Below are 54,657 nucleotides of genomic sequence, written 5' to 3'. Positions count from 1 at the left end.
GCGACGATGTCGTCGTGGGTCGGGATGGGGAACTCGGCCGCGTAGTCGCCGTAGGCACGGGGGTCCTCGGACGGCTCGAGGTGGCAGGTCAGGGCGATCTCCCCGAACTCGCGGTGGACGGCCTCCTCGACCTCCTCCATGAGGTCATGCCCCTGCTGCACCGTCCACGCGCCGGGCACGAGCACGTGCACCTCGGCGAAGCGGTGGTGGCCGGAGACGCGGGTGCGCAGCGCGTGGAAGTGGACCTCGCGCGTGACGAACCGGGCGAGGATCTCGGCGATCGCGCTGTTGTCCGCCTTGGGCATCGAGATGTCCATGAGGCCCTCGGTGGACTCGCGGATGAGCTTCCAGCCCGTCCAGACGATGTTGATGCCGACGAGGAACGCGATGACCGGGTCGAGGCGTGCGATGCCGGTGAGGGCGACGAGGACGACCCCGATGACGACCCCCGCGGACGTCCAGACGTCGGTCATGAGGTGCTTGCCGTCGGCCGTCAGCGTCAGCGAGCGGTAGCGGCGCCCGGCGCGCAGCAGCACGACGGCCACCACGCCGTTGACCGCCGAGGCGACGACCGAGATGGCGAGACCGAGACCGACGTTCTCCATCGGCTGCGGGTGCAGGAAGCGCTCGACCGCGGTGTACATGATGACGAGAGCCGCGACGAAGATCATCATCCCCTCGACGGCCGCCGAGAAGTACTCGGCCTTGGTGTGGCCGAAGTGGTGGTTCTTGTCGGCCGGCATCGCCGCGACCTTGAGCGCGATGAGCACGGCGATGGCGGCGACGAGGTTGACGACCGACTCGGCCGCGTCGGACAGCAGGCCCACCGAGCCGGTGATGCGCCATGCGATCACCTTGAGCGTGATGGTGACGATCGCAGCCGCGATCGAGAGGTAGGCGAACCGGCTCAGGTCGCGGGTCTGGGGCGCGCGTCCGGACGGCGCGGGCGCGTGGGGCGGGTCCGACGTGGGACCGACGTTCGCTGACACGACCCCAGTGTCGCAAAGGGCACCGACGATCGGCGAGGTGGCGCTCATCCCTGGACGCCGGGCCGGGTCTGGTGGCGATCGACAGAGACCGGGTAGGGGGAGTGGTATCCGACTGACGGCGAAAGGAGCCCTGACATGGGTACCGAAGACAAGGCCAAGAACATGGGTGAAGACCTGAAGGGCAAGGCCAAGGAAGCCACCGGAAAGGTCACCGACAACGAGCGACTCGAGGCCGAAGGCAAGACTGATCAGGCCTCGGCGGACCTCAAGCAGCGGGGCGAGCAGCTCAAGGACGCGGGCGAAGACGTCAAGGACGCCTTCAACCGCTGACCTTCCGGAGCGGGGTGGGCCGGTCCCGACGGGGGCCGGCCCACTGCTCTGTCCGGCCGCGCCGGTCGACGAGGGCGTATGCCGTCCGGCCCGGTCGCGCGGTCGCGGGACCTTCGACCCCTTGTCAGCAGGGCGCCCGTCGGTGAGGCTCGTGGGGACGCACGATCGCCGACCCCTCGAGAGGCCCCGCCGTGACGACGACCCAGACCCCGACGACCGCCACCGTGCCGGCCCCGACCGCCGACGAGATCGCCTCGATGGACGCGTGGTGGCGGGCCAGCAACTACCTGACGATCGGGCAGATCTACCTCAAGGACAACGCGCTCCTGCGTCGGCCGCTCGTGCCGGACGACATCAAGCCGCGCCTGCTCGGACACTGGGGCACGAGCCCCGGGCTGTCCTTCGTCTACGCGCACCTCTCGCGCATCATCCGGCACACGGGTCAGCAGGCGATCTACCTCACGGGTCCCGGCCACGGTGGCCCCGCGCTCGTCGCGGCCGGCTACCTCGAGGGCACGTACTCGGAGATCTACCCGAAGGTGACGTGCGACGAGGACGGCGTGCGTCGCCTCTTCCGCCAGTTCTCGGCGCCCGGCGGCATCCCGAGCCACGTGTCCGTCACGACGCCCGGGTCGATCCACGAGGGTGGCGAGCTCGGCTACGTCCTCGTCCACGCGTTCGGTGCCGTCATGGACAATCCCGACCTCCTGGCGCTCGCCGTCGTCGGTGACGGGGAGGCCGAGACGGGGCCCCTCGAGGGCTCGTGGAAGGGCATCTCGTTCCTCAACCCGCGGCGCGACGGCGCGGTGCTGCCGGTCCTGCACCTCAACGGCTACAAGATCGCCGGGCCGACGGTGCTCGGACGCAAGGACCCGGCGGAGGTGCGCGGCCTCCTCGAAGGGCACGGCTACGACGTGCTCGAGGTCGAGGGTGACGACCTCCCGGGCATGCACGAGCGCTTCGCGGAGACGCTGGCGACGGCATACGGTCGGATCCGCGCCATCCAGCAGGAGGCACGGGAGGATGGCTGGACGATGGGGGAGCGGCCGCGGTGGCCGCTCATCGTGCTCCGCACGCCGAAGGGGTGGACCGGGCCGGCGGAGGTCGACGGCGTTGCCGTCACCGGCTCGTGGCACTCCCACCAGGTCCCGCTCTCGGGTGTCAAGGACAACCCCGAGCACCTCGCGGTCCTCGAGACCTGGCTGCGCTCCTACCGGCCCGAGGAGCTCTTCGACGAGTCGGGAAGGCCGACCGATGTCGTGCTGCAGGCGAACCCGGAGGGCGACCTGCGGATGAGCGCCTCGCCGCACGCGAATGGCGGGGTCCTCAGCACCGAGCTCGACATCCCCGACTTCCGCGACTTCGCACGGGACGTGCCCTCGCCGGCAGCGGCCCGGGAGGAGTCGACGCGCGCCCTCGGCGAGCTGATGCGCGAGCTCTACGTGCGCAACCCGACGACGTTCCGGCTCTTCAGCCCCGACGAGACGAACAGCAACCGGGTCGGCGCCGTCTTCGACGTGTCCGACCGGATGACGGCCGAGCGGGTGCTGGAGCAGGACGAGAAGCTCTCGCACGACGGGCGGGTCATGGAGGTGCTCTCGGAGCACTCGTGCCACGGCTGGCTCGAGGGCTACACGCTGACCGGCCGGCACGGGCTCTTCGCGACGTACGAGGCCTTCGCGATGGTGAGCGCCTCGATGACGGTGCAGCACAGCAAGTGGCTGCAGGAGGCCAACAAGCTCGACTGGCGGGCCAAGGTGCCGAGCCTCAACATCCTCCTGACGTCGACGGCGTGGCGCAACGACCACAACGGCTTCTCGCACCAGGGACCCGGCCTCATCCAGACGGTGCTCAACGCGCGCGGCGAGGTGTCCCGGATCTACCTCCCGCCGGACGCGAACTGCCTTCTCTCCGTGGCCGATCACTGCTTCCGGTCAAAGAACTACGTCAACCTCGTCGTCATCGACAAGCAGCCGCAGCCGCAGTGGCTGACGATGGAGGAGGCCGTCGCCCACTGCGCGGCCGGCGCGGGCATCTGGGACTGGGCCGGCACCGACGACGGCGACCGCGACCCCGACGTCGTGCTCGCCTGCGCGGGCGACGTCGTGACGATGGAGGTCGTCGCCGCGGCCCAGATCCTCAAGGAGAAGCTGCCGCAGCTGCGCGTGCGCGTCGTCAACGTCGTCGACCTCATGACCCTGCCGCGCGTGCGCAGCCACCCGCACGGCATGGACGACGTGCGCTTCGGCGAGCTCTTCACCGACCACGTCGACGTCGTCTTCGCCTTCCACGGCTACCACGGCGCCATCCACCAGCTCGTCCACGGGCGGCCCGACGCCGACCGCTTCCACGTGCGCGGCTTCAGCGAGGAGGGCACGACGACGACGCCGTTCGACATGGTCGTGCGCAACGGCGTCGACCGCTACTCCCTCGTCATGGACGCCATCAACAACGCCGGTCGCCAGGTGCGTGGCTCGAGCGAGGTCAAGGCCTGGTGCCAGGCCGAGCTCGACAGGCACCACGAGTACATCGTCGAGCACCTCGAGGACATGCCCGAGGTGCGTGACTGGGTCATGACGACGGTCGTCGAGGACTGACCGCCCGCCACGACGGCAGAGGGCGTATGCCGCCCACTCGGGTGGGCGGCATACGTGGACTCGTCAGTCGCGCCGGGGTGCGATGACGACGTCGATGCCGTTGTCGCGGAAGGCTTGCAAGGCCACGGGATCGGCGGACTCGTCGGTGACGAGCGTCCACGTGCGTGGCATGACGGCCCAGGCGTGGAAGGGCGACTGGCCGAGCTTGTCGGCGTGCGCGAGGACGTAGGTCTGCTCGGCCCGGCTCATCATCAGCTCCTTGAGCCGGGTCTGCTCGAGGTCGGCCTCGCAGATGCCGCGCTCGGCGTGCACGCTGTCGGCGCCCATGAAGGCCCGGTCGAAGCTGAGGCGCTGGACGGCGGCCTCGGCGAGCGGCCCGACGAAGGCCTGGCTCAGCGGCCGCAGCCGGCCGCCCAGGGCGATGACGTCGATGCCGACGCTGTCGGCGAGGGTGCCCATGGCGCTGATGCCGGCCGTGACGACGGTCAGCTCGGTCAGCTCGGGCGTCTTGGTGATGGCGTCGGCGAGCGCGCCCATCGTCGACCCGGCGTCGAGGAGCACCGTCTCCCCGGGCTCGATCTGGTCGGCGGCCCAGCGGGCGATGTCCCGCTTCGCCGCGTGCGCCTCCCCGAGACGCTGGCGCAGTGAGGCCTCGGGATGGTGGGCCAGGCTCATCACTCCGCCGTAGGTGCGGGCCAGCTTGCCCTGGGCGGTCAGCTTGGCGAGGTCGCGCCGGATCGTCGACGCGGTGACGCCGAGCTGGTCGGAGAGCTCCTCCACGCTCGCGAGCCCACTGGTGGTGGCGAGGCGGACGATCTCGCCCCGACGTGTCTGTGCGGTGTGCTTCGCCACGCTGGGCACCTTAGGCGTCCACGGGCCGTGGCGCCATCTCCGCGCCGAGGCGCAGCGCCTCGATCATCGAACGGTGGTCGGCGATGCCGGTACCGGCGATGTCGAAGGCCGTGCCGTGGTCGACCGACGTGCGGATGACGGGCAGACCGATCGTCACGTTGACACCCGCCTCGAGGCCGAGCACCTTGACCGGCCCGTGGCCCTGGTCGTGGTACATCGCGACGACGAGGTCGTAGTCGCCGCGACCGGCGAGGAAGAAGAGCGTGTCGGCCGGCAGGGCGCCGTGCACGTCGATGCCGTCGGCGCGGCAGACCTCCACGGCGGGGTCGATCTTCTCGGCCTCCTCGCCGTAGCCGAAGAGGCCGTTCTCGCCGGCGTGCGGGTTGATGCCGCAGACGCCGATCTTCGGGGTCGGGTTGCCGGCGTCGACGAGGGCCTGGTGGCCCCGACGGATGACGCGCTCGACGAGACCGGGCTCGATGCGGTTGACGGCATCGATGAGGCCGATGTGGGTCGTCACGTGGATGACCTTGACCCTCTCGGTCGAGAGCATCATCGAGACCTCGGGCGTGCCGGTGAGGTGGGCGAGCAGCTCGGTGTGGCCGGGGAAGACGTGGCCGCCGGCGTGCAGCGCCTCCTTGTTGAGCGGCGCGGTGCAGATCGCCTGGACCTTGCCGGCCATCGCCAGCTCGGACGCGACGCGGATGTAGTGGTAGGCGGCGTCGCCGGCGACGGCCGACAGCTGCCCGAAGGGGAGGTCCGCCGGCAGCAGCGCGAGGTCGATGACGTTGATGCGCCCGGGGATCTCGCTCGCCTCCTCGACGTCGTCGATGGTGACGATGTCGACGGCGACGTCGGCGATGTCAGCAGCCTGCTTGAGACGCAGCGCGTCACCGACGACGACGACGCGCGCCATCGTCGCCACGTGCGGGTCGGCCAAGGCCTTGACGATGATCTCGGGGCCGATGCCGGCGCCGTCTCCCATGGTCACGGCGATGCGGGGAAGGGCGACGCTCATGAGTTCTCCTCGGTGGTCGCGCCGGGGGTGGCGCGGGGTGCGGTGGTGGTCGATGAGGTGCGGAGGTGCGGGGCCTGCGGCGGCACGGTGGTGGGCCCCAGCAGGTGCTCGACGACGCGGACGAGCGAGGTCGGGTCGCCGAAGCTGCCCGGGCGCGTGACGATGAACCGCCCACCTGGGCGCCGGCTCACGACGGTGCCGGTCTCGACCTCGTCGACGACGTCGAGGGCGGGCACGTCGAGGCGATCGAGGACGGCGCGGGCGGTCTCACCGCCGGAGAGGAATGCCGCGTCGAAGTGGTCGACCACGGGCGAGACCGCGGCGGCGAGGGACTCGGTCAGGGCACGTGACCGACTCGGGTCGGCGGGGGCGGCGGGGTCGAGCGCCACCACGACGACAGCGTCACGGGAGTGCTCGGCGAGCTGGACGCCTACGGCCCCCGGGTCGGTCAGGAGGCGGTCGGGCTGCAGCAGCACCGTGTGCGTGGAGCGCGCAGCCGAGAGCCGCTCGAGCTGGTCAGGGAGTCCCGGCGCGCGCGAGCCGAGCACGAGCAGCATGGACCGCACGGACCCGACGGACCCGAAGGACGCTGCGGGCCGCATCGCAGCCGCCGTTTCGGCGCCGCGGCCCTCAGAGGGTGTGTTGTCGGTCTCCGGGCCCGCCGTCCCAGGGCCCCGGCGCTGGTCCGGCGGGAGGGCACGGACGGCGGCGTCGGCCAGGGCTCCGGACCCGACGAGGAGCGTGCGGCCGTCCTGCCCGGCGCTCGCGGCGACGGCGGCGGCGTGGACGACATCGAGGTCGGCGTCCGTCACGGCGTCGCAGACCGCGACGAAGCCGGTGCCCGCGGCCTCGTCGAGGGCCGCCGTGACGGCCTCGACGCCGCGCAGCACGGTGGTGTGCGGGACGAGCACGGTGGCCAGCGGGTGCAGGGCCGCGGCCACCCGGTCCGGCGCCGGGGTCGGCTCGACGGCCCAGAGGTCGGTGTGGTGCAGCGGCGTGCCGCCGACGTGGAGCACGCCGTCGACGACGACACGCTCGAGCGCGGGGTTGGCGACGGCCACGACCGGTGTGCGCTGCAGCTCCTCGGCGAGGGCGGCGACCTCCGCGGCGACGTGTCCCCGGAGCAGCGAGTCGACCTTCTTGACGACGACCGGTGCCGTCGTGACGAGGGCTGCGGCTGCGCGAACCGCGCGCACGGCCTCCGCGTGGGGGAGACGGCGCGAGTCGGTGTCGACGGTGAGGACGGCGAGTGGGTCGTCGGCGCCGGCCGGGGTGCTCGCGTCGGGTCGGCGACCGGACGCGGCTGCGATGGCCGAGGACGAGTCCGAGAGAACGACCGTGCTGCGCGAAACACGCATGAGAGCGTGGGATGCGCACTCTGCGGCGCCGCTCAGATCATCGGCGACGATGCCCAGGGCGAGTGCCTTCACGTTCTCCTCCTCACGGTCTTTCCTGCGCGTTTCGTGCTGTGCGACAAGGAGATTGGCGACCCTGCCGATGGTGGTGAAGGGTGCTGCGGTGTGCTGCGGGAGTGCGCCGGACGGCATACGACCAACCGCCCCTTCACAAAAAACGCTACAGGTATTGCGCGAATCGCGCAATGGTGCGAAGGTGGTCCAACCCGAGGGGCGCAGCGTGCGCCGCCGACGGGGAGGCCACCGCTCAACGAGGAGTCCCGATGCCCCAGCAGCCCGCTCTGCTTCCCACGTCTGACCAGCCGACGCGGGAGGTCTCGCGTCGCTCGATCCTCAAGCTCGCCTCGCTGGCCGGCGCCGGAGCGCTCTTCGCTCCCGCGCTCGCCGCCTGCGCCGGGCCCAAGTCCGCCACCACCGCGAGCACTGCCGGGGCAGGGGCCGCGGGGGGCACACTGAGCATCGTGCTCAACCGCAACCTGGTCAGCCTCGACAACAAGCTGAACCAGTACGACGCGGCCGTCACCGTGCAGCGCGCCGTCCGTGAGGCCCTGACGAAGATCGGCGACAAGCTGACCCCCGAGCTCGTCCTCGCCGAGTCGTTCGAGCAGACCAAGCCCACCGAGTGGACGGTCAAGCTGCGCAACGACATCCACTACTCCGACAAGTCGAAGGTCACGGTCGAGGACGTCGAGACCGCGCTCAAGCTCTACTTCGAGGTCAAGGCCGGCTACGTCGCCTCGCAGTTCCCCGAGCAGCCGACCTTCACCAAGGTCGACGACACGACCTTCACCCTGACGACCAAGAGCCCCGTCGTCTCGCTCAACTCGCTGATGTCCAACATCCTCATCACGCCGGCCAAGGACAACAAGGCCGAGGAGCTCGGCACCGGCCTCGGCACCGGACCGTTCACCATCGCGAGTGCCGACTCCGGCACCGGCACCTACCGCCTCGTGCGCAACGACAACTACTGGGGCACGCCGGCCAAGCTCGAGACGGTCAACGTCAGCTACCAGGAGGAGGAGGGCGCGCGCGTCATCGCCATCACCTCCGGCCAGACCGACGTCATCGACACCATCACGCCCGAGTCCGCGACGTCGCTCAAGACGAACTCCGACATCGACGTCATCGAGACCCCGGGCACGCGCCTGATCCACCTCTTCTACAACTTCCGCAAGCCGGCCGGCAGCCCGCTCGCCAACCCCAAGGTGCGCGAGGCGCTCTCCTACGCCGTCGACCACGAGTCGCTCATCAAGGCGCTCATGAACGGCCAGGTCAACTCGGCCGAGGGTGTCGTCCCGACGACGCTCGCGGGCTTCGCGAAGACCGGTGAATACGCGTACGACCCCGCCAAGGCCAAGCAGATGCTCGCCGACAACGGCGCGTCCGGGCTCAAGGTGCGGATCATCTGGGAGGACTCCGAGTTCGCCGGTGCCTCGCGCGTGCTCGAGGCCATCTCGCAGATGTTCGCGGCCGTCGGTGTCACCGCCGAGCTGAAGATGATCCCCAAGGGCGGCGAGATCAACGCCTGGCGTCGCGGCGAGGCCGGTGACTGGGACATCCTCGCCAACGGCTACGGCAACCAGACCGGGCTCGCGCTGACCAACCTGCAGGGCCAGTACGGCGGCACGGCGGAGAAGGAGAAGACGCGCGACACCTACCACGGCTTCGTCGTCCCCGAGATCACCGCACTGCTCGACCAGGCCGCCGCCGAGAGCGACGAGGCCAAGCGCAACGACCTGCTCAAGCAGGCCCAGGAGAAGATCTGGGCGCAGTGGCCCGCCGTGTGGGCCTGGACGCCGAACAACGTCCTCGCCAAACGCAAGCGCGTCCAGAACCTCAACCTCCGGGCGACGAACTCCTACGACCTCGCCGCCGTGACCGTCTCCGGCTGATCCCAGCCGACCAGACCAAGGTGATCCCATGCTCACGTACGTCCTCAAACGAGTCGGCCAGACGGTCCTGACGGCCTTCCTGGCCGTGGCGACCGTGTTCGTCCTGCTCCGCATGGCCCCGGGCGACCCCGCGGCCAACTATGCGCCGCCGAACCCGAGCTCGGAACAGCTCGAGGCGATCCGCCAGCAGTTCGGGCTCGACCAGCCGATCCCCGTGCAGTTCTGGACGTTCCTGCAGCACCTGTTCCAGGGCGACGTCGGCACGTCGTTCTTCTTCAAGCGCCCCGCGCTCGACGTCGTCCTGGAACGCCTGCCCTACACGATCACCCTCGCGGTCGCGGCGATCGTCGTCACGTCGGTCGTCGCGATCCCGTTGGGGGTGTGGATGGCGCGCCGCAACAACACGGCTCCCGAGCTGGGGGCCAACATCGGCACCATCGCCGGTCAGTCGATGCCGGACTTCTGGATCGGCTTCGTACTGCTCATCCTCTTCGCCGTGAACCTCCACTGGTTCGCACCGTCGGGGTTCGACTCGGCCGCCTCGATCATCCTGCCGACCCTCACGATCGCGATCCTCCAGATCGCGCTCATCTCCCGGCTCGTGCGCCGGGAGATGGTCGTCAACCTCGCGTCGCCCTACTTGACCGTCGCACGGTCCCGCGGGGTGTCCGAGCGGGCGCTGACCTGGCGCTACGCCTTCGCCAACGCCGCCCTGCCGGTCGTGACCGCGCTGGGCACACGCTTCGCGGCGATGCTCAACGGCGTCGTCATCGTGGAGGTCGTCTTCAACTGGCCGGGCGTCGGCGAGCTCGTCGTCAACGCGCTCAAGCAGCGCGACTTCCCGCTCATCCAGGCGACCGTCCTCGTCACCGTGCTCCTGGCGCTCGCCGTGCAGCTGCTCGTGGACCTGCTCTACCCGCTCATGGACCCGCGGGTCCGACTCGGAGAGGCCAGCTCATGACCACCTCGACGAACCTGCCCGGCCACCCGCAGGTGCCGAACCTCGCCGAGGTCCCCGGCTCCATCCTCGGCCGCGAGTCGGCCGTGACGAAGGTGCTGCTGCGCCGGTCGGCGGCGGCCCGCCGGGCCCGCTACAGCACCGTGAAGATCTGGGTCGGGGCGATCTGCGCCGGCGTGGTCGTCCTCCCCGTGGTCCTGGCCAACGTCCTCCCGCTGCCCGACCCGATCGTCGGCCGGCTGAGTGAGTCGTCGCTGCCACCGTTCAGCGCGGGCCACCTGCTCGGCACCGACCCCAACGGACGCGACCTGCTCTCGCGCATCCTCCACGGCGGTCAGACGTCCCTCGTGATCGGCTTCCTCGCGATCTTCGTCTCGGGGCTCTTCGGCATCGTCGCCGGCGCAGCAGCCGGCTACTTCGGCGGCTGGGTCGACACGATCATCTCGCGGTTGCTCGAGGCGCAGATGGCACTTCCGCTGCTGCTCATGCTGCTCCTCGTCGTCGCCCTCTTCGGCCCGTCGATCCCCGTGATCACGCTCGTCATCGCCTTCGCCCAGTGGCCGGAGCCGGCGCGCATCACCCGCGCCCTCGTGCTCGTCGAGCGGGAGAAGCCGTACGTCGCGGCCGCGCGGGTGCTCGGACTGCCGAAGCTCTCGATCCTCAGCCGGCACGTCGTCCCCAACATCCTCCAGCAGGTGCTGGTCGTCGTGCTCCTGCTGCTCGCCCAGGCCGTGCTGCTCGAGAGCGCCCTGTCGTTCCTCGGAGCGGGCGTCCAGCGGCCGTACCCCACGTGGGGCGGCATCATCTCCGACGGACGCGAGCTCTTCGTCACCGGCAAGCCCTGGCTCGTCACCGTGCCCGGCGTGGCCATCGCGCTGCTCGTCGTCGGCGTCAACCTCGTCGGAGACGGCCTGCGCGACCGGGTGCGACGCGCGAAGGGAGACCAGACATGAGAGTCCTCGAGGTCACGGACCTGCAGGTCGAGCTGCTGACCGGCACGAGCGTCGTGCGTGCGGTCGACGGCGTCAGCTTCCACATCGACCAGGGCGAGACGGTGACGATCATCGGCGAGTCCGGCTCGGGCAAGTCGACGACGGCGATGGCGATCCTGCGCCTGCTGCCCGACGACCTCGCGGTCATCTCGGGCGAGGCCCGCATCGGCGGCCAGGACGTCACTGGCAGTCGGAAGGTCATCGACAAGCTCCGCGGCCGGGCCGTGGCGCTCATCCCGCAGGACCCCATGACGGCCCTCAACCCGATCCGCACCATCGGCCGGCAGATGACCGAAGCCGTCCGCATCAAGTATCCCGACCTCGGCCGGGCCGAGGCGAAGGCGCGGGCCCTGTCGCTCATGGAGCAGGTGCACATCCGCAACCCCACCAAGCAGTTCGACGCCTACCCGCACCAGCTCTCGGGCGGCATGCTCCAGCGCGTCCTCATCGCGATGGCGGTCTCGACCGACGCCGACCTCATCGTCGCCGACGAGCCGACGAGCGCGCTCGACGTCACGGTGCAGGCGGGCATCCTCGACCTGCTCCTCGAGCTGCAGGAGCAGACGGGCATCGCGCTGCTGCTCATCACCCACGACCTCGGCGTGGCGAGGCTCATGAGCGACCGCGTCCACGTCATGAAGACAGGCGCCTTCGTCGAGGGCGGCCCGGTCACCGACGTCGTCGACCACCCCCAGCACCCCTACACCCAGAAGCTGCTCGGAGCGATCCCCGAGCTCGGCCCCTGGGAGGACCCGGGCGCCAGCGAGCCGCTCGTCAAGGAGGCCAGCCATGGCTGAGGACCTGCTCACCGTCAGCAACCTCGTCGTCGAGTACGGCACCGGCAAGGACGTCTTCCGCGCCGTCGACGACGTGTCCTTCAGCGTCCCGCGCGGCGGCACCCTCGCCATCGTCGGGGAGTCCGGCTGCGGCAAGTCGACGATCGCCAAGGCGCTCGTCCGGCTGCTGACGCCGACCTCCGGTGTCATCGACCTCGACGGCACCGACCTCGCCCGGCTCTCCGAGAAGCAGCTGCGCCCGATCCGCCACCGGGTGCAGATGGTCTTCCAGGACCCGTACGGCTCGCTCGACCCCCACCTGACGGCGCAGGAGATCGTCGCCGAGCCGATCCGGGTGCGCGGGGAGAAGTCGCGCCGGGCCCAGCGCGACAAGGCGGCTGCGCTCATCGAGCGGGTCGGACTGCCGCGCACGGCCCTCGAACGCAAGCCCCCCGAGTTCTCCGGCGGGCAGCGCCAGCGCATCGGCATCGCCCGGGCGCTCGCGTCCGGTCCGGAGCTGCTCGTCTGCGACGAGGCGACGAGTGCGCTCGACGTCTCCGTCCAGGCACAGGTCCTCGAGCTGCTCGCCGACATCCAGGCCGAGACGGGCCTGACCTACCTCTTCATCTCGCACAACCTCGGCGTCGTCCGTGCCATCTCGCAGGACACGGTCGTCATGCGCGCCGGCCGGATCGTCGAGAGCGGGCGCACCGACGACCTCCTCTCGCGGCCGCAGGAGGAGTACACCCAGCGCCTGCGCCGCTCCGCGCTCGAGCCGGGCCTCATGACCGGCATCAAGCCGCGTCACCTCATCCGCCACATCGCCGCCTCCCGCACGGCCGAGACCGAGAAGGCCTCATGACGACCGCAGCCCTCCCGACCACCGACCTGCCGGGTCTCGACCGACCGCTCTCGCGACTCGTCCTCGGGACCATGACGTTCGGCGACACCGTCGACGTCGACACGGCCCGCACCATGGTCGACACCGCGCTCGACGCCGGCATCACCTCGATCGACACCGCCAACGGGTATGCCGCCGGGCGCAGTGAGGAGATGCTCGCCGAGATCCTCGTCGGCCGGCGTGACGCCGCGACGATCGCGACCAAGGCCGGCATCTACCCCGGCGACGCGGGTGACGCCCCGCTCCTCTCGGCCGCAGGCCTGCGGGCCTCGCTCGAGGCCAGCCTGCGCCGGCTGCGCACCGACCACGTCGACGTCTACTACCTCCACCAGCCCGACCGCTCGGTGCCGATCGACGAGACCGTCGCTGCCCTGGGCGAGTTCGTCAAGGAGGGCACGGTCCGCGCGATCGGTGTCTCGAACTTCTCGGCCTGGCAGGTCGGCGACGTCTTCGCGGCGTGCGACGCCCTCGGCACGCCACGACCGATCCTGGCCCAGCAGCTCTACAACCTCGTCGCCCGTCGCATCGAGGCGGAGTACTCCGAGTTCGCGACGAGCAAGGGCCTGGCGACCATCGTCTACAACCCGCTCGGCGGCGGCCTGCTCACCGGACGCCACTCCTTCACCGAGCCGCCGGGCGAGGGGCGTTTCGGCTCGTCGGCACTCGCGGCGATGTACAAGGACCGCTACTGGAACGCCGAGACGTTCGCGGTCATCGAGGCCCTCGGCGCCATCGCGTCGGAGGCCGGAATCACCCTCCCCGAGCTGTCGCTGCGCTGGCTGCTGAGCAAGCCGGTCGTGACGTCGGTGCTGCTCGGGGGATCTAAACCACACCAGTTGGAGGCCAACATCACTGCTGCACAAGCCGGTCCGCTCCCCGATGACGTCATCGCCGCGTGCGACGAGGCAGGCCTGGCGATCGCCGGGTCCATGCCGGGGTACAACCGATGAGCGGCGGAGGCACGGCGATCGAGCGCAGCCGCGAGCGGGTGCTCGACTACGCCCGGCGGGTCCGGGCCCGCGAGACGATCCTCGGCTACTGGGTCATCATCGACTCTCCCGTGTCGACGGAGCGGCTCGCCCGGCTCGGCTACGACTACGTCTGCTTCGATGCCCAGCACGGTCTGCTCGACTACAAGGGCATCCTCGCCGGCATGACGGCCATCGACGCGGGCGGCGAGTCCGTCGGCATGGTCCGGGTCGGCGCCAACGACCCCTTCCTCATCGGGCAGGCCCTCGACTCAGGCGCAGCCGGCATCATCGTGCCCCTCGTCAACACGGCCGAGGACGCGGCCCGCGCGGTGTCGTTCGCGAAGTACCCGCCGCTGGGCATCCGCTCCTACGGCCCGATGCGGTCGCAGCTGCGGATCGGCCCGAACCCGGCAGACTCCAACGCGGCGACCGTCGTGCTCGCCATGATCGAGACGCCCCAGGGCCTCGAGAACGTCGAGGCCATCGCGGCGACACCGGGGATCGACGGGCTCTACATCGGCCCCTCCGACCTGCGCATCGCCGTGGGTGGGGCGACGTCGACCGACCCCGCCGTCGATGAGGCCTTCGAGGCCGCTGTCGACCGGATCCTGGGCGCTGCCAAGGCTGCCGGCATCGCCGCAGGCTTCCACACGCCGAGCGGTGAGGTCGCCGCCAAGCGCCTCGGGCAGGGCTTCACCCTCGCCACCGTCTCGTCGGACCTCATCCACCTCGAGCAGGCCGCGACGGCCCACCTCAAGGCGGCGCGGGGAGAGTCGTGAGCGTCTCCAGTGCGTCCGCCGAGGCGCTCCCGACCGACGGCGTGCTGCGCCCGCGCGACGGAGGCGGCCACACGGCATACCTCCCCACCCCGACGGTGCAGTGCCACGCCGCCAACCTCGCGTGGCTGCCGAACGGCGACCTCGCGTGCGTGTGGTTCGGCGGCACCCAGGAGGGCGTCAGCGACATCACCGCCTACCTCAGTCGTATGCCGTCCGGCGCGGACACATGGCTCCCCCCCGTGCCGCTGAGCGACGACCCGACGCGATCGGAGCAGAACCCGGTCCTGTTCACGGCGCCCGACGGCGACGTCTGGCTGCTCTACACCGCGCAGCTCGCCGGCAACCAGGACACGTCCGAGGTGCGGCGACGGGTCTCGCACGACGGTGGTGACACGTGGGAGCCGCCGACGGTGCTGCTCCCCGCGACGGGGGCCCGTGGCGTCTTCGTGCGCCAGCCGCCCGTCGTGACCGCTGGCGGCCGCATCCTGCTGCCCGTCTTCAACTGCGTCACCGTGCCCGGCGAGAAGTGGGTCGGCAACGAGGACACGTCGAGCGTGTGGTGGAACGACGACGGCGGCGACTCGTGGACCGAGGCGCCGGTGCCGGGGTCGCTCGGCTGCGTGCACATGAACCTCGTTGCACGACAGGACGGTTCGCTCTGGGCCTGCTTCCGGAGCCGCTGGGCCGACCACGTGTGGGAGACGACGTCGACCGACGCCGGCCTGACGTGGGCCGAGCCGACTCCGACCGCGCTGCCCAACAACAACTCCTCGATCCAGGCCGTCGCCGTCGGTGGCGGCGAGGTCGCGCTCGTCTTCAACCGGAGCTCGGCGCTCGACGCCACCGAACGCCGCGTGTCCCTCTACGACGAGATCGACGACGAGGGTGTCGTCGACGGACTCGACGGTCCGGTCGTCGCGGAGCCGTCGCCCGAGGCGGCCGAGGTCGCAGGTCGACGGACGGCCTTCTGGGGTGCACCGAGGGCGCCCATGACGCTGGGCCTCAGCCCCGACGACGGGCGCAGCTGGCCCGTTCAGGTGGACCTCGAGACCGGCGACGGCTACTGCATGTCCAACAACTCACGTGACGGGCTCAACCGCGAGCTGTCCTACCCCTCGGTGCTGCCCGGCCCGGACGGTGACCTGCACGTGGCCTACACCCACCACCGGCGTGCCATCAAGCACGTGCACCTGCCGGCCGACGTCGTCGACCGCCTCCGCCGGGGCCGGTGACAGCGCCGACGCGGTCCGAGCCGGCCGCCACCCCACGCGACGGGCGCGCGACACGCACCGCGGTCGTCACAGGGGCCAGCTCGGGCATCGGTCTCGCCATCGCCCACGACCTCGTCGGTGCCGGGTGGCGCGTCCTCGGGCTCAGCCGCTCGCGCGGTGCGCTGTCGGACGCCGCCACGTGGGTGCCGTGCGACCTGGCCGACGTGATCTCGGCCGACGAGGCCGTGCGCGCGGTGCGTGGGACCGCGACCGGCGGCGTGGACGCCATCGTCCACGCCGCCGGTCTGCAGTACTCCGCCGGCGTCGGCGACCTGCGACCCGAGCAGGGAGAGCGCATGTGGGCCGTGCACGTTCGCGGCGCCGAGCTCGTCGTGGGCGGGCTCATCGGCGTCCTCGGCGACGAGGGCCGGGTCGTCCTCGTCGGTAGCCGGACCATGACAGGGGTCCCCGGCAAGAGCCAGTACGCCGCGACGAAGGCCGCCCTCGCGGCGATGGCGCGGGCATGGGCGTCGGAGCTCGCCCCGCGACGGATCACCGTCAACGTCGTCGCGCCGGGGCCGACGCGGACGGCGATGCTCGATGACCCCAACCGGGCGTCGGTGCCACCCGTCGTGCCGCCCCTCGGCCGGCTGGTCGAGCCGTCGGAGGTCGCCGCCCTGACCCGCTTCCTGCTCGAGCCGACCGGCGCGATGGTGACGGGTCAGACCATCGTCATGTGCGGCGGCGCGTCCCTGCCGTGAACCGCGCCGGCGCGTCTGGCGGGCGTCCGCGGGTCGCGCACGCGTGCACGTTCCCCGCAGGGGTGCGCGCTGCAACCCGCACCACCGAGGTGAGGGCGCACTCCCGGGTAGGGGCCGCACTCCGCGCGTCCGCAGGTCGCGCGTCCCGGGCATATGCCGCGTGGCCGGGTCCGGCTGGCGGGTCCGGCAGGGCTGCGAGAGCTCAGGAGGTGACGTTCTCGAGGACGACGGCGAGTCCCTGACCGACGCCGATGCAGATGCACGCCACGCCCCAGCGACACCCGGAGCGCTGCAGGTCACGGGCGAGCGTGCCGAGGATGCGCCCTCCGGACGCGCCGAGCGGGTGGCCGATGGCGATGGCGCCGCCGTGACGGTTGACGATGTCGGGGTCGATGTCCCACGCGTCGACGCAGGCGAGCGACTGCGCGGCGAAGGCCTCGTTGAGCTCGACGGCCGACACGTCGGTCCAGGTGATACCGGCACGGGAGAGGGCTCGCTCGGCGGCCTCGACGGGCGCGAAGCCGAAGTACTGCGGGTCGAGGGCGCTCGCGCCGCGACCGGCGATGCGTGCGATCGGGGCGAGCCCGAGGCGCTCCTGGGCGCCGGCACTCCCGAGCAGCACCGCGGAGGCGCCGTCGTTGAGCGGCGAGGCGTTGCCGGCGGTGACGGTGCCACCCTCGGTGCGGAACGAGGTGCGCAGGCCGGCGAGGCGCTCGGCCGTCGTGTCGGCGCGGATCGACTCGTCGCGGGCGAGCTCGACACCGGGGACCGGCACGACGAGGTCGTCGTAGAAGCCCTCGGTCCACGCTGCGTCCGCGAGTCGGTGCGACCGCGCGGCGAACGCGTCCTGGCGCTCACGGGTCACGCCGTGCCGCTCGCGCAGCTGCTCGGTGGCCTCACCGAGCGACACCGTCCACTCCGACGGCATCCTCGGGTTGACGAGGCGCCAGCCGAGCGTCGTCGACGAGAGCTCGAGATTGCCCACGGGATACGGCTTCTCGGTCTTCGGCATCACCCACGGTGCTCGCGTCATGGATTCGACGCCGCCGACGAGCACGACGTCGGCGTCACCCGTCTCGATCTGCCGCGATGCGATGATCGCCGCGTCGAGGCTCGAGCCGCAGAGGCGGTTGACCGTCGTGCCCGGGACGCTCGTCGGCAGGCCGGCGAGCAGGGTCGCCATGCGCGCGACGTTTCGGTTCTCCTCGCCGGCGCCGTTCGCGTTGCCGAAGACGACCTCGTCGACGAGACCCGCGTCGGTGGTGAGGCCGGGGGACCGGTCGACGACCGCCCGCACGACGAGCGCCCCGAGGTCGTCGGGCCGGGTCGCCGCGAGGGCGCCACCGAAGCGGCCGAACGGGGTGCGGACGGCGTCGTAGACGAACGCGTCGTTCACGGTCGTGACTTCCTGTCGGAGCGGACGGCACACAGCAGGCGCACGCCTGTCGTATGCCGTGGCGTCACGCTCGTGGGCCCCGTCGGGCTCGAACCGACGACCGGCGGATTAAAAGTCCGATGCTCTACCGACTGAGCTAGAGGCCCGTGGTCCGACTCGGCGCGTTCGCACCGTTCCGAACCCGCCGTCAGTATGCCCGACCGCCCGACCCCAGCCGAACCCGCGACCCGCCGAGGCGCGATCGCCCGGCCCCGGTGTCGGGTGCGGGTGTCAGGTGTGGCGGCCGCGCACCCAGTCCTCGAGGGTCCCGTCGACGTGGTCGCGCATCACGAGGGACCACACGAGCACGGAGGCCGCGAACTCCCCGATGGGCGCGGCGGCGGCGACGTCGTCACGCAGCGCCGCGAAGCCCGGACCGTCGGCAGGCCGACGGAAGCGCAGGCGCGGGGAGTCGAGCACCACCGCGCGGGCGCTCTCGGGGAGGCTCTCGACGGTGGCCGGTCGGGCCGCGGCCACGGCGCGCCGCGCGCGGATCGCCCTCACCCGGAGCAGACCGCCGGTCGTCACGCCGACGGCGGCGGCGGCCAGCACGACAGCCAGACCCAGCCCGAGGTCGGACTCGCCGACCGGCCAGCGCCACGCCACGGCGGTGGCCCCGGCCGCGAGCACGAGTGCGACCGCGAAGGGCCAGGCGAGGCGCCCCCAGGCGGCGTCTCGCTCGAGCCGCTCCTGCTCGTAGTAACGCGAGGCCCACTCGCGCACGGCGAAGACCGGGAAGCCGCACGCGTCCTGCGGCGCGGCGTCGCCCGTGGACGGCGGAGCCGTCGGCCCCGTCATCCGGTGCGTGGGCCCAGGTCGCACCGAGTCGGTGCTGTGCGCTTCTCGCTGCTCGCGCATCGGACCCCTGTCTGCTTTGTCACGTTTCGTGAGCTTCAGCGTAACGAGGGATCGCGTCGTACGTGGGACGTCCACGCGGGGCGGGCTCCCTGTCTTCGCGGCGCCAGCGCCGTCGGAGCGCGTCAGGCGCTGGTGTCGGGCCGGTCCGTTCCCGCTGCGGCGGCCGGACTCTCGACGGGGCCGAGGGTGGCGCGCAGCTCGCGCCGGGCCGAGTCGATGACGGCCCGACGGGCCCGGAACTGGTCCGGGTCGGCCGTCGGGGCGGTCGCGAGGTCGGCGCCGACGGCCTCCACGAGGCCCCGCAGGAGCCCGCGGACGTCGGTGACCCGTTCGGCGCGGGATCCGTCCGGCGCTTCCGTGGCCAGGGTGTGGAAGGCTTCGTCGATCTCCAGCAGTCGGGGCTGGGCGGCCGTCCAGATCGGCAGCGCCTCGGCGGCACTCCGCCGCTCGAGGACCTGGGTGGTGAGCGAGTCCTCGACCCAGGACGCCTCCTTCTCCGCGGCAGCCAGTCGGTCGTCCCAGGCCTGGAGCTCCGCCTGTGCCTGGCGCCGCCGGATCAGGAACCAGGCGAGGGCGCCGAGCAGGACGAGCAGCAGCAGCCACGGCCACCAGGTCGTCCCCTGCTCCGAGGTGGGCGCCGCCGGCGCGGCCTCGGTCGGGGCCGGCGTGGGGGACTCGCTCTCCGACGGTGTCTCGGTCACCGTGGCCGTCTCGGTCCGGGTCACCGTGGCCGTCTGGGTCCTCGTCTCCGTCTGCGTCTGCGTTTGGGTCTGCGTCTGGGTCTGCGTCTTGGTCTGCGTCTGCGTCTGTGTCACGGTCTGGGTCTCGGCCGGGACGGTCCGGGTCGGCAGCTCCGGGAGCGTGACGGCCGGCGCGCTGGAGGTCGGCGCTTCTGCCGGCGCGCTGGCGGCCGGCTCGCTCGCGGAGGGCAGCGCCGAGCGGCTGATGCTCGGCAGCGTCGTCGGCAGGGTCACCGACCCGCTGCCGGAGCACGCGGCGAGAACCGCGATCACGACGAGGGTGGCCAACGCGCTGACCAGGGCAGGAATGCGTCTCATGGCCGATTGTCCGCGCACGACCCATGGCGCGGGCGTCACCCGCGCGGGGTGAGATGGCGCCAGCCCGCGGTGGCCACGGGTGCGCGCTCCGACCGGGACGGCATACGGACTCGGTGGGTATGGTGCAGACGTCAACGACTGAGCAGGAGGACCGCATGAGCCTGGACCGACCGGTCGCCCCGAACCCGTACGACCTGCTGCCGCAGGTGCCCTCCTTCACGGTGACGAGCACCGACGTCATCGATGGGCAGCCCCTCGAGGACGACCAGGTGGCAGCGGAGGGCAACACGTCCCCGCAGCTGTCCTGGAGCGGTGCACCGGAAGGGACGCAGAGCTACGTCGTGACGTGCTTCGACCCCGATGCCCCCACCCCATCGGGCTTCTGGCACTGGGTGCTGGTCGACGTGCCCGCCGACGTCACCTCACTCGACACGGGTGCGGCGTCGGCAGCCTTGCCGGGCAGGGCATTCCACGTGCGCAACGACGGTGGTGAGGCGGGCTTCATGGGCGCTGCCCCGCCCGAGGGGGACATGCCGCACCGCTACTTCTTCGTCGTCCACGCCGTCTCGGAGCCGACGCTCGGCGTCGACGACTCGGCGTCGCCGGCCGTCGTCTCGTTCAACCTCGCCTTCAAGACGCTCGCCCGAGCCGTCATCCACGGCACCTACCAGCACTGACGCCCGGCGGCGCCGGACGACGGCGCAGCCCGCACCGCCGTCGTCTGCGGTGCGGGCTGCGTGCTGCGTGCTCCGGGACCGGGTGGTCCGCCCGTCAGGCGCTCATGAGCTCCGCGGACTCGAGGTGGACGCGCAGCTCGGCGAGGACCCGACGCAGCAGCCGGCTCACCTGCATGGCGCTGAGGCCCATGGTCTGGGCGATCTCGGCCTGCGTCATGTCGTGGGCGAAGCGCAGCTCGACGATCTCCTGGTCGCGCGGGGGCAGCCGCTTGAGCGCTGTCCGCACGACGATCCCGTCGTCGAGGCCCGGGTCCGTGTGGTGCTCCGCGCGGGCGTCGACGAGGTCGAGGACCGGACGGCCGCCCTCGGTCGTCGTGGCGTCGAGCGAGGCCGGTCGAAGGTTTGTCGAGGCGACCTGCGCCTCCTTGACCTGCTCGAGGGTCAGCTCGAGGGCCGTGGCGAGGTCGTCCTGGGTGGGCTCGTGGCCGAGCGTCTGCTCGAGGCGCGTGCGGGCGTCGGTGACGAGCTGCCGCCGCTCCTGCAGGCCGCGCGGGGGTCGGACGAGCCAGCCGTGGTCGCGGAAGTGGCGGCGCAGCTCACCGGTGATGGTGGGCGTCGCGTAGGCGCCGAACTCGGTCTCCTGGGAGAGGTCGAAACGCTGGATCGCCTTGAGCAGAGCGAGGAATGCGACCTGTTCGAGGTCGTCCCGGTCGAGGCCCTTCCCGGCGTAGCGGTGCGCGAGGGACCGGGCCAGTGGCATGTGCAGCCGGGTCACCGTCTCGAGGGCCTGCGCCTTCTCGGTCTCGGAGTGCGAGGTGCGGACGGTGGTGATGAGGTCACGGGTGCGGGCGTCCTTGCGGGGACCGCGCGAAGGGTCGGTCATGTCTGCTCCATCCAGGGATGTGGGTGGCGGCGCTTGCTTGACCGACGTGAGGAACCTTAGACAAAGTCTCAACATTGCACAAGGGCTGAACAGATCAGCCCGGCCGGACCGGGCGGGGCAGGCCCTCAGGCGGGGCGGTGGAGCACGGCTGCCTCGGGCGTCACGACGAGCTCTCCGTCCCCGATCTCGGCGACCGTGCCGTCGACGAGGAGCGACCGGTCGCCGGCCTCCCGCGGCGGGAAGACGAGCGTGACGCCGCGGTGCTCGCCGACGAGGCGCGTGGCCGTCGAGCCGATGCGGTCGACGAGCAGACGGTCGCCGTCGAGACGTGGCCGCACCCCGAGCACGTGTGGCCGCTCATCGCCGAGACACACGAGGAACGCGTAGTCGTGGTGCCCCATCGCCTCGCCCAGCTCCGAAAGCTCCACCTTGACGCTCATGACGACCTCCACCGTCCGGGTCCGCGCGCCCAGGTGGCGCGGACGACTCACCTCATCGTCCACCTGCGCTGTGCGAGGGTGTGGGTATGCGAGTGGCGTTGATGGTGACCTGCCTCAACGACGCGATGTTCCCGGACGCCGGCAAGGCCGTCGTGACGCTGCTGCGCCGCCTGGGCGTCGACGTCGAGTTCCCCGCGGCCCAGACTTGTTGCGGCCAGCCGATGGTCAACACGGGCTACCTCGACGAGGCCGTCCCGGTCGTGCGCACCTTCGTGCGGGCGTTCGAGGGCTACGACGCGATCGTCACGCCGTCCGGGTCCTGCGCCGGTTCTGCCCGCCACCAGCACTCCGTCGTCGCGCGCCGTTCGGGCGACGAGGGCCTCGTGGCCGCCGTCGCCGAGATCTCGCCGCGGGTGCGTGAGCTGTCCGAGTTCCTCGTCGACGACCTCGGGGTGGACGACGTCGGCGCCTCCTTCCCGCACTCCGTCACGTACCACCCGACGTGCCACTCGCTGCGGATGCTCGGCGTCGGTGACCGCCCCGAGCGGTTGCTGCGCGCGGTGCGCGGCCTCCGGCTCCTCGACCTCCCGCGGGCCGAGGAGTGCTGCGGCTTCGGAGGCACCTTCGCGCTCAAGAACGCCGACACCTCCGTCGCCATGGGCGCCGACAAGGCTCGGCACGTGCGTGAGTCGGGAGCCGAGGTCCTCGTCGCCGGCGACAGCTCGTGCCTCATGCACATCGGTGGCCTGCTGACGCGGCAACGAGCCGGGGTCCGCGTCATGCACCTCGCCGAGGTGCTCGCGTCGACGGAGGGTGCGACGCCCGGGGGCGCCCGATGAGCCGCACCTTCGTCGGTATGCCGCCGTTCCCCACCGCCGCTCGCGCCGCCCTCGCCGACACGCAGCTGCGGGCCAACCTCGCCCATGCGACGACGACGATCCGGGCCAAGCGCGCGGCCGTCGTCGCCGAGGTCGACGACTGGGAGGCGCTGCGCCTCCGGGCCGCCGCGATCAAGGACGACGTCCTGCTCCACCTCGACGAGCATCTCGTCCGGCTCGAGGAGTCACTCACCGCACGAGGCGCCATCGTGCACTGGGCACGCACCGCCAATGAGGCGTCCGAGGTCGTGGCGCAGGTCGCCCGGGCCCACGGGGTCGACGAGGTGGTCAAGGTCAAGTCGATGGCGACGCAGGAGGTCGAGCTCAACGAGTACCTTGCGGCACAAGGGATCTCGGCGTGGGAGACCGACCTCGCCGAGCTCATCGTCCAGCTGGGCGACGACCTCCCGAGCCACATCCTCGTGCCCGCCATCCACCGCAACCGAGCAGAGATCCGCGCCGTCTTCGAGCGCGAGATGGGCCGAGTCGGGCGGCCGGCGCCGGTCGACCTCACCGACGACCCGGCACGCCTGGCCGAGGCGGCCCGCCTGCACCTGCGCGAGAAGTTCCTCCGCGCGAAGGTCGGCGTCAGCGGCGCCAACTTCGCCGTCGCCGACTCGGGCACCCTCGTCGTCGTCGAGTCCGAGGGCAACGGCCGCATGTGCCTGACCCTCCCCGAGGTGCTCGTGTCGGTCGTCGGCATCGAGAAGGTCGTCCCCACGTGGACCGACCTCGACGTCTTCCTCACCCTGCTGCCGCGGTCGTCGACGGGGGAGCGGATGAACCCCTACACCTCGACGTGGTCGGGCGTGACGCCCGGCGACGGTCCGCAAGAGGTGCACGTCGTCCTCCTCGACAACGGCCGCACGCGAGCGCTCGCCGACGAGGTCGGCCGCCAGGCCCTGCGCTGCATCCGGTGCTCCGCGTGCCTCAACGTGTGCCCGGTCTACGAGCGCACCGGCGGCCACGCCTACGGCTCCGTCTACCCCGGCCCCATCGGCGCCATCCTCAACCCGCTCCTCAAGGGCGTCGGCCACGACGACCAGACCGACTCCCTGCCGTATGCATCGTCGCTCTGCGGGGCGTGCTTCGAGGCCTGCCCCGTGCGCATCGACATCCCCAGCGTGCTCGTCGACCTGCGCGCTCAGGTCGTCGACGCCCACCGGTCGGGGGTCCCCAAGCCCGAAGCCCTTGCCATGCGCGCGGCCGCCGCGACCTTCGGGTCCGGGGAGCGTCTCGCCGCCGCCGAGCGTGCCTCGGGCCTGGCCGGTCGAGCCCTCGACGCGATCTCGCGGATCGCCCGTCGTGACAGGCGTGCCGGTGGCCGACGGCTCCTCGGTCGCCTGCCCGGCCCCGGCGCCGCCTGGACCGACGCGCGCGACCTGCCCGCGCCGCCCGCGGAGTCGTTCCGCGCCTGGTGGAAGCGCACCGACGGAGGCACGCGGTGAGCGCGCGCGACGAGATCCTCGGTGCGGTCCGCGACGCCATCGCGTCGGCGCGGCGTCCCGTCGACATACCTGCGCTCGACCGGGCCGAGCGCGACGGTGACGTCGACCTCTTCGCCGAGCGGGTGGCCGACTATCGCGCCACCGTCGTGCGGTGCGGCCCGGACGGTGTCGACGCCGCCATCGAGGCAGCCCTTCCCGAGGGCGCCACCGTCGTGGTCCCCGACGGGATGCCCTATGCCGTCCCCGGCGCGGTCCCGGATGCGGCCCTCAGCGCGGCGGACCTCGACGCGACGACGGCCGTGGTCACCACGGCGACCGTCGCGATCGCGACGACGGGGACGATCGTGCTCTCACACGGTCCCGGGGAGGGGCGGCGGGTGCTGACACTGGTGCCCGACCTCCACGTCTGCGTCGTCCGCGCCGACCAGGTCGTCGACGACGTCCCGGCCGCCGTCAGGCGACTCGACCCGGCGAGCCCGACGACGTGGATCAGCGGGCCGTCGGCGACGAGCGACATCGAGCTGAGCCGCGTCGAGGGCGTCCACGGCCCACGGACCCTCCACGTCGTCCTCGTCAGCGGGGCGGACGGCATACCCCCGGCTGACGGTGTCAGCTGACGCGGGTGAGCTTGTAGTGCAGGCGAACCGCGGTGGCCGACCACATCCGCAGCTCGTGGTCGGTGCGGAGAACGCCCTCGCCGTCGACGTAGACGCGGAAGCGCTCGTGGACGGGCGCCCGTGAGGCGTGGGCGCGGCGGTCGTCGGTCACGACGACGTACGCGCCGTCGCTGCCGAACGGCCCCGGGGGCGAGTCGAGCTGCAGCGACCCGTCCGGGAGAGCCGTGGGGCGCAGGAACACCTGGACGTTGCCGGCCTCGAGCGGGAAGGTCACGTGGACGCTCGGGCGGTCCGCGCCCGGCAGCACCCGGCTCGCGTAGCACCCGCTGTAGACGTACTCGCCGGTCGAGCGCAACGAGCGGATCCAGCCCGCGGCCCGCTGCCGGCCGCTGTCGTCGGAGATGACGGCGACCCGGCTGTCCATCCCGTGGGCGACGTCGAGGGGGCGCATGGGCAGCGCCAGCTGCTGGACGCGTCGACCGAAGAAGCGCGACACGAGCTCGCCGCCGGGCTGGAAGGCCGCGGTCCACTGCGTCCACACCTCCATCCGCCAGCGCGACGTGTGCTCGTAGAAGTCGCGGACGTCGGGATGCAGGGCTGCGGCGCGGAAACCCGGCCCGTCGAGCACCGACAGGTCGGGGAGCAGGCCGGCGCCGTCGACGTCCTCACGCACCTCACCGCCCCAGCGTGCCGCGGCGCTCGCCAGCCACGCGTCGCCGACGACGGCACCGTCGTGGACCGGCGCGTCCAGCCAGGCCTGCGCGCCCGCCAGCTCGACGGGCCGACCCGTCGTGCGCCAGAACGTGCGGGTGACGCGGTCGAGGCGCGGCATGAGGGAGCTCACGAGCGCAGCGTGCCAGACCGGCGCCGTGGGTGCCGGGGGCTAGCCTGCTGGGATGAGTGAGAGCGACCACCGCGCCCCCAGGCGGCCCGCCTTCTTCAGCGAGGCGGCCCTCGAGGCGCACGGTCCTGCCTACGACCCCACCGAGCAGATCCACGTCGCCCACGAGACGGCGCTGGCGCTCGTCCACGCCGGCCGCGCGGCGTCCGACCCGGTCGTGACGCAGAAGCTCGTCGCGCTCGTCGACGACATCGGTCTGTCGACGCTCGCCGAGCTGTGGTCCCAGCGCCCTGCCCGCTCCCTCCCGGGCGCCCTGTGGCGCCTCTACGTGCTCCGTGAGTGGGTGCAGCGGGCGCCCGACGAGGCGAGCCGGGAGTATGCCGCCGGCATCCGTTTCACCGGCCCCAACCACGCCGTGGCCGGTGCCGCCGAGCCGCCCGGACCCCAGGAGATGGGGCGCGTCATCGACGAGGTGCTGCGCGGCGTCTTCGAGGGTGACCTCGCCGTCGCCCTCGAGCGGGCCTCGGCCTTCTGCCGCGTCGTCTCCGCCGGCCGCGCCGACATCTCCTCGGGCGACGAGTCCGCCGAGCAGGCGGCGAACGTCCTCGTCATGGCCGAGGATCTCACCGTCTGCGCTCGCCTGTGGCGCGCCGACGCGCTCGATTGACCAGGCGACCGACGGGTCTTGCGCCGATGCATCTTTGGTGATCCGTTCGGGCGGCTTTATCCTTGACGCGCGTCGGGTCGTGGTAGCCCCGGGTCCCAAATTCAGCCGCTACGAGCGGCCCAGTGCCGAGAGGCGCTCCCGACCCGACGCAACCTCTTCGGCCCAGCGCGCTCGGTGTCGGCCCATGGCAAGGGGTCCACGTCCCATCTCGTTCGGGCCTTCGGCCCACCGACCACCAGGCAGCCGCCTAGATTGGACCCATGACGCCCGAGGAGGAGCGGTCCGGTGACTTGCTCGATGTCGCACTCGCCGACGAGATCGAGCTCGTGAGCGACCTCGTGGTGGCTGCCTCCTCAAGCCCGCGCCATTTCACTCCCGACGAGGTCGACGAGCTGCTCGGCATCCCGGAGGGCGTCTCCGGCACCCGGTCGGACGCCCCGGCGACGCCGCCGGCGGAGTGACCGTTCCCGTCCGCACGCACGACCGGATGCAGCGGCATGCTCCCGGCTCGTCGCCCCGGAAGCAGCCAGGCAGGTCCGGATGAACACCGGATCGAGGCCGGGTTGCGCCGGAGTGACTTCTACGCCGTAGCATCTTCCCCGGACCAGACCTCGATCGACCGGAGCGCCCCCGTGGGTTTTCGCCTCACACCCCAGGACACGAGCTTTTTCTCCCTCTTCACCTCTTCCGCCCAACTCCTCGTCGAGGCGACCCGGGAGCTGACCCGGTTCCTCGAGGTCGAGCCCTCCAAGCGGCAGGCGGTGGCCGACCGGCTCAAGGAGCTCGAGCACGCTGCCGACGACGCGACGCACGAGGTCATCAACAAGGTCAACAGCTCGTTCATCACGCCCTTCGACCGCGAGGACATCCACAACCTCGCCGCGTCGCTCGACGACTGCATGGACTACATCGAGGAGACCGCTGACCTCATCGTGCTCTACCGCATGGGTGAGATCCCCGAGGGTCTCGCGGAGCAGTTCGAGATCCTGGCCCGGATGGCCGAGGTCACGGCGGAGGCGATGCCGCGCCTCCGGTCGATGAAGGACCTCAAGAGCTACTGGATCGAGATCAACCGCCTAGAGAACCAGGCCGACTCCCTCCACCGCAAGATGGTGGCCGCTCTCTTCGTCAACACGCCCGACCCGATCAACGTGATCAAGGTCAAGGCCATCGTGGACGGCTTCGAGGACGCCGCCGACGCGTTCGAGAAGGTCGCCCACGTGGTCGAGGGCATCGCGGTCAAGGAGTCCTGACCCGCTGATGGACACCACCATCCCCGTCCTCGGGGTCGCTGCGGTCATCGCACTGGCCATGGGCTTCAACTACACCAACGGCTTCCACGACGCCGCCAACGCGATCGCGACCTCGGTCTCGACCCGGGCCCTGACGCCCCGCGTGGCGCTGGCCATGGCGGCCATCGCCAACCTCTTCGGAGCCTTCTTCGGCTCCAAGGTGGCGGCGACCATCGGCTCGGGCATCATCGAGCAGCCCGAGGGCGTCGACGGGCTCTGGCTCGTCGCGGCCGCCCTCATCGGCGCCATCGGCTGGAACCTGCTGACCTGGTGGTTCGGCCTACCCTCGTCCTCGTCGCACGCCCTCATCGGCGGTCTCGCTGGCGCCGCGCTCGTGGCCGGCGTCGCAGTGAAGTGGGCCGTCATCTGGGAGAAGGTCATCATCCCGATGATCGCCTCACCACTCATCGGGCTCGTCGTCGGCTACCTCTTCATGACGGCGATCTTCTGGATCTTCCGCAACGCCAACCCGGGCCGGGTCACGCGCGGCTTCCGCCTGGCGCAGACCGCGTCCGCTGCCGCGATGGCCTTCGGCCACGGCCTCCAGGACGCCGCCAAGACCGCCGGCGTCGTGCTGCTCGCCCTCAACATCTCGGGCTACCACAACAGCACCACCGTCCCGATCTGGGTCCTCGTGCTGTCGGCCCTCGTGATCTCCGCCGGCACGTACGCCGGTGGCTGGCGCATCATGCGCACGCTGGGGCGGCGCATCATCGACCTCACGCCGCCCCAGGGGTTCGCGGCCGAGACGACGGCCGCCTCGATCCTCTACGTCGCGGGGCTTGCGCTCGGGGCCCCGATCTCGACGACGCACACGATCACCTCGGCGATCATGGGCGTCGGAGCGACCAAGCGGCTCTCGGCCGTGCGGTGGAGCGTGGCGGGCAACATCGTCGGCGCGTGGGTGCTCACCTTCCCGGGCGCCGGTCTCGTGGCCGTCCTCGCCTGGTACGCCAGCTCGATCTTCCGCTGACCGCCGCGCGACCGCGCCCACGGCACACGACCGCGCCCACGGCATACGACCGTGCCCACCTGACCTCGACGGTCAGGTGGGCACGGTCGTACGTGGACGGGTCCGGCGGAAGCGGGCCGGAGGTCCTGCGGCTCAGCCGAAGCGGCCGGAGATGTAGTCCTCCGTGGCCTGCTCGGTCGGGTTGTTGAAGATCCGCGTCGTGTCGTCGATCTCGACGAGCCGGCCCGGCTCCCCGGTGGCCTTGAGGTTGAAGAAGGCCGTGCGGTCGGACACCCGCGCCGCCTGCTGCATGTTGTGCGTGACGATGACGATGGTGAAGTCGTTCTTCAGCTCGTTGACGAGGTCCTCGATGGCGAGCGTCGAGATCGGGTCGAGGGCCGAGCACGGCTCGTCCATGAGGAGCACCTGCGGCTGCACGGCGATCGCCCTGGCGATGCACAGGCGCTGCTGCTGGCCACCGGAGAGGCCGGCACCCGGCTTGCTCAGGCGGTCCTTGACCTCGGTCCAGAGGTTCGCTCCCTTGAGCGACTGCTCGACGATGCCGTCGAGGGTCTTCTTGTTCTTGACACCGTTGAGCCGCAGGCCCGCCGCGACGTTGTCGTAGATCGACATCGTCGGGAAGGGGTTCGGCCGCTGGAAGACCATGCCGACCGTGCGCCGCACGGTCACGGGGTCCATCGAGCTGGCGTAGAGGTCCTGGTCGTCGAGCATGACCTTGCCCTCGACGCGACCGCCGGGGATCACCTCGTGCATCCGGTTGAGGGTGCGCAGGAAGGTCGACTTGCCGCAGCCGGACGGCCCGATGAAGGCCGTGACGGAACGGGGCTCGACCGTCATCGAGACGCCCTCTACGGCCTTGAAGGAGCCGTAGTAGACGTTGAGGTCGGTGACGTCGATTCGCTTGGCCATCGTTCAGATTTCGCTTTCTCTTACTTCTTGACGGCACCGAAGTGCGCAATGGCACGGCCGATGACGTTGAGGAGGAGGACGAGCAGGATGAGCGTGAGGGCCGCGCCCCACATCCGCTCGGCCGCGGTCGCGAGCGCGAAGTCGCCACGGTCCTGGTTGATCATCATCGGCAGCGTCGGGAAGTTGCCGTTGAACAGGTCGCGCTGGAAGTTCTTCGTGTACGGGGCGAGGATCAGCAGTGGCGCCGTCTCACCCATGACGCGGGCGATGCCGAGGAGCACCCCGGTGACGATGCCGGAGAACGCCGTGCGCAGCACGATCTTGACGACCGTGGCCCACTTAGGCACGCCGAGGGCGTACGCCGCCTCCCGCAGCTCGTTGGGCACGAGCTTGAGCATCTCCTCGGTGGACCGCACGATGACCGGGATCATGAGCAGCACGAGCGCGAGCGCCGCGGCGAACCCCGAGCGGCTGAAGCCGAAGGCGGTCACCCACACGGCGTAGATGAACAGCGCCGCGACGATGGACGGGACGCCCGAGAGGATGTCGACGGTGAAGCTGATCGCCTTGGCGAGGCGCCCGCGGCCGTACTCGACGAGGTAGACGGCGGTGAGGATGCCGATGGGCACGGCGATGAGGGCGGTGAAGCCGACCATCTGGAGGGTGCCCTCGATCGCGTGCCGCGCTCCGCCACCGAAGTCGTCGGAGTTGACGTTGCGCTGGTTGCCGGTCCACCACGTCGCCGTCGTGAGCATGTGGAAGCCCTTGGCGACGACCGTGCCGAGGATCCACACGAGCGGGACCATGGCGAGGAAGAAGGCGGCCCACATGACGACCTTGGCGACGACGTCCTTGACGGCGCGAGCCCGGTGGGGGTTGCTCATCTCCGACAGGGCGTCGCGGCCCGAACGGCCGCCGGGGGGCGTCGACGTCTCCCCGGGGACGACCTGGTCGTCGGGGACGCGGCGGTCGGTGGCGGTGCTCATTCGGTGAAGGCCTTCCTGCGCTCGATGACCACGCGGGCGATGCTGTTGACGACGAAGGTCAGCACGAAGAGGACGAGCCCGGCGGCGATGTAGGCACCGGTTTTGTTCGGGTTGCTGAACTCAGAGGCGTTGTTCGCGATCTTCGACGCGAAGGTCTCGCCGCCGTTGAAGAGCGACCACGACCACGGGTTGCCGTCGGCGAGGGCCGACACGAGGAACGTGACGGCGATCGTCTCGCCGAGGGCCCGGCCCAGGGCCAGCATCGAGGCGGAGATGACACCGGGTCGGCCGAAGGGCAGCACAGCCGTGCGGATCATCTCCCACTGGGTCGCGCCCAGCGCGAGAGCGCCCTCCTTGTGGGCCGTGGGCGTCTGGTCGAAGACCTCGCGCGAGAGCGCCGTGACGATGGGCAGGACCATGATCGCGAGGACGACGCCGATGAAGCAGATCGTCCCGCCGCTGATGCCGGTCGGCGCGAAGAGCGGGAACCAGCCGAGCTTGTCCTGGATGAACGACTGCACCGGCTTGAACACGGGTGCGAAGGCGATGAGACCCCAGAGGCCGTAGACGATCGAGGGCACGGCGGCCAACAGGTCGACGAGGCCCGCCGCGGGCCGACGCATCCACGACGGCGCGTACTGCGTCAGGAAGAGCGCCACCGCGACGCCGACCGGGACCGAGAGGGCCATGGCGATCGTCGAGGCGGTCACCGTCGTCCAGAGGAACTCGAGGATGCCGAAGGCGGGCTGCTCACCACCCGGCGCCCAGACGCGGCTCGTGAAGAAGTTCGCCGAGTTGTCCATCAGCGCCGGCACGGCCTGGACGATGAGGAAGATCGCGATGAGTGACACGAGCACGATGACGAGGACGCCGGAGACGGTGGCGGCTCCGCCGAAGAGCCGGTCGCCGACGCGACCCGTGGAGGCCTGGTCCGCCTGCAGGGGTCGGCGCCCGTCGGGCCCGGGAGTCTGGTCCGCGGCGGACACACCCGTCACTGTCGACACGTGGAGGCCTCTTCCTTCGGTTGCGGGGTACTGGCACAGGGGCGGGCGCCGAGTGTGGCGCCCACCCCTGCGTGGACGACCCTGCCGGATCGCTCCGGCCGGGTCAGGCGGTTCAGGAGATCGCGTCGACCGCGGCCTGGACCTTGGTCGCGACCTCGGTCGGCAGCGGGGCGTAGCCCTTGGCCTCGAGGCCCTTCTGGACCTCGTCCGAGGCGAAGGTCTTGAGGAAGCTCTTGACCTTCTTGCCCGTCTCGGCGTCGGCGTACTTCGAGCAGACGATCTCGTAGGTGACGAGGACGATCGGGTAGGCCCCGGCCTCCTTGGTGGCGTAGTCGATCTTGAGCGCGAGGTTGTTGCCCATGCCCGTCTGCTTGGCCGTGGCGATCGTCTTGCCGGCCGACTCGGCGGTCAGCTCGACGGGACCGGAACCCGTGTCGATCTGGGCCATGGGGAGCTGGTTCTGCTGGGCGTAGGAGAGCTCGACGTAGGTGATGCCGCCGTCCTGGCCCTTCGTCGCGGTGGCGACGCCGGCCGACTTCTCCTTGCCCTCGCCCTTGCCGGTCCACTTCTTGCCGGTCTCGTAGGACCAGGCGTCGGGAGCGGCGGCCTTGAGGTATTTCGTGAAGTTCTCGGTCGTGCCCGACTCGTCGGAGCGGAAGAAGACCTTGATCGGCGTCGCGGGAAGCGTGACGCCCTTGTTGAGCGCGGCGATGGCCGGGTCGTTCCAGGTCGTGATCTTGCCGTCGAAGATCTTCGCGGCCACCTCGGCGTTGAGCACGAGCTTGTCGACGCCCTTGACGTTGTAGGCGATGGCGATGGGGCCGGTGACCATGGGCAGGTTCCAGGCCTCGGTGCCGCAGGACGCCTTGGCGTCGTCGGCCTCGATCTTGCCGTCCTTGGGCTCGGTCTTGAGCGCCGAGTCGGACCCGGCGAAGTCGACCTGCTTGGCGATGAACTGCTTGATGCCGGCACCGGAGCCGGTGGGCTGGTAGTCGATGTTGGCGTCGGGGCAGGCCGTCTGGTACGCCTTGATGGCCTCGTCGATGGCGTTCTTCTGGGCCGAGGATCCCTCGGCCTTGAGGTCGCCGCTGAAGCAGTCGCCGGCGGCGGTCGAGCCAGCAGCGGTCGAGCCGGCACCGGGGGTGGCGCCGTTGTTCTCGGACGCGCAGGCCGAGAGCGCAAGAGCGCCGGACAGGGCGATGGCGCCGAGAGCGCTGATACGCGAAACAGACACGAGTGTGATCCCTCTCGATGGGGTGTACCTGGTGGTCGTTCGGTCAGATCCGAGCGACGTTGCTGGACGTTGATCCACCGCGAACATAGGTGGGCCGGATGACGAGTCGTCCACGTGCGGTTAACGCAGGGTGAACGCCGGGCGACGTCTTGGGGTGCGGTGCCGGCTCGAGATGCGGGGCGGCCCGAGCCGACCGACGATGAAGGGTTCGGCAGGCCCGAAACGGGCCGAGAGGGGTCCCCGAGGTCCGGCCGGCGCGTCAGGTGTCGATGCGCTCGACGTCGACGACGCGCGCGTCCTCTCCTCGCCCGACGAGGTGGCAGACGAGCACCTCGCCCTTGTGCATGGCCTCCTCCGCCGCGGCGTGCAGCAGCTCCGCGACGCCGACGCGCTCCAGGGAGTGCGCGACTCGGGTGTGGAGCAGGCCAAGGAGGGTCGGCAGCACGGGCCCGTGGCTGCAGAGCGCGGCCGGGTCACCGCGCTCGAGCAGACGCTGCACCTGGCCGACGGCCCCGACCTGGCTCTCCGCGAAGCCCTCCTCGGACAGCACGTCACGGGTGCGCAGGCGCAGTCCCCGCCCGGCGGCATACGGCTCGACGGTCGAGACGCAGCGCGCGGACGACGACGAGACGACACGGGTGACGCCGTAGGCCCCGAGCACGGCGGCGACGGTGTCCGCCTGGGCGCGCCCCACGGCGTCGAGCGGCCGTCGCCGGTCGTCGCCCTGCCACTTGCCCCGCGGTGTCGCCTTGGCGTGCCGGACGAACACGAGCGGCCACGTGCGCAGCTCGTCGGCACGCTCGGCGCGCACGAGGGCGAGCAGCTGCTCACGGTCGCGGGCGTAGTCGAGCCGGTCGTGTGCCGTGCGCACGTCGACCCAGGCGACCTCGTCGATCTCGTGCTCGAGCACGCCGGTGCCGCCGGTGACGCGGGCCGACCAGTAGTGCACCTGCTTCGTGGCCGGGCCTCCGGTCGGGTCGAGGACGGGGTACTCGGCCGAGGGCAGCGGGACCCCGAGGCGCACGACGAGTCCGGTCTCCTCGAGGGTCTCGCGGGCCGCGGCGACGCAGGGATGCTCGCCGGGGTCGAGCTTGCCCTTGGCCCAGGACCAGTCGTCGTACTTCGGACGATGCACGAGGGCGACCTCAAGACGTCCGTCGCGACGCCGCCAGGGCAGCGTGCCGGCGGCGGGGATCACTGAGGCCACGCGCGCCAGTCTGCCTGATGAGGCGCCGGTGGGCAGCCCGAGCGCCACAACCCGCCCGCAGGCGCGTCGGCCCAGCAGGTCTGCGAGGCGGCCGCCGCGCGGCGCGCCGGCGCGTGTCCGGCGCATCATGGATGGATGAGCGACGACGACGGGTTTCTGACATGGGTGAGGACCGAGCTGTACGACGCCGAGCTGGCCCTGCACCAGGGTGACCCCGCCCCTCGACGGGCGCTGTGGTCGCGCCGAGAGCCGGTGAGCGTGCTCGGTGCCTGGGGGAATGCACAGGGCCAGCATGAGCTGGACGAGCTGTTCGCATCGCTCGGCAGGTCGTTCTCCGACTGCACGTCGTACGCGTTCGAGCTCGTCGCACACGACGTCGCGGGCGACATGGCCTACACCGCAGGCTTCGAGCACACGTCGGCCTGCGTCGACGGGCAGCCGCGGACATACACCCTCCGAGCGACACAGGTGTACCGACTCGAGGACGGCCAGTGGCGCGTCGCCCATCGCCACGGTGACACCGTGACCGGCTGAGCGGCGCGCCGGTTCTGCACAGCCACGCGGGCTGACTCCCGCGCCGTCGAGCCGTCGAGCCGTCGAGTCAGTGGTGCTCAGCGGCGGCGGGCCTTGCGGCGGCGCTTGTCGTGGCGCTCGATGAGCCTCTCCTGGAGGTCGTCGAGCGGCTCGCCGGCCTCGGACAGGTGGTGGCGCACCCAGCGGCCGTCGGAGCCGAGGTCCCAGCGCGAGGTGGTCTCGGCGAAGGCGAGGTCGATGAGGTCGGCGAGCTCGACGACGTGACTCGGCTCGACGATGCGCACGAGCGCCTCGACGCGGCGGTCGAGGTTGCGGTGCATCATGTCGGCGCTGCCGATGTAGACCTGCGGGTCGCCCCCGTGGTCGAACCAGAAGACGCGCGAGTGCTCGAGGAAGCGGCCGAGGATGGAGCGCACCCGGATGTTCTCGGACAGGCCCGTGACGCCGGGACGCAGCGCGCAGATGCCGCGCACCCAGATGTCCACCCTGACCCCGGCGATGCTCGCCCGGTAGAGCGCGTCGATGAGTGCCTCGTCGACGATCGAGTTGGCCTTGATGACGATCCGGCCGTCAGGCGCGCCGTCGCGGCGCGACTGGTGCAGCTCGATCTCCTCGTCGACGAGGTCGATGAGGCCCGAGCGCACCGACCGCGGGGCGACGAGGAGTCGCTTGAACTTGCTCCGGGGCGCGAAGCCCGAGAGGAGGTTGAAGAGGCGCGACAGGTCCTCGCCGACCTGCGGGTCGGTGGTGAAGAGACCGAAGTCCTCGTAGACGCGGGCCGTCTTCGGGTTGTAGTTGCCGGTGCCGATGTGGCAGTAGCGCACGAGCCCCTCGGACTCCTGGCGCACGACGAGGCACAGCTTCGCGTGGGTCTTGAGGCCGACGACGCCGTAGACGACGTGGACACCGGCCTGCTCGAGCTGACGGGCCCACGAGATGTTGTTGACCTCGTCGAAGCGGGCCTTGATCTCGACGACGGCGAGGACCTGCTTGCCGGCCTCGGCGGCGTCGATGAGGGCGTCGATGATCGGGGAGTCACCTGACGTGCGGTAGAGCGTCTGCTTGATCGCGAGGACCTTCGGGTCGTTCGCGGCCTGCTCGATGAAGGCCTGCACCGACGTCGAGAACGAGTTGTAGGGGTGCTGGACGAGCACGTCCTTCTGGCGCACGGCGGTGAGCAGGTCGATCGCCTTGGCGCTCTCGGTCGGCGCGAAGTCCGGGTGGGTGCGCGGGAAGAACTTCGGGAACTCGAGGTCGCTGCGGTCGACGTCGGCGATGGTGAAGAGGCCGCGCAGGTCGAGCGGCGTCGGCAGGCGATAGATCTCGCGGTCGCTGATCTGGAGCTCGCGGGCGAGCATGTCGAGGACCTTGGGGTCGATGTCGTCCTCGACCTCGAGCCGGATGGGCGGACCGAAGCGACGCCGGGTCAGCTCCTTCTCGAGGGCGGTGAGGAGGTTCTCGGCGTCGTCCTCCTCGACCTCGAGGTCCTCGTTGCGCGTGACGCGGAAGCTGAAGTGCTCCTGCACGAGCATCCCGGGGAAGAGCTGGTCGAGGTGGCTCGCGATGACGTCCTCGAGCGGCACGAAGCGCTTGCGCACCACGTCGGCGTCGAGGTCCTCCTCGACGAGGATGAAGCGCGGCAGGCTCGGCGGCACCTTGACCCGGGCGAAGTGCTCGCTGCCCGTCTTGGGGTTCTGGAGCAGCACGGCGAGGTTGAGCGACAGGCCGGAGATGTAGGGGAACGGGTGCGCCGGGTCGACGGCGAGCGGCGTGAGCACGGGGAAGACGCGCTCGGCGAAGAAGTAGTGGAGGGGCTCGCGGTCGTCCTCGTCGAGGTCGTCCCAGCGCACGACGGTGATGCCCTGCTCCTCGAGCGACGGCCGCACGTCGTGCTGGAAGACGCCGGCGTGCTGCTGCATCAGCTCGTGCGCGAGCCGGGCGATGCGCTCGATGAGCTCGCGCGGCTCGAGGCCGGCTGCGGTGCGCACGGCCAGCCCGGTGGCGATGCGGCGCTTGAGACCCGCGACGCGGACCATGAAGTACTCGTCGAGGTTGTTGGCGAAGATCGCGAGGAAGCGGGTGCGCTCGAGGAGCGGCACGGCGGGGTCCATGGCGAGCTGGAGCACCCGCTCGTTGAACTGCAGCCAGGACAGCTCGCGCTCGAGGTAGCGGTCTGCCGGCAGGTCGTCCTCGTCGTCGCCCTGCGTTCCGGCGCCGACGAACCGTCCGTTCGGGGCGCGGGCCGGGATGCGCCGGTTGGGGACGGTGCTCGTGAACGAGCTGACCTCGGCCGACTCGCTGGCCGACTCGCCGGCCGACTCGCCGGCCGACTCGGTCGCGCCCTCGGTGGGGGCCTCGTCCGGTCTCGCGTCGCGGGCGTCCGCCGAGGCGACGTCCTGCTCGTCCAGGTCGGTGGAGGTGAGGCTGCCGGTGCTCATGCGACCATCGTGGCACCGAAAGGCGACGTGGGGGTGAACTCGTCTCAGCCGACGGCGGGCGAGGAGACCCCACCCACCTGGTCCGCCGCGTCGCCCGCCTCGCCCTCCCGAGCGAACTGCCGGTGCACCTCGACGTCCTCGAAGCCGAGGGCGGCGTAGGTGCGCACGGCCGCGACGTTGTCCTCGTCGACGTAGAGCACGACGCGCGCCAGGCCGAGCGAGCGCAGGTGGTCCAGGCCCAGCACCGTGACCGCGCGCCCCAGCCCCTGGCCTTGCCGGTCGGGTGCGACGGCCACGACGTAGACCTCGCCGACGTCACCGTCCGGCGGGTCGACCTTGGTCCAGTGGGAGGCGGCGAGCACGTCGGGGTCGGCGGCCTCGACGACGAGGACGAGCCCGGCCGGGTCCCACCATGGCTCAGCCATCCGCTGATCGAGGTCGGCCCGACGCAGCGAGCCCTGCTCCGGGTGGTGCGCGAACGCCGCCGCGTTGAGGGCCAGCCACGCGTCCTCGTCACGTCCGGGCTCGAAGGAGCGGACGGCATACCTCGGTTCGAGCGACGCGGCCGGCCAAGGGGTCCCGTCGCGGAGCGAGCGGCCCATGACGTGGAGCGATCGCACCGGCACGAGCCCGGTGGCGCGGGCGAACGCCGTGGCGGCGTCGGCCGCCGCTCCCGTCGCGTGGCTCCACAGGCGTATGCCGTCAGGCAGGCTCGCGAGCAGCGCCGTGCCCACGCCGGACCGGCGCGACCCCGGCGCCACGACGAGCTCGCCTGACGGTGGTCCCTCACCCGAGCGCGACTGGGCGTAGCCGACGAGCGTCCCGTCGGACCCGAGCGCGAGGAGGTGACCGACCCCGTCGTGCTCGCGGGCCCGCACGGACAGCCGGAACTGCTCCGACAGCGGCTCCGACCCGTCGGCGTCGGCAGCCTCCGCGGCCAGCGCGAGGACGGCGGCGGACTCGTCCGGGGTGAGCGGGTTCGTCGTGTCGCGCGGGGCGACGGTGGGGCGCGGCATACGGCGATTCCACCACAACGACCCGGCGGGGGACTCCCGCCCGTCGCCCGCTCCGGCTAGGGTCCGGTCAGGGCTCGGGGGCCCAGCACGCAACTCACGGCACCGGTCCGGCATTCACGTCGGTCCGGGGTCGGCGCAGTGCCAGCAGTTCACAACACCGTTACGCAGCAAGCCCCTCCCGGCACCTTCCTGGCACTAGCCTCCCGTGGGTGCCGATGGGCACGCGATCCACACCGCTGATCAAGGGGAAGACATGTCCCGTACCACCCGCCGCACCATGGGCGTCGCCGTCGCAGGGATCTGCGCCGCGGCCCTCGCGGCACCGGCCCTCGCCGCCGCACCGGACGCGAGCAACGCACCGGGCAAGACGCAGATCGACATCCAGATCCTGTCGTTCAACGATTTTCACGGGAACCTCGAGACGCCGAGCGGCTCCAGTGCTCGTGTCGTCACCGGACACTTCGTCGACTCGGCCGACACCGACAAAGACGGCAACGTGACTGAGATCCTCGAGTCCGGGCCGAATGCCGGAGGTGTGGAGTACCTCGCGACCCACCTCAAGGCGGCTCGTGTCGGGCACGCGAACACCGTGACCGTCGCCGCGGGCGACCTCGTGGGTGCCACGCCACTGCTGTCGGCGGCCTTCCACGATGAACCGTCGATCGAGGCGATGAACGAGCTCGGCCTCGACGTCGCGGCCGTGGGCAACCACGAGTTCGACGAGGGCTACCGCGAGCTCCAGCGCCTCGACGCGGGCGGCTGCATAGACGACGGTGACGGCCTCAACAACCAGAACTCGTGCCCCGACGGCTCCTTTGCCGGCGCGTCCTTCCCCTACCTCGCTGCCAACGTCATCGAGACCGCCACGGGCAAGCCGATCCTGCCGGCCTACACGATCAAGAAGTTCAACGGTGCCAAGGTCGCCTTCATCGGCATGACGCTCGAGGGCACCCCGAGCATCGTCACGGCCGCCGGCGTCGCCGGGCTCTCCTTCAAGGACGAGGCCGACACGGCCAACGCGCTCGTGCCGGTCCTCAAGGCGCAGGGCGTCAACGCGATCGTCGTGCTGCTGCACGAGGGTGGCAACCTCAGCCGGATGCCGTGGACCGACCCGGCGACCGGTGTCACGTCGCAGGTCAGCGCCGACTACGACTACGTGTGCGGTCGCGGAGGCACGCTCTCGGGCCCGCTCCTCGACATCAACAGTCGACTCGACCCGGCCATCGACATGATTGTCTCCGGCCACACGCACCAGCCCTACGTCTGTGCACTCCCCGACAAGGCCAACAAGCCGCGCCTCGTCACCTCGGCCTCGTCGTTCGGTCGCCTCTACACCGAGACCAACGTCAAGTACGACCGCCGCACGTCCGACATCATCCGCCCGACGGTGGCCGACTCGGTCAACCGGATCGTCTCGCGGGACGTGGCGAAGGACGCCGGAGAGACCGCGCTCATCGCCAAGTACAAGACGCTGGTGGCCACCATCGCCAACAAGGTCATCGGTCAGGTGGCAGGCTCCTCGGTCAGCCGCACGGCCAACGACGCAGGCGAGTCCCCTCTCGGTGACCTCATCGCGGACGCCCAGCTGGCGGACCCTTCGACGATCCCCCCGGGTGGCGTCGCGCCGGTCGTGTCGTTCATGAACGCGGGCGGCATCCGCGCCGACCTGCAGGAGAACTCCGCGGGCGACGTGACCTACGAGGCAGCCTTCACAGTGCAGCCGTTCAACAACTACCTCGTGTCGCTGAGCCTGACCGGCCAGCAGCTCGTCGCCGTGCTGAACCAGCAGTTCGTCAACTCCGCGGGTGCACCGACCCGTCCGTACGTCCTCGCGACGAGCGCCGGTCTGACCTACACGCACAATCGCGTGTCGGTCAGCAACGTCAAGATGCCCGGCTCCTGGTGGAGCCGGGCCGTCTCTCGTCCCCCTGGGCGTATGCCGGGTGGTGCGTCCCGTGCGGGGGGTCGGCTCAGGCGTCGGCGGGCTGCGTGGCCGGGGCCTCGGCGCGGTCGGGCACGAGGCGATAGCCGACGTTGCGGACCGTCCCGATGAGCGCCTCGTGGTCGGGCCCGAGCTTGGCGCGGAGGCGCCGCACGTGCACGTCGACGGTGCGGGTGCCGCCGTAGTAGTCGTAGCCCCAGACCTCCTGGAGCAGCTGGGCGCGGGTGAAGACGCGTCCCGGGTGCTGCGCGAGGTACTTGATGAGCTCGAACTCCTTGTACGTCAGGTCGAGTGGGCTGCCGCGGAACTTCGCGGAGTAGGACGACTCGTCGATGACGAGCTCGCCCGAGGTGATGGGCAGGTCGAGGTCGGCGTCGTCGTCCTGACCCTTCGTCATGGCGAGGCGCAGGCGGGCGTCGACCTCGGCGGGCCCGGCGGTGTCGAGCAGCACGTCGTCGAGGCCCCACTCGGCCGTCAGACCAGCGAGGCCGCCCTCGGTGAGGACGGCCAGCAGGGGAGTGCCGATCCCCGTCGTACGCAGCACCCGGCACAGGGAGCGTGCGCTCGCCAGCTCCCGTCGCGCATCGATGATGACGACGTCGCAGTCGGGCGAGTCGACGAGAGCGGTGGCCTCGGCGGGCAGGATGCGCACCGTGTGGCTCAGCAGCCCGAGGGCAGGCAGCACCTCGGCGCTGGGGGCCAGCGCGTTGGTGAGCAGCAGCAGTCGGGCCATCTCATGCAGGATAGGCGAGACTGGTCACCAGCGGATGAGACCGCACCAACGATGAGACGGAGTGAGATGGCCCCGAGTGGACCCGAGTCGCGCACGGTCGGGACGACCGGGCCGGCCCTCGCGACCGTCACCGTGCGCTACTGGGCCGCGGCCCGTGCCGCCGCCGGCGTCGACAGCGAGGCGCGCACCGGCGCGACGGTGGGCGAGGTCGTCGACGCGGCCGTCGCCGACCACCCCGACCTCGCCCGGGTGGCGCGCGTCGCGAGCTTCCTGCTCGACGGGCGCAAGGTCGGTCGCGAGGCGCGGGTGACCGACGGCGGCACCGTCGAGGTCCTGCCGCCCTTCGCCGGCGGGTGATGCACAATGGCCCCCGTGCCTGAGGACAACGCGGCCCTCCGCGAGCCCGGTCCCGACGCCTCCGACTCCTCGGTGGCCGCCGGGTCGCTCCGCCTCCCGCTGTCGCCCGCCGGCGCCGACCGCATCCGCTGGGTCAGCGTCGTCGCGACGCTCGTGGCCGCCGTGGCCCTCCTCGTCGCCCAGGGCACGGGGTATGCCGAGACGCTCGGTGTGACGCTCGCGCTCGCTCTCGCGGTGGCCTGGGGCTGGCCGCTCCTCACCGGGTCGTGGACCCCGACGGCGACGACCGTCGTGCTCGCCGTGGCCTCCGTCGCGATCGTGCTCAGCGCGCTGCGCCAGGACCTGCTCTGGGTCCCGGCCGCGGTCGCGTTCGGCATCCTGCTCGCCTTCTCCGGTCAGCTCGTCCGTCGGACGGGCCGTGAAGGGCTTGTCCTGACTCTGCTCTCGTCGTTCGGCGGCCTCGTCGTCGTCACGTCCGGCACCACGGCGGTCGTCGCCGCCAACAGCGACCGGGGCCAGGCGGTCGCGGTCGTGGCCATGGCGGCTGTCGGGGCGGCCGTCGTCACCGACCTGCTCGTCGGGGTGCGTGGCGCGACGCCGTTCCTCGGGTTCGTGGCGCTCGCGGCCGCGGTGCTGGCGGCCGTCGTCGCCTCACGCGGCTCCGAGGTCGGCTCGCTCGAGGCGCTGGGGATCGGCGCCGCCGTCGGCACCGTGTCGTGGTCGTTCCGCCGGGTGCTCGCGCTGCAACCGGCGATGCTGACGGTCCGGGGCCAGGTCGGCGCCGGTGCCGGGTCGGTGCTCGCCGTCGGCGCCGTCGTCCACCTCTTCTCCGTCCTCACCTGACTCCCCATCCCCAACCGTCGAGAGGCCACGTCAGCCCCTGCCAACCATCGAGAGGCCACGTCCGGCCGCGTCACGTGAATCGAGAGGCCGGAGCCCTCGGGTCAGTAGACGAGGGCCTGCGCACCCGGGGTCATGACCTCCTCGACGAAGACCGCCGCGCCCTTGATCACCGCACCGTCGACGAGCTGGTCCTGCGTCAGGTCGCGCCGGGCCGCGCACTGCGTGCAGACGGTGAGCCGGCCACCCTGGAGCACGGCGTCGCGCAGGTCGACGAGCGGGGCGGCATACGGCAGCTCGAACTCCTCGGCGCGTCCGGGGACGGCCATCCACGTGGACTCGCCCGTGAGCCACAGCGACACGTCGAGGCCGCTCGCGACGGCCGTCGCGGCGACGGTGAAGGCCTGCGAGAGGCGCTCGGGAGCCTCGGTGCCGGCGGTGACCTTGACGACGAGCGAGCGCGCGGGGGTGTCCATGGGATCAGGCTACGATCGGGCGCATGTTCAACCTCGACCAGGACATCCCGGAGCCGCTGCGACCCCTCGCCTGGCTCATCGGACGCTGGGAGGGCGCGGGCGTCGTCGGCTACCCGACGATCGAGTCCGCGCACTTCGGCCAGGAGGTCGAGGTGACGCACGACGGGCGTGGCTTCCTCAAGTGGGAGAGCCGGGCCTGGATCCTCGACTCCGAGAACGGAGCCAAGGTGCGCCCGGCGGCGGTCGAGTCCGGCTTCTGGCGTCCGCTCGAGAACGGTGAGGTCGAGCTGCTCCTCGCGCACCCCACCGGCATCCTCGAGCTGTACTACGGCAAGATCGAGCCGGCCAAGATCCAGCTCAAGACCGACGGCGTCCTGCGCGCCCCGGGAGCCAAGGAGTACAACGCCGCGACCCGCATGTACGGCCTCGTCGAGTCCAACCTCCTCTGGGTCATGGACATGGCCGCCGTGGGTCAGGAGCTCCAGAGCCACGTGTCAGCCACCCTCAAGCGCGTGGAATGAGGTGCACGCCGTGAGCGTTCCACCGGGCATGAGCGACCTGGAGCTGCCGACCCGCCCGACGACGAGGAGCCCGCTCCTGTCGCGCCCGGGTGCCGTGGCCGGCGAGGGTCTCGAGGCGGGGGTCGCCCTGCACCACGGTGACCCCATGCGCGAGCAGCGCCTCCTCGAGGAGGGCCTCGCGGTCGTCGATCTCTCGCACCGCGACGTCGTCACCGTCACCGGGCCCGACCGGCTCAGCTGGCTCCACTCGCTGACGACCCAGCACCTCCTCGGCCTCGAGCCGCGCCAGTCGCGCGAGGCCCTCATCCTCAGCCCCAAGGGCCACGTCGAGCACTCGCTGCACCTCGTCGACGACGGCACGACGACGTGGATCACGACCGAGCCCGGCGCCGGTCCGGCCCTCGTCGAGTGGCTCGACAAGATGCGCTTCATGCTGCGCGTCGAGGTCGCTCTCGTCACCGACGACTGGGCCGTGCTCGGTGAGCCGCATTCCAGCGAGTCCGTCGGCGGCGAGCCCCTCGCCTGGCGAGACCCGTGGCCCGACCTCGTCGGCGACACGACGGCATACGGCCCGGTCGACGGGCACCCCGGCACCGACCGCGCGTGGCGCGAGGTTCTCGTCCCGCGCGCCGATCTCGTTGCGGCCGTGGGAGATCGGCCGCTGGCCGGACTGTGGGCAGCCGAGGCGCTCCGCATCGCCGCCTGGCGTCCCCGGCTCGGCCTCGAGACCGACCACCGCACGATCGTCCACGAGCTCGACTGGCTGCGCACCGCGGTGCACCTGCAGAAGGGGTGCTACCGCGGCCAGGAGACCGTGGCCCGCGTGCACAACCTCGGGCGACCGCCGCGCCGCATCGTCTTCCTCCACCTCGACGGCTCGGGCCACGTCCTGCCGGCCCAGGGGAGCGAGGTCCGGGCTGGCGACCGCGTCGTCGGACGTGTCACCTCCGTCGGGCGCCACCACGTCGACGGGCCCATCGCCCTCGCCGTCATCAAGCGCAACACCGACCCCACCCTCGAGCTGCTCGTCGACGACCTGTCGGCCGCGCAGACGACGATCGTCGCCCCCTGACCGACGGCGCTCCGGGCGCTGGCAGGATGTGCGGCATGAGCACCGCACGCGCCGCCGCGAGCACCCTGATCACCGTCGCGCCCACGGGCGCCGAGACTGCCAAGTCGGACGTCGCCGCGCTGCCGACGACACCGGAGGAGCTCGTCGAGACCGCCGTCGCGTGCGAGCGTGCGGGCGCGGCCCTCATCCACATCCACGTGCGCGACCGCGAGCACCAGCCGACGCTCGAGCCGGCCTTCCTCAAGGAGGCCGTCGACGGCGTCCGTGAGGCCACCGACCTCATCGTCCAGCTCTCGACCGGCGGCTCCATCACCGACCCGCTCGAGAAGCGCCTCACCGTCCTCGACGCCGACCCCGACTCGTGCTCGCTCACGTGCGGCACGACGAACTTCGGCGACGGCGTCTTCCTCAACCCGTGGGGCTTCATGGTCGACCTCTACCGCCAGGCCCAGGAGCGCGAGGTCGTGCCGGAGTTCGAGCTCTTCGAGCTCGGCCACGTGCACGCGCTGCGCCGGCTCATCGACGAGTGCGGCCTGCCCTTCGGCGGCAAGGTCCACGTCGACTTCGTCACGGGCGTGCCGGGCTCGATGCCGGGCACGCCGCAGGCGCTGCTCGCGGGCGTCGCGATGCTCCCGCCCGAGGTGACGAGCTGGTCGGCCACCGGCATCGGGCGCGCGCACCTGCCGATCGTCGCGGCCGCGTTGTCGGCCGGCGGTCACCTCCGCGTCGGCATGGAGGACAACCTCATCTATGCCAAGGGTCGCCCGGTCGCGCACAACAGCGAGCTCGTGGCCCGGGCGGCCGAGATCGCCACGGTCATGCAGCGCCCCCCTATGTCGACCACCGAGGCCCGCGAGGCCCTGTCGATCAAGGACCGCCGCACCCGCTGACGCCGCGACGCGCGGGCTGCCTCGTTTCGCGCGCTCCTGATCCGAGCGCGCGACATGTCCCTTCAGCGCGCACTCCTTCCCGCGCCCGGTGCTCTGGTCTCGCGATTCTGGTCGGAGCGCGCGAAACGGTGTGGGACGTCTCACGCTGCCCAGAGTTTGCAATCTGCTTGCTGTAGTTAGCACAATGGAGACATGAGCAAGCTTCCGCTACCCGACCTCGGGGCCTACTTGCGCGAACAGCGCGAGAGTGCCCAGCTGTCGCTGCGGCAGCTTGCCGAGATGGCCGGCGTCTCCAACCCCTACCTGTCGCAGATCGAGCGCGGGCTCAAACGCCCGAGCGCCGAGATCCTGCAGCAGATCGCCAAGGGGCTGCAGGTCTCGGCCGAGTCGCTCTACGTCCGGGCCGGCATCCTCGACGAGCGGGTCGCCGACGACCCTGCCGCCGTGCCCGACGTCCTCTCCGCCATCGCGGTCGACCCGGTCCTGACCGACCGGCAGCGCGCGGTGCTCGTCGACATCTACCTGTCGTTCGTCGGCGATGACGAGACGACGCCCGAGACCACGCCTCCTACGCGACGCCCACCCAGCCCACCACCTACGCCGGCTGCAGCACCTCGCCGGCGCCCGTCGCGCAGCACGACCGCTGCCGCGACCCCCGAGCTCAACGAGAAGGAGAACTGAGATGGCACTCAGCAAGAAGATCACCAAGGCCGTCAAGGACGCCCAGAAGCAGGCCGAGGCCGCTGTCGCCGACGTGCGCGGCCAGCTCGTCCAGGTCGAGGGCCGGATGCCCGAGGTCCAGGTCGACCCGACGCCGTTCTACGCCGTCGTCGGCGCCGCGAACATCGCGATCGACACCGTCCGCACGGCGGGCGAGCAGCTCGAGGTCGCACGCAAGCAGGCCAAGTCCGTCGACCTGCGCAAGGGTGCCAAGAAGGAGGCCGACCAGATGCAGAAGGACCTCCAGAAGCGCATCATCGACCTCCAGGGCCGCACGACCGCGCTCCAGAAGCTCGCAACGACGTATGCCGAACGCTTCGTCACGGGGGCCCAGGACCTCCCGGCGCGCGTCCTCAACGAGGGCCTCGTCATCGCGAGCAACGCCAAGGACCAGTACGACGCCGCCGCGGCTCGTGGCGAGAAGGTCGTCACCGACCTGCGCGCCCAGGGTGAGCGCACGGCCTTCGGCCTCGCCGAGCGCGGCACCGCCACGGTGACCCGGGGTCGCCGCGTCGCCGAGACCGCCGTGAGCGAGGGTGAGAAGGTCGCCAAGACCCTCAAGGGCGCCGTCGTCAAGGACGCCTCGAAGCTGGGCTCGCAGGTCTCGGCCTCGGTCGACGCCGTCGAGTCGGCCGCCGCGCCGGTCCCGGCCAAGCGCACCGCCGCGCACCAGACGGCGATCCGCAAGTCGGCTGCCCAGAAGTCCGCCGCGACGCGCAAGGCCAACGACGTCGAGGCCACGACGACCCGCAAGGTCGCTGCCCGCAGCGCGGCCACGACCGACGACCCGCAGGCCACGGTGGCCCGCAAGGTCGCCCCGGCCAAGAATGCGGCCAGGAAGACGGCCACCAAGACGGCCACCAAGACGGCTGCGGCGACCAAGAGCGCGACGAAGACCGCCGCCAAGAAGGCCACGCCGGCCAAGAAGACGGCCCAGAAGGCGTCGACCGCCACGAGCACGACGTCGACCACGGCTCCGAGCGCCTGACCGGCCGCGCCCCCAGCTGGGTCCCCCCGGCGCCACAGGCACGACAGGGCCGCCACCCCGCACCCGGGGTGGCGGCCCTGCTGCGTCGCTCCGGCATACTGCGGGGCGTGTCCCATCTCCTGGCCCCGTCCTCCACCCATGTCAGCGCGGCGCTCGCCGACGCCCCGGTCGTCGCGCACGTCGTGCGGGCCGGTTTCGTCGAGTCGGTGCACCACGGCACGGCCGTCGTCACGGCTCCCGACGGCACGGTCGAGCTCGAGGTCGGCGACGCGAGCGGTGCGGTCTTCCCGCGCAGCTCGAGCAAGCCCCTGCAGGCGCTCGCGATGGTCCGCAACGGGCTCGCGAACGACGGCCGCCTCCTGTCGCTCGCGTGCGCCAGCCACTCCGGCGAGGACTTCCACGTCGAGGCGGCCCGCGAGATCCTCGCCGGCGCAGGCCTCACCGAGGCCGACCTGCAGAACACCCCCGACTACCCCTACGACGAGGCCGCCCGCATCGGCTGGATCTCGAGCGGCCGCCCGCGACAGTCGATCGCGCAGAACTGCTCGGGCAAGCACGTCTCGATGCTCGCGACGTGCGTCGTCAACGGGTGGGACCTCGCGACCTACCGCGATCCCGAGCACCCGCTCCAGGTGGCCGTCACCGAGACGGTGCGTGAGCTGACCGGCGCCGAGCCGAGCGCCGTCGCCGTCGACGGGTGCGGCGCGCCGATCCATGCCGTCCCGCTCCGCGCCCTCGCGCTGTCGTTCGGCCGGCTCGCCGCGGCCACCGAGGGGCCGGAGGCCCGGATCGCAACGGCCATCCGGGACTTCCCGGAGTACCTCGGCGGCACGCACCGCGACGTCACCGCCCTGATCCGCGGCGTCGACGGCCTCATCGCCAAGGACGGCGCCGAGGCCGTCTACGCCGTGGGCCTGCCCGACGGCCGCGGCATCGCCGTCAAGGTCGCCGACGGCTCGTCGCGCGCCCGCAGCGTGCTGCTCGCCGCGGTGATGCGGCGCATCGGCGTCGGCAGCGACGACGTCCTCGCCGTGCTCGAGCACCAGCCGGTGCTCGGCCACGGCCAGCCCGTCGGGTCCGTCGTCGCCGTCGGCGTCTGAGCCGGATCGAGACGGGCCCGTGAGGTCGAGATGAGGGCGGTGCTCCAGCGCGTCACGAGCGCGCGGGTCGAGGTCGACGGCGAGGTCGTCGGCGCCATCGACCGCCCCGGCCTGCTGGCCCTCGTCGGTGTCACCCACGACGACGGGCCCGAGCAGGTAGAGCGGATGGCCCGCAAGATCGCCGAGCTGCGCATCCTGCGCGACGAGGCGAGCCTCACCGACGCCGGGGCGCCCGTCCTCGTCGTCAGCCAGTTCACGCTGCACGCAGACACCCGCAAGGGTCGCCGTCCCTCGTGGAGCGCGGCCGCACCGGGGACCGTGGCCGAGCCGCTCGTGGCCGACCTCGTGGCGGCGCTCCGGGGGAGGGGCATCGAGGTCGAGACGGGTCGGTTCGGCGCGATGATGCAGGTGTCGCTCGTCAACGACGGCCCGTTCACCCTCGTCGTCGACGCCTGACCGGCGCACCGCAGCACCCGACCTCGCGGGAGTCTGGGAATCGGCTGGGAGGGGTCGCGCGACGGTCGCCGGGTTACGCTTCCACCATGCAGCTGTACTCGGGGTTCCAGAACGTCGTCCTCCTCGTGCTGGGAGTCGTCGCGCTCGGGTGCGAGGTCTTCGCGTTCGTCGACGCCCTGCGCCACCCCGAGAAGGCCTACGTCGCCGCCGGCAAGCGCACGCGGACCTTCTGGCTCGTGCTGCTCGGGGCCGCGCTCGCGATCGGCTTCGTCACGCTCTTCAACCCGCTCAGCATCTTCGGTCTGCTCGCCTTCGTGGGTGCCGCCGTCTACCTCGCCGACGTGCGCCCCGCGCTGCGGCAGGTCAGGGGCATCGGGGGGCGCTCGAACACCGGGTGGTGACCCTCACGCGCCCGCTCGGGACACCGGGCCCTCCGCGTACGGCACACTGGTGCACTCACAACCGATAGGAGAACCATGTCCGACCAGCAGCCTGCTGCTGCCGTCGTCGACCACGAGCTCGACGCCCACCAGCACCAGAACGTCTCGTCGCCGCGTCACACCGCGGACGAGTACGACCTGGGCAACCGCAACCCGACCGAGGACATCTTCGTCGCCGAGCGGCCGTGGGGCGAGTTCCAGCAGTTCGTCTCCAACGAGCAGGTCACCGTCAAGATCATCACGGTGCAGCCCGGTCACCGGCTCTCCCTCCAGCGCCACGACCACCGCGGTGAGATGTGGCAGGTCCTCGACGTGCCGATCGACGTCACCGTGGGTGACCGGACGTGGAGCGCCAAGCCGGGCGAGACGGTCTGGGTCCCGCGCAACTCGATCCACCGCATGGGCAACTCCGGCGAGCACCCGGGCCGCCTCCTCGAGGTCGGCTTCGGCCACTTCGACGAGTCGGACATCGAGCGCCTCGAGGACGACTACGTCCGCTGAGGATGCACGCAGCACGACACACGGACGAACGTATGCCGCCGGGCCCGGCCCGGCGGCATGCCGCTGTCCGCGGACGGTCGGCAGCGACGGACGCCGCTGTCCGGCGGGCTCAGCCGGCGCGTGACCGGCTCGGGTCGAGCAGCAGCTCGGCCCACACGACCTTGCCGCCGGGCACGGGGCTGTAGCCCCACCGCTCGGACAGCGCCGCCACGATGTCGACGCCGCGTCCGCTGACGTCGTCGACGTCGGCGGCGCGTCGCTGGAGCGGGGTGAGGGCCGCGTCCTCGACACCGATCCGCAGGCCGCCCCGACGCCGGTCGACGATCGCTCGGAACGGGGAGGCCGCGTGCGTGAGGGCGTTGGTCGCGAGCTCCGAGACGATGAGCGCGGCGTCGGCCGTGAGGCTCTCGTGGCCCCAGGCCCGCAGCACGTCGACGACGAAGTGACGGGCCGCCGGCACCGACTCGGCCGTCGGCAGGTAGACGCGCGAGCACGCGTGGCCGGCCGCGAGCTGGGCGCCATCGGTCGAGGACGCGCCGCCGACGGGCATGAGGTCGGTGTGCAGGTCGCAGACCCGGCGCACGTCGACGAGCTCCGCGTGCTGGAAGACCCCGGTGGGGTAGGCGCACAGGAGCGAGAAGTCGTACTCGCGGAGCAGCTGGTTCCACAGCAGCTCGAGGTCGATGGCCACCTCGACCTGTCCGCGCTGCCAGAGCAGTGCGACCATCTCGCCGAAGGCGCGGATCGGCCGCCCCGCGACCGAGGCCTCGGTGACGACCTCGCCGACACGTCGCATGAAGTGGTCCGCGTCCAGGTGGCCGTCGACGACCAGCTCGGCCAGGGTCTCCTCGGCGTCGAGCGTGAGGTAGCGGCCGGCGGTCTCCCGCGCGGCGGGGTCGTGGCCCATCCCCACCAGGAGCGCCTCGACGGCGACGCGGTGCGGAGCGGTGGCGACGACGACGACGCAATCGTCCCGGTCCCACCCGTCCGCGACGAATCGCGCGACGGCGCCGAAACCCTCACTGTCGAGCGTGTAGAAACTCACTGCATGACCTCGCCCCCACGCGGTCATGCCGCCGTGCGACATGGTGCCGAGCGTACGCCGACGGCACGGCCGTCGGTGGCTGCGTTTCCTGTGAGTCCCCGGCGGGGCGCGGCGCCACGGCCAAACGGGCGCAAACCTCCCGAACCGCCTCAGCGGCCGAGCGGCGCCACCGCTGTCCAGTCCACAGTCAGCTCGCCGAGCCGCCAGCGCGAGGGGCCGTCGAGCAGCGGCCAGCGCTCGCGGACCTCCGTCGCGGCGGCGAGGAAGCGCTGACGTGCGCCCCACGACGACTGGGGCGCGCTACGGGCCCACGCCCGATCGAGGTCGGCGAGGAAGGCGTGGACGGGCTCGCCCCGCACGTTGCGGTGGATGAGCGACTTGGGCAGGCGCTCGGCGACGTCGGACGGGCGCCCGAGGCCGCCCATGCGCAGCGAGATCGTCAGGCTGACGGGACCGGCCTTGTCGACCGCGACCCAGGACGCGCGGCGGCCGATCTCGTCGCACGTGCCGTCGACGAGAAGGCCGTCCGGCGCGAGGCGTTCCTGGACGAGGGCCCAGGCGGCCGGCACCTCGTCCTCGGCGTACTGTCGCAGCACGTTGAAGGCGCGCACCACCGTGGGACGCTCGCCGTCGTCGAGCGGCACCTCGAAGCCGCCGAGCCGGAAGGTCAGGCCGTCCCGCTCGAGCGGCTTGCCGGCGGCCACCCGGGCCGGCTCGATCTCGATGCCGACGACCCTGACGTCGGCGCGCACCTGCCGCAGCCGGTCGTGCAGCTCGACCGCCGTGATGGGCGAGGCGCCGTAGCCGAGGTCGACGACGACCGGCGGTGTCGGGCTGCGCCGGAGGCGCCACGCCTGCGGTCCCGCGATCCACCGGTCGCACCGCCTCAGCCGGTTCGGGTTCGTCGTGCCACGGGTCACGGTGCCGACGGGGCGCTGGCGTGGGGGCACCTCCGCAGCCTAGCCAGCGCCGGTCGGAGGTGCTCCGGGGTCACCGGCGACCGTGGAATACATCGAATCGCGCGTGTGGTTGAGTCGAGGAAGAGCATGACGACGAACGACGCGCAGGACGAAGGGATGCCGATGGCGGCCGATCCGAGACGGGTGGCGATGATCAGCGTCCACACCTCGCCCCTCGAGCAGCCCGGTACGGGTGACGCCGGGGGCCTCAACGTCTACGTCGCCGAGACCGCGAAGGAGCTCGCCGCGCGCGGGATCGAGGTCGACATCTTCACCCGCCGCACCACCGGCGCGACGCCGATCGAGTCCGACCTCGTGCCGGGCGTGCGCGTGCGCCACGTGACCGCGGGCCCCTACGAGGGCCTCGCCAAGGAGGACCTGCCGGGCCAGCTCTGCGCCTTCTCCGCCGGCATCATGCAGGCCGGGCTCTCGGTCCCCGAGGACCACTACGACCTCGTCCACTCGCACTACTGGCTCTCGGGTCAAGTCGGCTGGCTCGCGGCCGACCGCTGGCGCGTCGCGCTCGTCCACACGATGCACACGATGGCGCGCGTCAAGAACCTCCACCTCGCCGAGGGCGACCCGCCGGAGCCCCGCGGGCGCGAGATCGGTGAGGTCCAGGTCGTCGAGGCGGCCGACCGCCTCATCGCCAACACCGAGGACGAGGCCCGCGAGCTCATCGAGCTGTATGCCGCCCCGCCGGCCAAGGTGTCCGTCGTCCCCCCGGGCGTCGACCTGACGACCTTCACCCCCGGGGACCGCGGCGACGCCCGGCGCGCCCTGGGGCTGCCCGTCGAGGGTCAGCTGCTCCTGTTCGTGGGCCGCATCCAGCCGCTCAAGGCACCCGACGTGCTGCTCCGGGTCGCCGGCGAGCTGCTCCGCCGCGACCCCTCCCGCCGCGAGCGTCTCACGGTCGCCGTCCTCGGCGGCCCCAGCGGCAGCGGCCTCACCCGGCCCCACGAGCTCGAGGAGCTGGCCCGCTCGCTCGGCATCGACGACGTCGTCCGCTTCGTGTCACCGGTCGACCGCCAGGTGCTCGCGCAGTGGTATCGCGCCGCCGACCTCGTCCTCGTGCCGAGCCACTCCGAGTCCTTCGGTCTCGTCGCCATCGAGGCGCAGGCCTGTGGCACCCCCGTCGTCGCGGCGCACGTCGGCGGCCTCCCGACCGCCGTCGGAGACGCCGGCGTCCTCGTCGACGGTCACGCGACCCCCGACTGGACCGATGCCGTGGAGTCCCTGCTGCGCGACGACGACCGCCGTCTCGCGCTGGGCTCTGCGGCGGTCGCGCACGCGGCGCAGTTCGGCTGGGGAGCGACCACCGACCGGCTCCTCGAGGTCTACCGGCAGGCGATCCGTGAACGGGCCGACGGCGGCAACGAGTCGCCCATCGACGAGGGCCAGAGCCTCGTCGGCGTCCCGACGGCGGTGATCCCGTGAGCGCCGAGCCGCAGGAGACCACCCCGGCAGACGACTCACCGGGCACGGCCGCCGAGGCCCGCCTCACGGCATACCTCGACTCGGTCGGGCTCGAGTGGGAGCTCGGCGGGCGCCCGGGGGAGTACGTCGTCACCCTGCCCGGCGAGAAGAAGCTCAAGACCGTCGTGTCGGTGCTCGTGCGCGACCGGACGACGAGCGTCAGCGCCTTCGTCATCCGCAACCCGGACGAGAACCACGAGGCGTTCTACCGCACCCTCCTGCGCAAGAACCTCCGGTTGCAGGGCGTCGCCTACGCCGTCGACACCGACGGCGATGTCTACCTGCGCGGCGAGGTGCCGACGGTCGCGGTGGAGCCCGAGCACCTCGACCAGCTCTTCGGGATCGTCCTGTCGGCGAGCGACGACGTCTTCAACGAGCTCCTCGCGCTCGGCTTCCTCGGCTCGATGCGCAAGGAGTGGGCCTGGCGGGTCTCGCGCGGCGAGTCGACGCGCAACCTCGACGCCTTCCGTCACCTGCTGGACGACGGCTCGGACGCGTGATCGGCCGTCGCTAGGCTGGCGCCATGACCTACACGCTCGTCCTCGTCCGCCACGGCGAAAGCGACTGGAACGCCAAGAACCTCTTCACCGGGTGGGTCGACGTCGACCTCACCGACAAGGGCCGTGCCGAGGGCGTGCGCGCCGGCGAGCAGCTCAAGGCGGCCGGCATCCTGCCCGACATCGTGCACACCTCGCTCCTGCGCCGGGCCATCACGACCGCGAACCTCTCGCTCGACGCCGCGGACCGCCACTGGATCCCCGTCAAGCGCGACTGGCGCCTCAACGAGCGCCACTACGGCGCGCTCCAGGGCAAGGACAAGAAGCAGACCCTCGAGCAGTACGGCGAGGAGCAGTTCATGCTGTGGCGCCGCTCCTACGACGTGCCGCCGCCGCCCATCGAGCAGGACGACGAGTTCTCGCAGCACGGTGACGCGCGCTACGCCGGCCTCGGCGCCGCGATGCCCGCGACCGAGTGCCTCAAGGACGTCGTGACCCGTCTGATGCCCTACTGGGAGAATGAGATCCAGACCGACCTCGCCGACGGCCTGACCGTCATGGTCGCCGCCCACGGCAACTCGCTGCGTGCCCTCGTCAAGACGCTCGACGGCATCTCCGACGACGACATCGCCGGCCTCAACATCCCGACCGGCATGCCGCTCGTCTACGAGCTCGACGAGTCGTTCCGCCCCGTCACGCAGGGTGGGCGCTACCTCGACCCCGAGGCCGCTCGCGCCGCCGCGGAGGCCGTCGCCAACCAGGGCCGCTGACCCGCCCAAGCCTCTGCCTGCCTGGAGGGTTGGCGCTGCTCCGGCAACTTCAACCCTCCATGCGCCGTCGGACCGCGCAGTCCCGACGGCGGCACGGACGCGCTCGTCCGGGCCATCCGCGGCTGCGGAAGATCGCCTCGAGCTCGAGTGCCGTCTCGCACGGCGTCACCGCGACGTCGGTCCAATAGACCCGCGCTGTCAGCCAGTCGTCGGCGGCGTTGCGTCGGTCCCGGCGGCCGTCACGCTGCTGGTTCGCCCAGCCGGCGTGACCGAGTCTGCCGTCGACCTCGACCTTGACGCGAAACGGCTCATAGTCGTTGTCGCACCGTGTGTCTCCGCGACCGGCGGCCTGTCGGTGCGCTGACGGGAGCCCGTGCGCCTGCTCCACGTCGCGGGTGTAGCGACGTTCGGCGGGGCTCTCGGCCCCGTCCTCGACATCGCCCAAGACCTCGAGCAAGAGGGTCCTGTGCGCCTGGCCGGGCCGTTGCTCCAGCGTGTTTCGGAGGTTGCGCAGGGTCGTGCGGCGCGTCTGGACGGCCTTGGCGATGAGGCCGACGGCGCGGTCCACCGGCCGGCCCGCGGCCAGGTCAAACACCGTGTGGTCGAGGCTGATGCGGTGGGGCCACGCACGCTCGTCGGTACGTTGGTAGGCGTACTGGCTCCGGGTCACGACGATCCCTTCGGTTGCCTCCGGCCTTCGGTCGACCGGGACGGCGACGTGGATGTCCGGTCCCGGGTGCGGGATGAGTCCCCAGAGGAAACCGGCGCTCGGTCCGCACAGGGCTGCGGGGATGCCGATCCTCAGCAGGGCGGCCAGGGCCCGCGACTCCCAGTCGTCACGGCCCGGCGTCGTGGAGTAGACGCCGCGCTGCACGGCGACCCAGCGTCCGGACTCGACACGCCATCTGACCGCTGCCTCGGTCAGGCCCGCCCCGAGGGCCTGGCTGCGTGTGACGAGGCCCAGCTGGGCCGCAGCGTGTGCGGCAATGGTGCGCTGCATGACGCACATGCTCGCCGCCGGCGGGGCCCGCTGGCCG

General features: G+C 71.5%; 57 protein-coding genes and 1 tRNA gene (1 of these 58 only partly in view). 35 read left to right on the top strand and 23 right to left on the bottom strand.

The genetic code is table 11. The annotated features are described in order from the left end of the window. Window positions 1-989, bottom strand: the 5' portion of a protein-coding gene (locus tag AB4Z14_RS17545) for a cation diffusion facilitator family transporter (RefSeq protein ID WP_442276327.1). Its footprint begins 40 nt before the window's first position; the window shows 989 of its 1,029 coding nt (coding positions 1-989); it begins with the start codon at window positions 987-989; its stop codon lies beyond the left edge, outside the window. A 135-nt stretch (window positions 990-1,124) separates the two neighbouring features. Between AB4Z14_RS17545 and AB4Z14_RS17540 the strand changes: the two genes are divergently transcribed. Together AB4Z14_RS17540 and AB4Z14_RS17535 are read left to right on the top strand one after the other, a co-directional pair. Further along, a complete protein-coding gene (locus AB4Z14_RS17540; RefSeq protein ID WP_056771749.1) occupies window positions 1,125-1,319 on the top strand; it encodes a CsbD family protein in 195 nt (64 codons plus the stop codon). Between the two features lie 191 nt (window positions 1,320-1,510). After that, window positions 1,511-3,916 carry a phosphoketolase family protein gene (locus AB4Z14_RS17535; protein ID WP_442276326.1) on the top strand — a complete coding sequence of 802 codons (2,406 nt, stop codon included), beginning with the start codon at window positions 1,511-1,513 and terminating at the stop codon, window positions 3,914-3,916. 63 nt (window positions 3,917-3,979) lie between these two features. On the opposite strand, the gene AB4Z14_RS17530 is transcribed toward AB4Z14_RS17535, so the two are convergent. Genes AB4Z14_RS17530 through AB4Z14_RS17520 form a run of 3 tightly spaced genes read right to left on the bottom strand, consistent with a single transcriptional unit; the run spans window position 3,980 to window position 7,216 of the window. Further along, complete coding sequence (locus tag AB4Z14_RS17530; RefSeq protein WP_442276325.1) at window positions 3,980-4,768, bottom strand: DeoR/GlpR family DNA-binding transcription regulator; 789 nt, start codon at window positions 4,766-4,768, stop codon at window positions 3,980-3,982. A 10-nt stretch (window positions 4,769-4,778) separates the two neighbouring features. Further along, window positions 4,779-5,786, bottom strand: a complete 1,008-nt coding sequence (gene pdxA / locus AB4Z14_RS17525) for a 4-hydroxythreonine-4-phosphate dehydrogenase PdxA (RefSeq protein WP_442276324.1) — start codon at window positions 5,784-5,786, stop codon at window positions 4,779-4,781. Then, a complete protein-coding gene (locus AB4Z14_RS17520; protein WP_442276323.1) occupies window positions 5,783-7,216 on the bottom strand; it encodes a four-carbon acid sugar kinase family protein in 1,434 nt (477 codons plus the stop codon). Before AB4Z14_RS17520 ends, pdxA begins: the two co-directional genes overlap by 4 nt. Before the next feature lie 248 nt (window positions 7,217-7,464). On the opposite strand from AB4Z14_RS17520, the gene AB4Z14_RS17515 reads away from it, so the two are divergent. From AB4Z14_RS17515 to AB4Z14_RS17475, 9 genes are read left to right on the top strand one after another with little or no spacing between them, the layout of a single operon-like run. After that, on the top strand, window positions 7,465-9,093 hold the full coding sequence (locus AB4Z14_RS17515; RefSeq protein WP_442276322.1) for an ABC transporter substrate-binding protein: 1,629 nt from the start codon (window positions 7,465-7,467) through the stop codon (window positions 9,091-9,093). A 28-nt stretch (window positions 9,094-9,121) separates the two neighbouring features. Further along, a complete protein-coding gene (locus tag AB4Z14_RS17510; RefSeq protein WP_056771735.1) occupies window positions 9,122-10,054 on the top strand; it encodes an ABC transporter permease in 933 nt (310 codons plus the stop codon). After that, on the top strand, window positions 10,051-11,004 hold the full coding sequence (locus AB4Z14_RS17505) for an ABC transporter permease (RefSeq protein ID WP_442276321.1): 954 nt from the start codon (window positions 10,051-10,053) through the stop codon (window positions 11,002-11,004). The genes AB4Z14_RS17510 and AB4Z14_RS17505 overlap by 4 nt, the downstream gene beginning before the upstream one ends. Beyond that, window positions 11,001-11,840, top strand: coding sequence for an ABC transporter ATP-binding protein (locus AB4Z14_RS17500; protein WP_442276320.1), 840 nt, complete (start codon window positions 11,001-11,003; stop codon window positions 11,838-11,840). The genes AB4Z14_RS17505 and AB4Z14_RS17500 overlap by 4 nt, the downstream gene beginning before the upstream one ends. Then, window positions 11,833-12,681 carry an ATP-binding cassette domain-containing protein gene (locus tag AB4Z14_RS17495; RefSeq protein ID WP_442276319.1) on the top strand — a complete coding sequence of 283 codons (849 nt, stop codon included), beginning with the start codon at window positions 11,833-11,835 and terminating at the stop codon, window positions 12,679-12,681. The genes AB4Z14_RS17500 and AB4Z14_RS17495 overlap by 8 nt, the downstream gene beginning before the upstream one ends. Then, window positions 12,678-13,670, top strand: a complete 993-nt coding sequence (locus tag AB4Z14_RS17490) for an aldo/keto reductase (RefSeq protein ID WP_442276318.1) — start codon at window positions 12,678-12,680, stop codon at window positions 13,668-13,670. The genes AB4Z14_RS17495 and AB4Z14_RS17490 overlap by 4 nt, the downstream gene beginning before the upstream one ends. Beyond that, on the top strand, window positions 13,667-14,470 hold the full coding sequence (locus AB4Z14_RS17485) for an HpcH/HpaI aldolase family protein (RefSeq protein ID WP_442276317.1): 804 nt from the start codon (window positions 13,667-13,669) through the stop codon (window positions 14,468-14,470). The genes AB4Z14_RS17490 and AB4Z14_RS17485 overlap by 4 nt, the downstream gene beginning before the upstream one ends. Next, a complete protein-coding gene (locus tag AB4Z14_RS17480; RefSeq protein ID WP_442276316.1) occupies window positions 14,467-15,702 on the top strand; it encodes a sialidase family protein in 1,236 nt (411 codons plus the stop codon). Before AB4Z14_RS17485 ends, AB4Z14_RS17480 begins: the two co-directional genes overlap by 4 nt. Further along, window positions 15,699-16,442: an SDR family NAD(P)-dependent oxidoreductase gene (locus AB4Z14_RS17475; protein WP_442276315.1), complete on the top strand. Its 744-nt coding sequence runs from the start codon at window positions 15,699-15,701 to the stop codon at window positions 16,440-16,442. Before AB4Z14_RS17480 ends, AB4Z14_RS17475 begins: the two co-directional genes overlap by 4 nt. Before the next feature lie 202 nt (window positions 16,443-16,644). Here AB4Z14_RS17475 and AB4Z14_RS17470 read toward each other — a convergent pair whose 3' ends face one another. The 4 genes from AB4Z14_RS17470 to AB4Z14_RS17455 form a co-directional block, all read right to left on the bottom strand. Next, window positions 16,645-17,838 (bottom strand): thiolase family protein, encoded by a 1,194-nt coding sequence (locus AB4Z14_RS17470; RefSeq protein ID WP_442276314.1) that lies wholly within the window; start codon window positions 17,836-17,838, stop codon window positions 16,645-16,647. A 73-nt stretch (window positions 17,839-17,911) separates the two neighbouring features. Next, window positions 17,912-17,984 (bottom strand) — tRNA-Lys (locus AB4Z14_RS17465). A 124-nt stretch (window positions 17,985-18,108) separates the two neighbouring features. Then, on the bottom strand, window positions 18,109-18,735 hold the full coding sequence (locus AB4Z14_RS17460) for a hypothetical protein (protein ID WP_442276313.1): 627 nt from the start codon (window positions 18,733-18,735) through the stop codon (window positions 18,109-18,111). Between the two features lie 122 nt (window positions 18,736-18,857). Continuing rightward, the gene (locus tag AB4Z14_RS17455; protein ID WP_442276312.1) at window positions 18,858-19,793 is read right to left on the bottom strand and encodes an LPXTG cell wall anchor domain-containing protein; all 936 of its coding nucleotides are present in this window, start codon (window positions 19,791-19,793) and stop codon (window positions 18,858-18,860) included. Between the two features lie 155 nt (window positions 19,794-19,948). On the opposite strand from AB4Z14_RS17455, the gene AB4Z14_RS17450 reads away from it, so the two are divergent. Continuing rightward, the gene (locus AB4Z14_RS17450) at window positions 19,949-20,470 is read left to right on the top strand and encodes a YbhB/YbcL family Raf kinase inhibitor-like protein (protein WP_442276311.1); all 522 of its coding nucleotides are present in this window, start codon (window positions 19,949-19,951) and stop codon (window positions 20,468-20,470) included. 94 nt (window positions 20,471-20,564) lie between these two features. Here AB4Z14_RS17450 and AB4Z14_RS17445 read toward each other — a convergent pair whose 3' ends face one another. Further along, window positions 20,565-21,353 carry a sigma-70 family RNA polymerase sigma factor gene (locus tag AB4Z14_RS17445; RefSeq protein WP_442276310.1) on the bottom strand — a complete coding sequence of 263 codons (789 nt, stop codon included), beginning with the start codon at window positions 21,351-21,353 and terminating at the stop codon, window positions 20,565-20,567. Between the two features lie 125 nt (window positions 21,354-21,478). Then, complete coding sequence (locus tag AB4Z14_RS17440) at window positions 21,479-21,793, bottom strand: hypothetical protein (protein WP_442276309.1); 315 nt, start codon at window positions 21,791-21,793, stop codon at window positions 21,479-21,481. An 86-nt stretch (window positions 21,794-21,879) separates the two neighbouring features. Here AB4Z14_RS17440 and AB4Z14_RS17435 point away from each other — a divergent pair, with 86 nt between their 5' ends. From AB4Z14_RS17435 to AB4Z14_RS17425, 3 genes are read left to right on the top strand one after another with little or no spacing between them, the layout of a single operon-like run. After that, window positions 21,880-22,632: a (Fe-S)-binding protein gene (locus AB4Z14_RS17435; RefSeq protein ID WP_442276308.1), complete on the top strand. Its 753-nt coding sequence runs from the start codon at window positions 21,880-21,882 to the stop codon at window positions 22,630-22,632. Continuing rightward, entirely contained in the window at window positions 22,629-24,119 is a 1,491-nt protein-coding gene (locus tag AB4Z14_RS17430) for a lactate utilization protein B (RefSeq protein ID WP_442276307.1), read from the top strand. Before AB4Z14_RS17435 ends, AB4Z14_RS17430 begins: the two co-directional genes overlap by 4 nt. After that, a complete protein-coding gene (locus AB4Z14_RS17425; RefSeq protein ID WP_442276306.1) occupies window positions 24,116-24,736 on the top strand; it encodes a LutC/YkgG family protein in 621 nt (206 codons plus the stop codon). The genes AB4Z14_RS17430 and AB4Z14_RS17425 overlap by 4 nt, the downstream gene beginning before the upstream one ends. On the opposite strand, the gene AB4Z14_RS17420 is transcribed toward AB4Z14_RS17425, so the two are convergent. Continuing rightward, window positions 24,729-25,580, bottom strand: a complete 852-nt coding sequence (locus tag AB4Z14_RS17420; RefSeq protein ID WP_442276305.1) for a hypothetical protein — start codon at window positions 25,578-25,580, stop codon at window positions 24,729-24,731. The genes AB4Z14_RS17425 and AB4Z14_RS17420 overlap by 8 nt on opposite strands. A gap of 52 nt (window positions 25,581-25,632) precedes the next feature. On the opposite strand from AB4Z14_RS17420, the gene AB4Z14_RS17415 reads away from it, so the two are divergent. The 4 genes from AB4Z14_RS17415 to AB4Z14_RS17400 all read left to right on the top strand — a co-directional run bounded on the left by AB4Z14_RS17415 (window position 25,633) and on the right by AB4Z14_RS17400 (window position 28,509). Beyond that, the gene (locus AB4Z14_RS17415) at window positions 25,633-26,244 is read left to right on the top strand and encodes a hypothetical protein (protein WP_442276304.1); all 612 of its coding nucleotides are present in this window, start codon (window positions 25,633-25,635) and stop codon (window positions 26,242-26,244) included. Between the two features lie 260 nt (window positions 26,245-26,504). Continuing rightward, window positions 26,505-26,705, top strand: a complete 201-nt coding sequence (locus AB4Z14_RS17410) for a hypothetical protein (RefSeq protein WP_442276303.1) — start codon at window positions 26,505-26,507, stop codon at window positions 26,703-26,705. 171 nt (window positions 26,706-26,876) lie between these two features. Then, a complete protein-coding gene (locus tag AB4Z14_RS17405; RefSeq protein WP_442276302.1) occupies window positions 26,877-27,497 on the top strand; it encodes a DUF47 domain-containing protein in 621 nt (206 codons plus the stop codon). Window positions 27,498-27,504: 7 nt separating this feature from the next. After that, window positions 27,505-28,509, top strand: a complete 1,005-nt coding sequence (locus tag AB4Z14_RS17400) for an inorganic phosphate transporter (protein WP_056771687.1) — start codon at window positions 27,505-27,507, stop codon at window positions 28,507-28,509. Window positions 28,510-28,641: 132 nt separating this feature from the next. Here AB4Z14_RS17400 and pstB read toward each other — a convergent pair whose 3' ends face one another. The 5 genes from pstB to AB4Z14_RS17375 all read right to left on the bottom strand — a co-directional run bounded on the left by pstB (window position 28,642) and on the right by AB4Z14_RS17375 (window position 33,849). Then, complete coding sequence (gene pstB, locus AB4Z14_RS17395; protein WP_020145738.1) at window positions 28,642-29,418, bottom strand: phosphate ABC transporter ATP-binding protein PstB; 777 nt, start codon at window positions 29,416-29,418, stop codon at window positions 28,642-28,644. A gap of 20 nt (window positions 29,419-29,438) precedes the next feature. Then, entirely contained in the window at window positions 29,439-30,404 is a 966-nt protein-coding gene (pstA, locus tag AB4Z14_RS17390) for a phosphate ABC transporter permease PstA (protein ID WP_442276301.1), read from the bottom strand. Further along, window positions 30,401-31,408, bottom strand: coding sequence for a phosphate ABC transporter permease subunit PstC (gene pstC / locus AB4Z14_RS17385; protein ID WP_442276300.1), 1,008 nt, complete (start codon window positions 31,406-31,408; stop codon window positions 30,401-30,403). The genes pstA and pstC overlap by 4 nt, the downstream gene beginning before the upstream one ends. Window positions 31,409-31,520: 112 nt before the next feature. Further along, window positions 31,521-32,642, bottom strand: a complete 1,122-nt coding sequence (pstS, locus tag AB4Z14_RS17380; RefSeq protein ID WP_442276299.1) for a phosphate ABC transporter substrate-binding protein PstS — start codon at window positions 32,640-32,642, stop codon at window positions 31,521-31,523. A 259-nt stretch (window positions 32,643-32,901) separates the two neighbouring features. Beyond that, window positions 32,902-33,849, bottom strand: a complete 948-nt coding sequence (locus AB4Z14_RS17375; RefSeq protein WP_442276298.1) for an NUDIX hydrolase — start codon at window positions 33,847-33,849, stop codon at window positions 32,902-32,904. A gap of 135 nt (window positions 33,850-33,984) precedes the next feature. Between AB4Z14_RS17375 and AB4Z14_RS17370 the strand changes: the two genes are divergently transcribed. Beyond that, the gene (locus AB4Z14_RS17370) at window positions 33,985-34,383 is read left to right on the top strand and encodes a nuclear transport factor 2 family protein (RefSeq protein ID WP_442276297.1); all 399 of its coding nucleotides are present in this window, start codon (window positions 33,985-33,987) and stop codon (window positions 34,381-34,383) included. A gap of 77 nt (window positions 34,384-34,460) precedes the next feature. Here AB4Z14_RS17370 and AB4Z14_RS17365 read toward each other — a convergent pair whose 3' ends face one another. Both AB4Z14_RS17365 and mshD read right to left on the bottom strand, forming a co-directional pair. Next, entirely contained in the window at window positions 34,461-36,821 is a 2,361-nt protein-coding gene (locus AB4Z14_RS17365; protein WP_442276296.1) for an RNA degradosome polyphosphate kinase, read from the bottom strand. 44 nt (window positions 36,822-36,865) lie between these two features. Continuing rightward, window positions 36,866-37,837 (bottom strand): mycothiol synthase, encoded by a 972-nt coding sequence (gene mshD / locus AB4Z14_RS17360; RefSeq protein WP_442276295.1) that lies wholly within the window; start codon window positions 37,835-37,837, stop codon window positions 36,866-36,868. Window positions 37,838-38,090: 253 nt separating this feature from the next. Between mshD and AB4Z14_RS17355 the strand changes: the two genes are divergently transcribed. Further along, window positions 38,091-39,890, top strand: a complete 1,800-nt coding sequence (locus tag AB4Z14_RS17355) for a bifunctional metallophosphatase/5'-nucleotidase (protein WP_442276294.1) — start codon at window positions 38,091-38,093, stop codon at window positions 39,888-39,890. Here the strand turns inward: AB4Z14_RS17355 and AB4Z14_RS17350 are convergent. After that, window positions 39,808-40,512 carry a response regulator transcription factor gene (locus AB4Z14_RS17350; RefSeq protein ID WP_442276293.1) on the bottom strand — a complete coding sequence of 235 codons (705 nt, stop codon included), beginning with the start codon at window positions 40,510-40,512 and terminating at the stop codon, window positions 39,808-39,810. The two genes, AB4Z14_RS17355 and AB4Z14_RS17350, sit on opposite strands and share 83 nt — an antisense overlap. A gap of 66 nt (window positions 40,513-40,578) precedes the next feature. Here AB4Z14_RS17350 and AB4Z14_RS17345 point away from each other — a divergent pair, with 66 nt between their 5' ends. Together AB4Z14_RS17345 and AB4Z14_RS17340 are read left to right on the top strand one after the other, a co-directional pair. Next, window positions 40,579-40,869 carry a MoaD/ThiS family protein gene (locus tag AB4Z14_RS17345; protein ID WP_442276292.1) on the top strand — a complete coding sequence of 97 codons (291 nt, stop codon included), beginning with the start codon at window positions 40,579-40,581 and terminating at the stop codon, window positions 40,867-40,869. Window positions 40,870-40,875: 6 nt separating this feature from the next. Then, window positions 40,876-41,712, top strand: coding sequence for a hypothetical protein (locus tag AB4Z14_RS17340; RefSeq protein ID WP_442276291.1), 837 nt, complete (start codon window positions 40,876-40,878; stop codon window positions 41,710-41,712). Window positions 41,713-41,813: 101 nt separating this feature from the next. Here AB4Z14_RS17340 and AB4Z14_RS17335 read toward each other — a convergent pair whose 3' ends face one another. Continuing rightward, a complete protein-coding gene (locus tag AB4Z14_RS17335; protein WP_442276290.1) occupies window positions 41,814-42,185 on the bottom strand; it encodes a DsrE family protein in 372 nt (123 codons plus the stop codon). 23 nt (window positions 42,186-42,208) lie between these two features. Between AB4Z14_RS17335 and AB4Z14_RS17330 the strand changes: the two genes are divergently transcribed. The 9 genes from AB4Z14_RS17330 (at window position 42,209) to AB4Z14_RS17290 (ending at window position 48,873) form a co-directional block, all read left to right on the top strand. Continuing rightward, window positions 42,209-42,706, top strand: coding sequence for an FABP family protein (locus tag AB4Z14_RS17330; protein WP_030199640.1), 498 nt, complete (start codon window positions 42,209-42,211; stop codon window positions 42,704-42,706). A 28-nt stretch (window positions 42,707-42,734) separates the two neighbouring features. Beyond that, window positions 42,735-43,778: a CAF17-like 4Fe-4S cluster assembly/insertion protein YgfZ gene (gene ygfZ, locus AB4Z14_RS17325; RefSeq protein ID WP_442276392.1), complete on the top strand. Its 1,044-nt coding sequence runs from the start codon at window positions 42,735-42,737 to the stop codon at window positions 43,776-43,778. A 35-nt stretch (window positions 43,779-43,813) separates the two neighbouring features. Next, window positions 43,814-44,668: a 3-keto-5-aminohexanoate cleavage protein gene (locus AB4Z14_RS17320; RefSeq protein WP_442276289.1), complete on the top strand. Its 855-nt coding sequence runs from the start codon at window positions 43,814-43,816 to the stop codon at window positions 44,666-44,668. Between the two features lie 192 nt (window positions 44,669-44,860). Then, window positions 44,861-45,349: a helix-turn-helix domain-containing protein gene (locus AB4Z14_RS17315; RefSeq protein ID WP_442276288.1), complete on the top strand. Its 489-nt coding sequence runs from the start codon at window positions 44,861-44,863 to the stop codon at window positions 45,347-45,349. 1 nt (window position 45,350) lies between these two features. Continuing rightward, on the top strand, window positions 45,351-46,376 hold the full coding sequence (locus AB4Z14_RS17310) for a hypothetical protein (RefSeq protein WP_442276287.1): 1,026 nt from the start codon (window positions 45,351-45,353) through the stop codon (window positions 46,374-46,376). 107 nt (window positions 46,377-46,483) lie between these two features. After that, entirely contained in the window at window positions 46,484-47,476 is a 993-nt protein-coding gene (locus AB4Z14_RS17305) for an asparaginase (RefSeq protein WP_442276286.1), read from the top strand. A 30-nt stretch (window positions 47,477-47,506) separates the two neighbouring features. Next, complete coding sequence (gene dtd / locus AB4Z14_RS17300) at window positions 47,507-47,932, top strand: D-aminoacyl-tRNA deacylase (protein ID WP_442276285.1); 426 nt, start codon at window positions 47,507-47,509, stop codon at window positions 47,930-47,932. Window positions 47,933-48,018: 86 nt separating this feature from the next. Then, window positions 48,019-48,333: a DUF2516 family protein gene (locus AB4Z14_RS17295; protein ID WP_442276284.1), complete on the top strand. Its 315-nt coding sequence runs from the start codon at window positions 48,019-48,021 to the stop codon at window positions 48,331-48,333. Window positions 48,334-48,408: 75 nt separating this feature from the next. Further along, complete coding sequence (locus AB4Z14_RS17290) at window positions 48,409-48,873, top strand: phosphomannose isomerase type II C-terminal cupin domain (RefSeq protein WP_082619379.1); 465 nt, start codon at window positions 48,409-48,411, stop codon at window positions 48,871-48,873. Between the two features lie 109 nt (window positions 48,874-48,982). Here the strand turns inward: AB4Z14_RS17290 and AB4Z14_RS17285 are convergent, their stop codons facing one another. Together AB4Z14_RS17285 and AB4Z14_RS17280 are read right to left on the bottom strand one after the other, a co-directional pair. Beyond that, on the bottom strand, window positions 48,983-49,918 hold the full coding sequence (locus tag AB4Z14_RS17285; RefSeq protein ID WP_442276283.1) for an MEDS domain-containing protein: 936 nt from the start codon (window positions 49,916-49,918) through the stop codon (window positions 48,983-48,985). A 149-nt stretch (window positions 49,919-50,067) separates the two neighbouring features. Beyond that, entirely contained in the window at window positions 50,068-50,868 is an 801-nt protein-coding gene (locus tag AB4Z14_RS17280; protein ID WP_442276282.1) for a class I SAM-dependent methyltransferase, read from the bottom strand. A 96-nt stretch (window positions 50,869-50,964) separates the two neighbouring features. Here AB4Z14_RS17280 and mshA point away from each other — a divergent pair, with 96 nt between their 5' ends. The 3 genes from mshA to AB4Z14_RS17265 are packed head-to-tail and all read left to right on the top strand — an operon-like array spanning window position 50,965 to window position 53,620. Beyond that, on the top strand, window positions 50,965-52,314 hold the full coding sequence (gene mshA, locus AB4Z14_RS17275; protein ID WP_442276281.1) for a D-inositol-3-phosphate glycosyltransferase: 1,350 nt from the start codon (window positions 50,965-50,967) through the stop codon (window positions 52,312-52,314). Beyond that, window positions 52,311-52,853: a YbjN domain-containing protein gene (locus AB4Z14_RS17270; RefSeq protein WP_442276280.1), complete on the top strand. Its 543-nt coding sequence runs from the start codon at window positions 52,311-52,313 to the stop codon at window positions 52,851-52,853. The genes mshA and AB4Z14_RS17270 overlap by 4 nt, the downstream gene beginning before the upstream one ends. Before the next feature lie 23 nt (window positions 52,854-52,876). Further along, entirely contained in the window at window positions 52,877-53,620 is a 744-nt protein-coding gene (locus tag AB4Z14_RS17265; protein ID WP_442276279.1) for a phosphoglyceromutase, read from the top strand. A 49-nt stretch (window positions 53,621-53,669) separates the two neighbouring features. Here AB4Z14_RS17265 and AB4Z14_RS17260 read toward each other — a convergent pair. Further along, window positions 53,670-54,657, bottom strand: a 988-nt coding sequence (locus AB4Z14_RS17260) for a type IV toxin-antitoxin system AbiEi family antitoxin domain-containing protein (protein ID WP_442276278.1), incomplete at its 5' end; no start/stop codon positions are given.

This window comes from Terrabacter sp. 2TAF16 (genome assembly GCF_052115065.1).
In the GTDB taxonomy this organism is placed as follows: domain Bacteria; phylum Actinomycetota; class Actinomycetes; order Actinomycetales; family Dermatophilaceae; genus Terrabacter.
The sequence above is the reverse complement of the archived record's forward strand: the minus strand, read 5'-3'. Positions and strand labels throughout refer to the sequence as shown.

Bases quoted from the DNA above. Each gene is read 5' to 3' on its own strand.
- AB4Z14_RS17540 (WP_056771749.1), top strand. From the start codon at position 1,125: ATGGGTACCGAAGACAAGGCCAAGAACATGGGTGAAGACCTGAAGGGC.
- pdxA (WP_442276324.1), bottom strand. From the start codon at position 5,786: ATGAGCGTCGCCCTTCCCCGCATCGCCGTGACCATGGGAGACGGCGCC.
- AB4Z14_RS17515 (WP_442276322.1), top strand. From the start codon at position 7,465: ATGCCCCAGCAGCCCGCTCTGCTTCCCACGTCTGACCAGCCGACGCGG.
- AB4Z14_RS17510 (WP_056771735.1), top strand. From the start codon at position 9,122: ATGCTCACGTACGTCCTCAAACGAGTCGGCCAGACGGTCCTGACGGCC.
- AB4Z14_RS17505 (WP_442276321.1), top strand. From the start codon at position 10,051: ATGACCACCTCGACGAACCTGCCCGGCCACCCGCAGGTGCCGAACCTC.
- AB4Z14_RS17500 (WP_442276320.1), top strand. From the start codon at position 11,001: ATGAGAGTCCTCGAGGTCACGGACCTGCAGGTCGAGCTGCTGACCGGC.
- AB4Z14_RS17495 (WP_442276319.1), top strand. From the start codon at position 11,833: ATGGCTGAGGACCTGCTCACCGTCAGCAACCTCGTCGTCGAGTACGGC.
- AB4Z14_RS17490 (WP_442276318.1), top strand. From the start codon at position 12,678: ATGACGACCGCAGCCCTCCCGACCACCGACCTGCCGGGTCTCGACCGA.
- AB4Z14_RS17485 (WP_442276317.1), top strand. From the start codon at position 13,667: ATGAGCGGCGGAGGCACGGCGATCGAGCGCAGCCGCGAGCGGGTGCTC.
- AB4Z14_RS17460 (WP_442276313.1), bottom strand. From the start codon at position 18,735: ATGCGCGAGCAGCGAGAAGCGCACAGCACCGACTCGGTGCGACCTGGG.
- AB4Z14_RS17455 (WP_442276312.1), bottom strand. From the start codon at position 19,793: ATGAGACGCATTCCTGCCCTGGTCAGCGCGTTGGCCACCCTCGTCGTG.
- AB4Z14_RS17450 (WP_442276311.1), top strand. From the start codon at position 19,949: ATGAGCCTGGACCGACCGGTCGCCCCGAACCCGTACGACCTGCTGCCG.
- AB4Z14_RS17445 (WP_442276310.1), bottom strand. From the start codon at position 21,353: ATGACCGACCCTTCGCGCGGTCCCCGCAAGGACGCCCGCACCCGTGAC.
- AB4Z14_RS17440 (WP_442276309.1), bottom strand. From the start codon at position 21,793: ATGAGCGTCAAGGTGGAGCTTTCGGAGCTGGGCGAGGCGATGGGGCAC.
- AB4Z14_RS17435 (WP_442276308.1), top strand. From the start codon at position 21,880: ATGCGAGTGGCGTTGATGGTGACCTGCCTCAACGACGCGATGTTCCCG.
- AB4Z14_RS17430 (WP_442276307.1), top strand. From the start codon at position 22,629: ATGAGCCGCACCTTCGTCGGTATGCCGCCGTTCCCCACCGCCGCTCGC.
- AB4Z14_RS17415 (WP_442276304.1), top strand. From the start codon at position 25,633: ATGAGTGAGAGCGACCACCGCGCCCCCAGGCGGCCCGCCTTCTTCAGC.
- AB4Z14_RS17410 (WP_442276303.1), top strand. From the start codon at position 26,505: ATGACGCCCGAGGAGGAGCGGTCCGGTGACTTGCTCGATGTCGCACTC.
- AB4Z14_RS17400 (WP_056771687.1), top strand. From the start codon at position 27,505: ATGGACACCACCATCCCCGTCCTCGGGGTCGCTGCGGTCATCGCACTG.
- pstB (WP_020145738.1), bottom strand. From the start codon at position 29,418: ATGGCCAAGCGAATCGACGTCACCGACCTCAACGTCTACTACGGCTCC.
- pstA (WP_442276301.1), bottom strand. From the start codon at position 30,404: ATGAGCACCGCCACCGACCGCCGCGTCCCCGACGACCAGGTCGTCCCC.
- AB4Z14_RS17370 (WP_442276297.1), top strand. From the start codon at position 33,985: ATGAGCGACGACGACGGGTTTCTGACATGGGTGAGGACCGAGCTGTAC.
- AB4Z14_RS17365 (WP_442276296.1), bottom strand. From the start codon at position 36,821: ATGAGCACCGGCAGCCTCACCTCCACCGACCTGGACGAGCAGGACGTC.
- mshD (WP_442276295.1), bottom strand. From the start codon at position 37,837: ATGCCGCGCCCCACCGTCGCCCCGCGCGACACGACGAACCCGCTCACC.
- AB4Z14_RS17355 (WP_442276294.1), top strand. From the start codon at position 38,091: ATGTCCCGTACCACCCGCCGCACCATGGGCGTCGCCGTCGCAGGGATC.
- AB4Z14_RS17350 (WP_442276293.1), bottom strand. From the start codon at position 40,512: ATGGCCCGACTGCTGCTGCTCACCAACGCGCTGGCCCCCAGCGCCGAG.
- AB4Z14_RS17345 (WP_442276292.1), top strand. From the start codon at position 40,579: ATGGCCCCGAGTGGACCCGAGTCGCGCACGGTCGGGACGACCGGGCCG.
- AB4Z14_RS17340 (WP_442276291.1), top strand. From the start codon at position 40,876: ATGGCCCCCGTGCCTGAGGACAACGCGGCCCTCCGCGAGCCCGGTCCC.
- AB4Z14_RS17335 (WP_442276290.1), bottom strand. From the start codon at position 42,185: ATGGACACCCCCGCGCGCTCGCTCGTCGTCAAGGTCACCGCCGGCACC.
- AB4Z14_RS17330 (WP_030199640.1), top strand. From the start codon at position 42,209: ATGTTCAACCTCGACCAGGACATCCCGGAGCCGCTGCGACCCCTCGCC.
- ygfZ (WP_442276392.1), top strand. From the start codon at position 42,735: ATGAGCGACCTGGAGCTGCCGACCCGCCCGACGACGAGGAGCCCGCTC.
- AB4Z14_RS17320 (WP_442276289.1), top strand. From the start codon at position 43,814: ATGAGCACCGCACGCGCCGCCGCGAGCACCCTGATCACCGTCGCGCCC.
- AB4Z14_RS17315 (WP_442276288.1), top strand. From the start codon at position 44,861: ATGAGCAAGCTTCCGCTACCCGACCTCGGGGCCTACTTGCGCGAACAG.
- AB4Z14_RS17310 (WP_442276287.1), top strand. From the start codon at position 45,351: ATGGCACTCAGCAAGAAGATCACCAAGGCCGTCAAGGACGCCCAGAAG.
- dtd (WP_442276285.1), top strand. From the start codon at position 47,507: ATGAGGGCGGTGCTCCAGCGCGTCACGAGCGCGCGGGTCGAGGTCGAC.
- AB4Z14_RS17295 (WP_442276284.1), top strand. From the start codon at position 48,019: ATGCAGCTGTACTCGGGGTTCCAGAACGTCGTCCTCCTCGTGCTGGGA.
- AB4Z14_RS17290 (WP_082619379.1), top strand. From the start codon at position 48,409: ATGTCCGACCAGCAGCCTGCTGCTGCCGTCGTCGACCACGAGCTCGAC.
- mshA (WP_442276281.1), top strand. From the start codon at position 50,965: ATGACGACGAACGACGCGCAGGACGAAGGGATGCCGATGGCGGCCGAT.
- AB4Z14_RS17265 (WP_442276279.1), top strand. From the start codon at position 52,877: ATGACCTACACGCTCGTCCTCGTCCGCCACGGCGAAAGCGACTGGAAC.